General features: G+C 72.6%; 39 protein-coding genes. 23 read left to right on the top strand and 16 right to left on the bottom strand.

Annotated elements, in window-relative coordinates; translation table 11 throughout:
- Nucleotides 1-165: 165 nt before the first annotated feature.
- Complete coding sequence (locus ACZ61E_RS02840) at nt 166-1,167, top strand: ArsR/SmtB family transcription factor (RefSeq protein WP_469697003.1); 1,002 nt, start codon at nt 166-168, stop codon at nt 1,165-1,167.
- A 30-nt stretch (nt 1,168-1,197) separates the two neighbouring features.
- Here the strand turns inward: ACZ61E_RS02840 and ACZ61E_RS02845 are convergent, their stop codons facing one another.
- On the bottom strand, nt 1,198-2,592 hold the full coding sequence (locus ACZ61E_RS02845; protein WP_469697004.1) for an N-acetylmuramoyl-L-alanine amidase: 1,395 nt from the start codon (nt 2,590-2,592) through the stop codon (nt 1,198-1,200).
- A 350-nt stretch (nt 2,593-2,942) separates the two neighbouring features.
- Here ACZ61E_RS02845 and ACZ61E_RS02850 point away from each other — a divergent pair, with 350 nt between their 5' ends.
- The gene (locus ACZ61E_RS02850; protein WP_469697006.1) at nt 2,943-3,776 is read left to right on the top strand and encodes a M23 family metallopeptidase; all 834 of its coding nucleotides are present in this window, start codon (nt 2,943-2,945) and stop codon (nt 3,774-3,776) included.
- A gap of 70 nt (nt 3,777-3,846) precedes the next feature.
- On the opposite strand, the gene ACZ61E_RS02855 is transcribed toward ACZ61E_RS02850, so the two are convergent.
- Together ACZ61E_RS02855 and ACZ61E_RS02860 are read right to left on the bottom strand one after the other, a co-directional pair.
- Nucleotides 3,847-4,329 (bottom strand): DUF456 domain-containing protein, encoded by a 483-nt coding sequence (locus ACZ61E_RS02855; protein WP_469697008.1) that lies wholly within the window; start codon nt 4,327-4,329, stop codon nt 3,847-3,849.
- A 75-nt stretch (nt 4,330-4,404) separates the two neighbouring features.
- A complete protein-coding gene (locus ACZ61E_RS02860) occupies nt 4,405-5,406 on the bottom strand; it encodes a helix-turn-helix domain-containing protein (protein ID WP_469697010.1) in 1,002 nt (333 codons plus the stop codon).
- A 478-nt stretch (nt 5,407-5,884) separates the two neighbouring features.
- Here ACZ61E_RS02860 and ACZ61E_RS02865 point away from each other — a divergent pair, with 478 nt between their 5' ends.
- Both ACZ61E_RS02865 and ACZ61E_RS02870 read left to right on the top strand, forming a co-directional pair.
- Complete coding sequence (locus tag ACZ61E_RS02865; protein ID WP_469697012.1) at nt 5,885-7,531, top strand: protein phosphatase 2C domain-containing protein; 1,647 nt, start codon at nt 5,885-5,887, stop codon at nt 7,529-7,531.
- Nucleotides 7,532-7,627: 96 nt separating this feature from the next.
- Nucleotides 7,628-9,376, top strand: a complete 1,749-nt coding sequence (locus ACZ61E_RS02870; protein ID WP_469697013.1) for a pyruvate dehydrogenase — start codon at nt 7,628-7,630, stop codon at nt 9,374-9,376.
- Between the two features lie 21 nt (nt 9,377-9,397).
- Here ACZ61E_RS02870 and ACZ61E_RS02875 read toward each other — a convergent pair whose 3' ends face one another.
- Nucleotides 9,398-12,523 carry an alpha-mannosidase gene (locus ACZ61E_RS02875; protein WP_469697014.1) on the bottom strand — a complete coding sequence of 1,042 codons (3,126 nt, stop codon included), beginning with the start codon at nt 12,521-12,523 and terminating at the stop codon, nt 9,398-9,400.
- A gap of 221 nt (nt 12,524-12,744) precedes the next feature.
- Here ACZ61E_RS02875 and ACZ61E_RS02880 point away from each other — a divergent pair, with 221 nt between their 5' ends.
- Nucleotides 12,745-13,164 (top strand): ATP-binding protein, encoded by a 420-nt coding sequence (locus tag ACZ61E_RS02880; RefSeq protein ID WP_469697016.1) that lies wholly within the window; start codon nt 12,745-12,747, stop codon nt 13,162-13,164.
- Between the two features lie 174 nt (nt 13,165-13,338).
- Here ACZ61E_RS02880 and ACZ61E_RS02885 read toward each other — a convergent pair whose 3' ends face one another.
- Complete coding sequence (locus ACZ61E_RS02885; RefSeq protein ID WP_469697018.1) at nt 13,339-14,418, bottom strand: DUF2637 domain-containing protein; 1,080 nt, start codon at nt 14,416-14,418, stop codon at nt 13,339-13,341.
- 219 nt (nt 14,419-14,637) lie between these two features.
- The gene (locus ACZ61E_RS02890) at nt 14,638-15,489 is read right to left on the bottom strand and encodes a (2Fe-2S)-binding protein (RefSeq protein ID WP_469697020.1); all 852 of its coding nucleotides are present in this window, start codon (nt 15,487-15,489) and stop codon (nt 14,638-14,640) included.
- Between the two features lie 180 nt (nt 15,490-15,669).
- Here ACZ61E_RS02890 and ACZ61E_RS02895 point away from each other — a divergent pair, with 180 nt between their 5' ends.
- Nucleotides 15,670-16,485, top strand: coding sequence for a GntR family transcriptional regulator (locus ACZ61E_RS02895; RefSeq protein WP_469697021.1), 816 nt, complete (start codon nt 15,670-15,672; stop codon nt 16,483-16,485).
- A 78-nt stretch (nt 16,486-16,563) separates the two neighbouring features.
- On the opposite strand, the gene ACZ61E_RS02900 is transcribed toward ACZ61E_RS02895, so the two are convergent.
- Together ACZ61E_RS02900 and ACZ61E_RS02905 are read right to left on the bottom strand one after the other, a co-directional pair.
- A complete protein-coding gene (locus ACZ61E_RS02900) occupies nt 16,564-17,322 on the bottom strand; it encodes a hypothetical protein (protein WP_469697022.1) in 759 nt (252 codons plus the stop codon).
- Between the two features lie 363 nt (nt 17,323-17,685).
- Complete coding sequence (locus ACZ61E_RS02905) at nt 17,686-19,524, bottom strand: PucR family transcriptional regulator ligand-binding domain-containing protein (RefSeq protein ID WP_469697023.1); 1,839 nt, start codon at nt 19,522-19,524, stop codon at nt 17,686-17,688.
- A 306-nt stretch (nt 19,525-19,830) separates the two neighbouring features.
- Here ACZ61E_RS02905 and ACZ61E_RS02910 point away from each other — a divergent pair, with 306 nt between their 5' ends.
- The 5 genes from ACZ61E_RS02910 (at nt 19,831) to ACZ61E_RS02930 (ending at nt 26,743) form a co-directional block, all read left to right on the top strand.
- Complete coding sequence (locus ACZ61E_RS02910) at nt 19,831-20,721, top strand: FAD binding domain-containing protein (protein ID WP_469697025.1); 891 nt, start codon at nt 19,831-19,833, stop codon at nt 20,719-20,721.
- A gap of 2 nt (nt 20,722-20,723) precedes the next feature.
- Complete coding sequence (locus ACZ61E_RS02915) at nt 20,724-21,371, top strand: (2Fe-2S)-binding protein (RefSeq protein WP_469697027.1); 648 nt, start codon at nt 20,724-20,726, stop codon at nt 21,369-21,371.
- A gap of 2 nt (nt 21,372-21,373) precedes the next feature.
- A complete protein-coding gene (locus tag ACZ61E_RS02920; protein WP_469697029.1) occupies nt 21,374-23,758 on the top strand; it encodes a xanthine dehydrogenase family protein molybdopterin-binding subunit in 2,385 nt (794 codons plus the stop codon).
- Nucleotides 23,759-24,056: 298 nt separating this feature from the next.
- On the top strand, nt 24,057-25,517 hold the full coding sequence (locus tag ACZ61E_RS02925; protein WP_469697031.1) for an NCS2 family permease: 1,461 nt from the start codon (nt 24,057-24,059) through the stop codon (nt 25,515-25,517).
- 77 nt (nt 25,518-25,594) lie between these two features.
- On the top strand, nt 25,595-26,743 hold the full coding sequence (locus tag ACZ61E_RS02930) for an XdhC family protein (protein WP_469697033.1): 1,149 nt from the start codon (nt 25,595-25,597) through the stop codon (nt 26,741-26,743).
- Here the strand turns inward: ACZ61E_RS02930 and ACZ61E_RS02935 are convergent.
- Nucleotides 26,669-28,342 (bottom strand): serine hydrolase domain-containing protein, encoded by a 1,674-nt coding sequence (locus ACZ61E_RS02935; RefSeq protein ID WP_469697035.1) that lies wholly within the window; start codon nt 28,340-28,342, stop codon nt 26,669-26,671. The genes ACZ61E_RS02930 and ACZ61E_RS02935 overlap by 75 nt on opposite strands.
- Nucleotides 28,343-28,451: 109 nt before the next feature.
- Between ACZ61E_RS02935 and ACZ61E_RS02940 the strand changes: the two genes are divergently transcribed.
- Both ACZ61E_RS02940 and ACZ61E_RS02945 read left to right on the top strand, forming a co-directional pair.
- Complete coding sequence (locus tag ACZ61E_RS02940) at nt 28,452-29,672, top strand: sensor histidine kinase (protein WP_469697037.1); 1,221 nt, start codon at nt 28,452-28,454, stop codon at nt 29,670-29,672.
- Nucleotides 29,663-30,310, top strand: a complete 648-nt coding sequence (locus ACZ61E_RS02945; RefSeq protein ID WP_469697039.1) for a response regulator transcription factor — start codon at nt 29,663-29,665, stop codon at nt 30,308-30,310. The genes ACZ61E_RS02940 and ACZ61E_RS02945 overlap by 10 nt, the downstream gene beginning before the upstream one ends.
- A gap of 9 nt (nt 30,311-30,319) precedes the next feature.
- Here the strand turns inward: ACZ61E_RS02945 and ACZ61E_RS02950 are convergent, their stop codons facing one another.
- A complete protein-coding gene (locus ACZ61E_RS02950; protein WP_469697041.1) occupies nt 30,320-31,354 on the bottom strand; it encodes a LacI family DNA-binding transcriptional regulator in 1,035 nt (344 codons plus the stop codon).
- A gap of 214 nt (nt 31,355-31,568) precedes the next feature.
- Between ACZ61E_RS02950 and ACZ61E_RS02955 the strand changes: the two genes are divergently transcribed.
- Nucleotides 31,569-32,351, top strand: a complete 783-nt coding sequence (locus tag ACZ61E_RS02955; RefSeq protein ID WP_469697043.1) for a VOC family protein — start codon at nt 31,569-31,571, stop codon at nt 32,349-32,351.
- 99 nt (nt 32,352-32,450) lie between these two features.
- Nucleotides 32,451-33,617 (top strand): winged helix DNA-binding domain-containing protein, encoded by a 1,167-nt coding sequence (locus tag ACZ61E_RS02960; RefSeq protein ID WP_469697044.1) that lies wholly within the window; start codon nt 32,451-32,453, stop codon nt 33,615-33,617.
- 285 nt (nt 33,618-33,902) lie between these two features.
- Here ACZ61E_RS02960 and ACZ61E_RS02965 read toward each other — a convergent pair whose 3' ends face one another.
- Nucleotides 33,903-34,733 (bottom strand): helix-turn-helix transcriptional regulator, encoded by an 831-nt coding sequence (locus tag ACZ61E_RS02965; RefSeq protein ID WP_469697132.1) that lies wholly within the window; start codon nt 34,731-34,733, stop codon nt 33,903-33,905.
- 213 nt (nt 34,734-34,946) lie between these two features.
- Here ACZ61E_RS02965 and ACZ61E_RS02970 point away from each other — a divergent pair, with 213 nt between their 5' ends.
- Nucleotides 34,947-36,671, top strand: a complete 1,725-nt coding sequence (locus tag ACZ61E_RS02970; protein ID WP_469697046.1) for an AMP-binding protein — start codon at nt 34,947-34,949, stop codon at nt 36,669-36,671.
- A 36-nt stretch (nt 36,672-36,707) separates the two neighbouring features.
- Here the strand turns inward: ACZ61E_RS02970 and ACZ61E_RS02975 are convergent, their stop codons facing one another.
- Both ACZ61E_RS02975 and ACZ61E_RS02980 read right to left on the bottom strand, forming a co-directional pair.
- Nucleotides 36,708-37,223: a GNAT family N-acetyltransferase gene (locus tag ACZ61E_RS02975; RefSeq protein ID WP_469697047.1), complete on the bottom strand. Its 516-nt coding sequence runs from the start codon at nt 37,221-37,223 to the stop codon at nt 36,708-36,710.
- Nucleotides 37,224-37,329: 106 nt separating this feature from the next.
- Nucleotides 37,330-37,902, bottom strand: a complete 573-nt coding sequence (locus ACZ61E_RS02980; RefSeq protein WP_469697049.1) for a hypothetical protein — start codon at nt 37,900-37,902, stop codon at nt 37,330-37,332.
- A 284-nt stretch (nt 37,903-38,186) separates the two neighbouring features.
- On the opposite strand from ACZ61E_RS02980, the gene gcl reads away from it, so the two are divergent.
- On the top strand, nt 38,187-39,974 hold the full coding sequence (gene gcl, locus ACZ61E_RS02985) for a glyoxylate carboligase (RefSeq protein ID WP_469697050.1): 1,788 nt from the start codon (nt 38,187-38,189) through the stop codon (nt 39,972-39,974).
- Nucleotides 39,975-40,073: 99 nt separating this feature from the next.
- On the opposite strand, the gene ACZ61E_RS02990 is transcribed toward gcl, so the two are convergent.
- The 3 genes from ACZ61E_RS02990 to ACZ61E_RS03000 all read right to left on the bottom strand — a co-directional run bounded on the left by ACZ61E_RS02990 (nt 40,074) and on the right by ACZ61E_RS03000 (nt 42,783).
- Complete coding sequence (locus tag ACZ61E_RS02990) at nt 40,074-40,421, bottom strand: hypothetical protein (protein WP_469697052.1); 348 nt, start codon at nt 40,419-40,421, stop codon at nt 40,074-40,076.
- Nucleotides 40,422-40,891: 470 nt separating this feature from the next.
- On the bottom strand, nt 40,892-41,782 hold the full coding sequence (locus ACZ61E_RS02995) for a 2-hydroxy-3-oxopropionate reductase (RefSeq protein ID WP_469697054.1): 891 nt from the start codon (nt 41,780-41,782) through the stop codon (nt 40,892-40,894).
- A 122-nt stretch (nt 41,783-41,904) separates the two neighbouring features.
- Entirely contained in the window at nt 41,905-42,783 is an 879-nt protein-coding gene (locus tag ACZ61E_RS03000) for a TIM barrel protein (RefSeq protein WP_469697056.1), read from the bottom strand.
- 125 nt (nt 42,784-42,908) lie between these two features.
- Between ACZ61E_RS03000 and ACZ61E_RS03005 the strand changes: the two genes are divergently transcribed.
- From ACZ61E_RS03005 to ACZ61E_RS03030, 6 genes are all read left to right on the top strand, one after another.
- Nucleotides 42,909-43,160 (top strand): YkoF family thiamine-binding protein, encoded by a 252-nt coding sequence (locus ACZ61E_RS03005; protein ID WP_469697058.1) that lies wholly within the window; start codon nt 42,909-42,911, stop codon nt 43,158-43,160.
- Entirely contained in the window at nt 43,157-43,525 is a 369-nt protein-coding gene (locus tag ACZ61E_RS03010) for a helix-turn-helix domain-containing protein (protein ID WP_469697059.1), read from the top strand. Before ACZ61E_RS03005 ends, ACZ61E_RS03010 begins: the two co-directional genes overlap by 4 nt.
- A gap of 121 nt (nt 43,526-43,646) precedes the next feature.
- On the top strand, nt 43,647-44,183 hold the full coding sequence (uraD, locus tag ACZ61E_RS03015; protein ID WP_469697061.1) for a 2-oxo-4-hydroxy-4-carboxy-5-ureidoimidazoline decarboxylase: 537 nt from the start codon (nt 43,647-43,649) through the stop codon (nt 44,181-44,183).
- Nucleotides 44,184-44,187: 4 nt separating this feature from the next.
- Complete coding sequence (locus ACZ61E_RS03020; RefSeq protein WP_469697062.1) at nt 44,188-44,619, top strand: hydroxyisourate hydrolase; 432 nt, start codon at nt 44,188-44,190, stop codon at nt 44,617-44,619.
- Nucleotides 44,620-44,622: 3 nt separating this feature from the next.
- Nucleotides 44,623-45,555: a factor-independent urate hydroxylase gene (gene pucL / locus ACZ61E_RS03025; RefSeq protein WP_469697064.1), complete on the top strand. Its 933-nt coding sequence runs from the start codon at nt 44,623-44,625 to the stop codon at nt 45,553-45,555.
- 166 nt (nt 45,556-45,721) lie between these two features.
- On the top strand, nt 45,722-47,098 hold the full coding sequence (locus tag ACZ61E_RS03030; RefSeq protein WP_469697066.1) for an 8-oxoguanine deaminase: 1,377 nt from the start codon (nt 45,722-45,724) through the stop codon (nt 47,096-47,098).
- The last annotated feature ends 329 nt before the right edge of the window (nt 47,099-47,427 follow it).

Here is a 47,427-nt window from a genome sequence, read left to right on the forward strand (position 1 = left end):
CCTCCCCCCCTTGACGCCGGAAGAAACCCCCCCCATTCTCTCCCCTCTCCCCCCTTTCCCCCCCCCCCCCCCGCCCCCCGCCCCCCCCCCCCCCCCCCCCCCCCCCCGCGACCCGGTCCCGCTACACTCCGCCCAGAACGCACAGGCTTTCCGGGGGAGTCCAACGTGCTGCGAGTCGATCTCCGCGGACGGGAGCTGAACCGGCTGCGCGTGGCGGACGGGGCCGACGCCCTGTGGGAGGCCGCGCTCAGCCTGCACCTGCTCCAGAACCAGCACGTCCCGCCGGCCTTCGCACCCTGGCGGCGGGAGGTCCGCAGCGCTCTGGAGCGCGCCGGACTCACCTCCGCCGTAAGGGAGTTGATGCTGCTGTGCCCCTCGGCGGAGTACTTTCCCGACTTCCTCACGCCCGGCCGCGGCGAGCTGGACCTCGACGTCGGTGTGGACCGGCTGCTGTCGACTCCCCGCCGCCGCCTGGCCGCCGATCTCACACGACTCTACGCGCGCAGACGCGGGCCGGTCCCGGCCACCGTGCGGCGGCTCTCCCAGGGTGACGTGGAGGCGCTGCGCTGGCTCGGATCGACCCTGCGGCGGTACTACTCGGTCGCCGTCCTGCCGTATCTGCCCGCGATCCGCGCGCAAGCCGGGGCCGACCGCTCCCGGCGCGCCGAGGCGGCGCTGACCGGGGGAGCGGAGGGACTGGTGGCCAGCTACGAGGAGATGCCCGGCTGGCGCTGCGAGGAAGGCATCCTGCGCACGCCGTACCCGGTCAGCCGGGAACTCCAGCTCTACGGGCAGACCCTGACGCTGATTCCGGGCTTCTTCTGCGTCGGTACGCCACTGGCTCTCGTCGACGACGAGCTTCCCCCGGTGCTGGTCCACCCGCTCTCCCCGGCACCGGGCTGGCTGGTGCGGCACCGGCAGGGCGAGGTGACGCCACCGGTGGCCCAGCTCATCGGGACCTCGCGCGCCCGGCTCCTCGAACTCCTCGACCGGCCGATGACGACGACGGGTCTGGCGGGGGCGCTGCGGATGGCTCCCTCGACGGCCAGCCGGCACGCCTCCGTGCTGCGCGAGGCGGGTCTGCTCACCTCGCGCCGGCACGGCAACCGGATGATGCACCACCGTACCCAGCTCGGCACGGCCCTGCTGGACGGGCCGGCCCGCTGAGCCGGTGGCGCATCAACGAGGGCTCACCGCTCAGCAGTTGGGCACGCCCGGCAGCCACGAGTCCGCGACGTCGATGAAGATGTTCGAGATGTAGCCGCCGTAGTCCGGCAGATACGACCAGGCGTCGTTGCTGTAGCCCTGGTAGTTGACCAGCTGACCACGCTTCTGGCACTGGACCTTGACCGTGGTCGGTCCGGCCAGACCGGCCACCTGCGCCGAGGTGGTCGTCGCCTCCTGACGGATGCTCACGCCGGTGCCCCACGTCGGGAACGAGGTGCCGGGGCCGGGGCCGGGGTCACCGCCGCCGCCGTTGACCAGCGACATGTAGTAGGTCCAGTTCCAGTTGGCACCGGGGTCGGTGTGGTCGTTGCCCGGTACCTCGCTGTGGCCGACGATGCCCGCGCGGGTGCGCGGGATGCCGTACTTCGCCGTGAGGTGACGGGTCAGCGCGGCCGACGAGCGGTACATCGAGTCGGTGAACCAGGACGGGTCGGCGACGAAGCCCTCGTGCTCGATGCCGATCGAGCTGGGGTTGGCGGAGCGCGCGTGCCAGGCCGTGTTGGCGTCACGGACCATCTGGGTGACCTGGCCGTCCGAGGAGCGGATCACGTAGTGCGCGCTGACCTGCGCGGACGGGTTCTGGAACCAGCTGATGGAGCCGGCGTACGACCCCTGGGTGACATGGACGACCACCTTGTTGATCGCCGCGGTCCGGCCGGTCTGGTAGTTCGACGTGCTCGCCGGGACCCAGAGCGCCGGCCCGTAGTCGTCGCTGAGCACCCCGAAGTCCGAGGCGATGCCCGCGTACTTGCCGCGGTCCGGTGTCACCTCGCGTGCCTTGACGAGGATCTGCTCGTTGCCCGCGGCCTGGGCGCGCAGGCCCTTGTTCAACAGGTCGTACGCGGTGTCCGCGTACAGCCGCGCCGTCCGGTCGTTCGCCGCGGCGCCGTACTCGGCGGCGACCGGGTACCACTCGGCGAGCGAGTCGCGGTCGGTGGCGTCCAGGCCCTGTTCGTCGGCGACGGCGCGCAGGACGGCGGCGCCGCCCCGGATGTTGGCCGTCGTGTCCTTCTTGAGGTCCGCGACGGACTCGCCGGTCAGCTTCGCGGCCCGCTCCAGCGTCTTGTGCTCCGGCTGGCTGACCAGGTGCATCACACCGTAGCCGTTCGCCTGACTCGGTCTGCCGCCGTGGCCGTCGAGGTGCGTCTCGCCGTATCCCACGGCGACCAGCAGGTCGCGGGGTACGTCGAACTCGGCGGCGGCCTCGGCGAACGCCGTGTTCATCGTGCCGGAACCGGCTTCGGCGCCGGAACCGCCGGGGTGCGGCGCGGCCGTCGCCGGCTGGCCCGTGAAGGCCAGTGACGCGGCGACCACGGTGCCGAGGAGCGCGGCCCGACCGCGCTTCCAGCCTGTCGTGCCTGTCATCAAGGTCATCGGTCTTCTCTCCGCTCAGTGGTGCGCCGGTCCGGGACCTGAGCGCACAAGTGGGGGCAAGGCGGGATGAGGAGCTGTCAACTCCCGGGTGATACAGGTGACTTGAAGAGGTGCTGCCGAACGGGGCTGTGGGGGCGGGGCAAGCGGGGCGTACTCTGCCGCACCGGCGGCACCGACGCCATGATGGAGCGCCAACTTGTCAGGGGCAAGACATTTCATCTCCGACGAAACGCGCTGTCCAGTCGTTGTGGGACGGTGCGCCCGTCGCTACTTTTGCCGGGTCTCGCAGCGGTCGCGGCCCGCCCGCCGATCGGCTGCTTCCCCCACACCCGGGAGCATTCGTGACCCGTCTCAGACGCCTATCGACCACATTCGCCGGTGTGCTCCTCGTACTAGTCGGATTGCTGACGGTACCCGCTGGAGCGGCCGAAGCGGCCGAAGCAGGCACCTCCGACACGGCCGCCGCGGCGGCGGGCCCGAACTTCAAGGCGCCCTACCCGTGCGGGCAGCGGTGGACCTACAGCCACCACTCCGCCGAGGTCCGCCGCGCGCTGGACTTCGTACGGGCCGACGGCGGCACCACCAACGGCACTCCGGCACTCGCGTCTGCCGCCGGTACGGCGACCCGGCACAGCCAGCCGAGCGGCGCGGGCAACTACATCTCCATCGATCACGGCGGCGGCTGGAAGACGTACTACTTCCACCTCGGATCCTTCTCGGTGGCCAGCGGACAGTTCGTCAACCAGGGCCAGCAGATCGGCACCACCGGCTCCAGCGGCAACTCCTCCGGCCCCCACCTGCACTACGAGCAGCTGCTCAACGGCGTCGGGCAGAACATCGTCATCAACGGTGGCGGCCTGCCCTACCCCGGCAGCTACAACCAGCACTTCCTCACCAGTGACAACGGCTGCGGCGGAGGCGGCGGCGGTACCCCCTTCACCACCTGGGGCACCGGTGTCAGCGTCCGCGCCGACGCCCGGCTGAGCGCGGCCGTGGTGACCCGGCTGGCCGGCCCGACCAACGTCCACGTCGTGTGCCAGAAGCAGGGCGACACCGTGAACGCCGAGGGCTACACCAACAACTGGTGGAGCAAGCTGCGCGACCAGGGCGGTTTCATGTCGAACATCTACATCGACCACCCGGCGGCCCAACTCCCCGGAGTGCCGATCTGCTGACGGGCGCACCGGCGCGGTGAGGCGCGACCGGCGGCCCGGTGGGAGTCCCCCACCGGGCCGCCGGAGCCGTTCAGCCCCAGATCAGCACGGACAGCCAGGTACCCGCCACGAGCAGACAGCAGAACAGCTCCACCAGTACCGGAACGCCCGCGGTGCGCATCACCGCGCGGGTCGAGGCCCACCCGTCGCGGCGGCTGCCCAGCCGTACCCGTTCGACCGCGTAGATCCCGCCGACGAACGCCGGCACCGTGCCCACCACCGGGACCACGAAGAAACCCACGATCCCGGCCAGCCCGCCCGCCAGCAGCGTGCGCCGGCGGGTGCCGGTCTCCCGGGTGCGCCGGGACGGCAGCAGGGGGCGGAGCGCCTGGTCGAGCAGCAGCAGCGCGGTGGCCGCGATCAGTACCGCCCAGGCCGTCGCCGAGGTGTCGCCCAGCGCCCACCAGACCACGGCGGCCCAGACGATGGCGGGCCCCGGCACCCCCGGAATCAGTACGCCGAGAACGCCCAGCAGCATGACCAGACCCACCAGCACGAGCTGCCACACGTCCATCTGCCAAGAGTGCAGGATCCCGCCCGGAGTGGCACGCGGGCGGCCCGCCCCGGGCCCGCCCGGCCACCGGGGGCCTCACTCGCGCGGGTCGCGCGCCACCCAGCCCTTCTCGTACGCGTGCCACCCCAGCTGGAGCCGCGTCGTCACCCCCGCCAGCTCCATCAGCCCCTTCACCCGGCGCTGCACCGTCCGCAGCCCCAGATCGAGCTGCTTGGCGACGCTCGCGTCCGTCATCCCCGCGAGCAGCAGGGACAGCACCTCCAGATCGGTCTCGCCCGGGCCGTCCGCCGTGTCCTCCACGACCGCGTCCCCGTCCCCGCCCGGGGCCAGGCGCAGCGGCAGCGCGTCGCGCCACACCGCCTCGAAGAGCCCCGACAGCGACTCCAGCAGCCCGCTCGCGTGGACGACCAGGGCCGCCGGCTCCGCGTCGCCCGCCGTCAACGGCACCATCGCCAGGGCGCCGTCGGCGATCACCAGCTTGGTCGGGACCCGGTCGACCACCCGCACCTGCTCGTCACGGCCGAGCGCCGCCGACAGCTCGGAGATCCCGTCCGGCAGGGACAGCACCTCGCGCTCGATCACCACGCGGTAGCGGACTCCGCGCGTCACCACCCGCTCCTCGGACTCGTTGTCGATCCCCGTCACCACCACCGGCCTGCCGGTGACCAGCGCCCGGATCTCCTCCGTCGCCCCCAGCTGGAGCTGGTGGAAGCGGTGCGCCACCGCGCTCGCCCCCGTCACCACCTCGACCAGGTCGTGCACGGCCGGCCCCGCCGACTCGGCGCGGTACTCCTCCGCGAGCAGTACGGCCGCCAGCTCGGCCCGCTCCAGCTCGTGACGCTGCTGGGTGAGCAGCGCCCCCAGCGCCACGGCGGGCGGCGCGGCCACCCAGCGCCCGGTCCGCGCAGACGACTGCGCGGCCAGCCCCTGCTGCTCCAGCCGGCGCAGCGCGCGCTCGGTGTCCTGCTCGGGCATCGCGAGCCGATGCGCCAGATCGGCCGCGTCGGCGGCGCCGAGCGCCACCAGCGCGCGGTACGCCGACTCCTGTCTCTCGTCGAGACCTATCGCTCCCAGCACCCCTGCACCCCTCCCCGGACGGACGCCTCAAAACCGGCGGGATATGGCGGATACCGGCCACGGCGTAAACCCGCCGCGCACATCATCCCCGTATCACGCGTCACTCTGCCAATGTGGCGACATTGCCGGATCGACAGACCTCGGGGATATGCCCCGATTGCCTCGGTGCGTGTCCGCCCCCGTACGCCGGACCTCGTACGCCGGATAAGCTGACTACCCGGACGTTCCCGTCGAACCCCGACGAGTCGCTGCGATTCGAATCGGCGTACGGTCGACAGTGCGGCCGGTTCCCGGCCCCGAATCCTGGTCGGCGCACCTGGTGCGCTCCGGCCTGCCGAACGTCCGCCGGGCGTCCTTCCCGTGGGGGGTGGGGTCGCCCGGCGGACTTGGCCAGCGCGGCTGTGACGTCATCGCGCCACGCCTCTTCTTTTTGGCGGTGTCCCGTTTTCTGACGCCTCGTGCGGTCGACAATAGGAGCATGAGCCAGCAGGGGGACCGGCCCGCCACCACCGACGACTGGTGGGGCCGGCTGTACGACGAGTCCGCGCCCGACACGGGCCCGGCCGAGGCGCGGGACGACACGATCGACGACCGTTTCGACTCGGCGGCGGACACGCTCGGCGCCGGGGGCGCCGCGGACGCGAGCACCCGGGCGGGGTACGGGCGAGCCGTCGACGCGATCGGGGTGGACGACGAGGAGGACGCGGGCGACGAGGACGAGGACCTGGACGTGGGGGCCGCCGGCGGGCCCGTCCCGCGCCCGGCGGCCTGGTGGGAGGAGCGCGGCGCCCGCCCCGTGATCCAGGCGCCGCCGCCCGGCCGGGCGGCACCGCCCACGGTCGTCGACATGCCGGGAGCGCCCCCCGTACCCCCGCCCGCGGGGACCGACGCCCCCACCCCCACCCCCACGCCCAGCCCCGTCGCGCCGACGCCTCTCACACCCCGGCCGCGCGCGCCGTGGGAGCCACCGCCCGCCGCGTTCGATCCCGGTGACCCCCGGCCGCTGCCGGGCGCCGTCGATCCCGCGCCGCCGGTCACCGCCCCGGCCCGGACCCCGGCCCCGGATCCGCGCACCGCCGCCCCCGCGGCCCCGGTTCCTCCCGCGCCCGCACCCGGGCCGGCGCCCCGGTCCGCCGCGCCGCTCACCCATGTCGGCGACGGGCCGCCCACCTACGACGCCGAACCCACCGCGCTGCCCGCCGCCGAGGCCGGGGAACTCGGCCAACTCGTCGCCGACACCGTGCTCGACGGCGCGCGGTACGGCACCTACACGCTGCGCGCCGCCTCCATGCGCGGCGACTCGGCGCGCTACCGGGGCGAGCCCCGCAGGGACGCCCTCCTCACCGCCCGTTTCGGCGCCGGCGCGAACGCCCTCGTCCTGGTCGCCGTGGCCACCGGCGCCCGCGCCACCGAGGGCGCCCACCTGGCCGCCGCCGACGCCTGCCGCTGGATCGGCGCCGCCGTCGGCCGAAGCTGCGACCGGCTCGCCGACGACATAAGAGCCGGCCGCCGCGGCGACCTGAAATCCGGACTGCACCGGCTCACCGACCGCACGTACGGCAAGCTGCGCGCCCGCGCGGCCGAGTCGGGCCGCGGGCCGGAGGAGTACACCGCGAGCCTGCGCTGTCTGCTGCTCTCCGCCGACCCAGAGTGCCGCACCCGTGTCTTCTTCGGTGTCGGAGGCGGCGGCCTCTTCCGGCTCAGGGACGGTGCCTGGCAGGACCTGGAACCGCCGCTCCCCGAACCGGCCGACATCAAGGGCGAGCCGGTCCTCGGTTTCGGCTCCCCCCGGTCCGACGCCGCCGAGCAGACCCCCGAGGGCGACCGCCTCACGATGGACCTGGAGATCACCAAGCCGCCGGGGCCGCTCGTCGAGGATCCCGTACCCCCGCCTCCGGAGCCGTTCCGCTTCCGGGCCTCGGTGGCCCGTCCGGGCGACACCCTGCTGCTGACCAGCGTCGGACTCGCCGAGCCGCTGCGCGGTGAACCGGCCCTGGGCGACGAGCTTGCCGCGCGCTGGGCGGCCGCCGAGCCGCCGGGGCTCGCCGGATATCTGTCGGACGTCGGGCTGCGGGTGAAGGGTTACGCCGACGACCGTACGGCCGTGGCGGTCTGGGAGGCGTAACCGTCCGGGGCGTGGGTTGATGGACGCGGGTACCGGAGGGGACCCCGGGCCGTGCCCCGCAGGCCGGCTCCCCGGACAGCAGAAGGGCGCGCTTCCATGGCCAGGCAGAACGTGGCGGAGCAGTTCGTCGACATCCTCGCCCGCGCGGGCGTGCGGCGCCTGTACGGGGTCGTCGGCGACAGCCTCAACCCCGTCGTCGACGCCATCCGGCGCAACGCGGCCATCGACTGGGTGCAGGTCAGGCACGAGGAGGCGGCGGCCTTCGCGGCGGGCGCCGAGGCCCAGATCACCGGCAGGCTCGCGGCCTGCGCCGGCTCCTGCGGGCCCGGCAATCTGCACCTGATCAACGGGCTGTACGACGCGCACCGCTCGATGGCCCCGGTCCTGGCGCTCGCCTCGCACATCCCCACCGCGGAGATCGGCCTCGGGTACTTCCAGGAGACGCACCCCGAGCGGCTGTTCGAGGAGTGCAGCCACTACAACGAGATGATCTCCAGCCCCGAGCAGATGCCGCGGCTCCTCCAGACGGCCATCCAGCACGCGGTCGGCCGGGGAGGTGTGAGCGTGGTGACGCTGCCCGGTGACATCGCCTCGCGGCCGGCCCCGACCAGGGCGATCGAACACGCCCTGGTGACGTCCCGGCCGACGGTACGGCCCGGCGATCTGGAGATCGACAAGCTGGTCGACATGATCGACGACGCGGACCGGGTCACGCTCTTCTGCGGCAGCGGCACGGCCGGGGCGCACGCCGAGGTCATGGAGTTCGCCGAGCGGATCAAGTCCCCGATCGGCCACGCCCTGCGCGGCAAGGAGTGGATCCAGTACGACAACAAGTTCGACGTCGGCATGAGCGGACTGCTCGGTTACGGCGCCGCCTACGAGGCCACCCACGAGTGCGATCTGCTCATCCTGCTCGGCACCGACTTCCCCTACAACGCCTTCCTGCCCGACGGCACCGACGTCAAGATCGTCCAGATCGACGTCCGGCCCGAACGCCTCGGCCGCCGCTCCCAGTTGGACCTGGCCGTCTGGGGGGACGTACGCGAGACCCTGCGCTGTCTGACGCCCCGGGTACGGATGAAGAGCGACCGCCGGTTCCTGGACAAGATGCTCCGCAAGCACGCCGGCGCGCTCGAAGGCGTCGTCAAGGCGTACACCCGCAAGGTCGACAAGCACGTCCCGATCCATCCCGAGTACGTCGCGTCCGTGCTGGACGAAGTGGCCGACGACGACGCGGTGTTCACCGTGGACACCGGGATGTGCAACGTCTGGGCGGCCCGCTATCTGTCGCCCAACGGCCGCCGCCGGGTCATCGGTTCGTTCAGCCACGGGTCGATGGCCAACGCCATGCCGCAGGCCATCGGCGCACAGTTCGTGGACCGGGGACGCCAGGTCGTGTCGATGTCCGGCGACGGCGGATTCAGCATGCTGATGGGTGACTTCCTCACCCTCGTCCAGTACGAACTGCCCGTGAAGATCGTCCTGTTCAACAACTCCTCGCTCGGCATGGTCGAGCTGGAGATGCTGGTGGCCGGTCTGCCCTCGTACGGCACCACCAACCGCAACCCCGACTTCGCCGCGGTCGCCCGCGCCGCCGGGGCGTTCGGGGTCAGGGTGGTGAAGCCCAAACAGCTCGCGGGCGCGCTGAAGGACGCCTTCAGCCACCGGGGCCCGGCCCTGGTGGACGTGGTCACCGACCCGAACGCCCTGTCCATGCCCCCGAAGATCAGCGCCGACATGGTCCAGGGCTTCGCGCTCTCGGCCGGGAGGATCGTGCTGGACGGAGGGGTCGGCCGCATGGTCCAGATGGCGCGCTCCAACCTGCGCAATCTGCCGCGGCCCTGACCCCTCCGGACGGCGGTGCTCCTACGCGGGCGTGAACCGCAGCGTGAGGATCTGGAACGGGCGCAGTGACACCCGCAGGCCCTCCGCGCCCGTCCCCGCCTCGTGCAGCGGTCGCTCCAGCAGATCGGTGACCCGGGCCTGTACGACGGGGAAGCCGGTCCGCAGCAGGGCCGACGCGCGATTGCCCGCCGACTCGTAGAGCCGGACCACCACATCACCGCTGCGGTCCTCGGCGAGCTTCACCGACTCCACCGTGACCGCCGGATGGTCGACGGAGACCAGCGGCGCCGACGCGGGAGCGGCGGCCACCCGCAGCGGCAGGTTGAGCGCCAGCCCCTCCCGGACCGCGTCCGTCACCCCGGCGCCCGGCACCAGCGCGTAGCTGAACCGGTGCGTGCCCAGGTCCGTCTCCGGGTCCGGACTGTGCGGCGCCCGCAGCAGCGTCAGCCGTACCGTCGTGCCCAGCCCCTCGTCGTGCTCGGCGCGGGTCACGTCGTGGCCGTACGTCGAGTCGTTGACCACCGCGACGCCGTAGCCGGGCTCGGCGACCCGCAGCCAGCGGTGCGCGCAGATCTCGAACCGGGCCGCGTCCCAGCTGGTGTTGGCGTGCGTGGCGCGGTGCACATGGCCGAACTGGATCTCGGCGGTGGACCGTTCGGCGTGCACGTCCAGCGGGAAGGCCGCCTTGAGCACCTTCTCCGACTCCTGCCAGTCGACCTCGGTGACGACGTCCACCCGCTTGCCGCCCGCCGCGAGCCGGATCTCCTGCACGATCCACGACGAGCCGAACGTACGGACCACCCGGACCGTCGCCCGCAGCGGCCCCTGCTCCACGAGCTGCACGGACTCCGCCGTGGTGAGATCGGTGTGCCGGTGCCGGTAGTGCCGGTCGATGTCCCAGGCGTCCCACTGGTTCGGGTGGTCGGGGTGCAGCTGGAGCAGATTGCCCCGGCTGCCCGGCGCCAGAACCTCACGGTCCGCCGTCAGATCGCGTACGGAGGTGAGCAGTCCGTCGCGGTCGACCGTGATCCGCAGCAGCCCGTTGTCGAGCGTGATCACGTCGGAGCCCTCGGCGCGCGTCGTCACGCCCGCGATCTCACCCGCCGTCCCGGCGGCGGTCAGCGCCGTCGCGCCGAGTCCGGGCACGCGTACGGCCACCGCCGACCGGCCGTGGCTGTTCAGCGCCTGCGCCGCGCCGCCCTCGGGCACGTCGGCGGTGTCGGCCTCGACGACCTCGGTCCGCTCGTACGGCGAGGTGTTGAGCACCGCCGCCGCGCTCCCGCCGCCCGCGCTTCCGCCGCCGAGTGCGGCGACGGCCGCCGCGGTGATCTCCGTCAGCTCCTCCCGCACCCGCGCGTAGGTATCCCTGGCCTCCCGGTGCACCCAGGCGATGGAGGAGCCCGGCAGGATGTCGTGGAACTGGTGCAGCAGCACCGTCTTCCACAGCCGGTCCAGCTCGTCGTACGGATACGCGTACGACGGCGTCCGCAGCGCGGCGGCCGTCGCCCACAACTCGGCCTCCCGCAGGAGGTGTTCACTGCGCCGGTTGCCCTGCTTGGTCTTGGCCTGCGTCGTGTACGTCGCCCTGTGCAGCTCCAGGTACAGCTCGCCCGACCAGACCGGGGCCTTGCGCCCGTACTCCTTCTCGGCGGCGGAGAAGAACGCGGCCGGCTTCTCGATCTCGACGCGCGGCGAGCCCTCCAGCGACTTCAGCCGGCGCGCCTTCTCCAGCATCTCGCGGGTGGGACCGCCACCGCCGTCACCCCAGCCGAACGGGACCAGTGAGCGCGACGCCCGGCCCTTGTCGGCGAAGTTCCGCTCGGCGTGCGCCAGTTCGGAGGCGTGGAACTGCGCGTTGTACGTGTCGACCGGCGGGAAGTGCGTGAAGACACGGGTGCCGTCGATGCCCTCCCACCAGAACGTGTGGTGCGGCATCTTGTTCGTCTGATTCCACGACAGCTTCTGCGTGAGGAACCACTTCACCCCCGCCAGCTTGGCCAGCTGGGGGAAGGCGGCCGTGTAGCCGAAGGAGTCCGGCAGCCAGATCTCCTCCGTCCCGACCCCCAACTCCTCCTGGAAAAAACGCATTCCGTGTACGAGCTGCCTGGCCAGCGCCTCGCCACCGGGCATGTTGGCGTCCGACTCCACCCACATCGAGCCCACCGGCGACCAGTTGCCGTCCGCCACGGCCTTCTTGATGCGCTCCCAGATGTGCGGCTGGTGCTCCTTGACCCACGCGTACTGCTGCGCCTGCGAACAGGCGAAGACCAGCTCCGGGTACTCCCCGGCGAGCGCCGTGACATTGGCGAACGTCCGGGACGCCTTGCGTACGGTCTCGCGCAGCGGCCACAGCCACGCCGAGTCGATGTGCGCGTGTCCGGCCGCCGAGACGCGGTGGGCGCTGGGCGCCGCCGGGCTGGCCAGGACACGGGCCAGTTCGGCACGGGCCGCCACCGCCGTACCCGCCACGTCGTGCAGATCGAGCACGTCCAGCATGTTCTCCAGGGCGCGCAGGATCTCGTGCCGCCGCGACCGGTCGGCTGGCAGCTCCGCCATCAGCTCGGACAGCACCTCGATGTCGAGCACCAGATGCCACACGTTCTCGTCCAGCACGGCGATGTCCGCGGCGGCGAACGTGTACAGCGGGGTGTCACCGGCCGTCCTCACGTCCCCGAGGCGTGTCGGCAGGAAGTGGGCGGGCATCGACGGGTTCGCCGCCGCCTCCAGGAGCAGATGGACCGCCTCGCCGCCCTCGGCGGGCGCGCCGACCGGGACATGGCGGTTCCGCGGGTGGACGCCCTTGATGGGCACACCGGCCGCGTCGTACACCATCCCCTCGGCCTGGAAGCCGGGCCCCTCGCCGGTGAAGCCCGGGTCGATCACGACCTCCACCCGCAGCCCGGCGTACTCGTCCGGCACGACGCCCTCCAGCCGGAACCAGCTGGTGGACCAGGGCGGACCCCACGGCGTGCCGGTGTGGAACGGCTCGTACGTGGCCTGGAGGGCCTGCTCCACGGGCACCGGCTCGCCCGGCACGTCCCAGACCGACAGGACGAGCGGCGTCCTGGCCGCGTACTGGGCGGGGCGGATGAACTGGCGAAGGGCGCGTTCGAGCCGGCCCTCCACCAGGGTGCGGTCGTCGTGCATCAAGGCTCCTCAGATTTACGGCTCAGCCTTCCGGAACGGCAGACTCCAGGTGTCCGGCCGATCTCGCAACCCCTCACTTCCCACCAGAAGCACCAGGCACTCACCGTCACAGCGTCCCGCATCGTCATGCGTGGCCGGTGCCGAGAGGGGAATGCATCTGGGGAGAGGGTTCAGGAGAGGAAGCTCGTACGGACAACGGGGGCATGGGGGAGATGGGGGACATGAGAGGCACGGGGGAGCAGGCGCGGCTGCTGAGCAAGCAGTTGCTCCGCAGAGTGGAGAGCGCCGATCTCACGGCGGTTCCCGAGGTGCGGCACGCGCTGCGCGAGCTGCTGAGCCACTGGCGGGAGCGCGAGTGCGCCGAGGTCGCGGAGCTGCTCATGAGCGAGCTGGTCACCAACGCGCTGGTGCACACCGAACACGGCGCGGTGGTGAAGGCCACGGTCGCCGACTCCCGGCTGCGGGTGGAGGTGCGTGACTTCGTCGACGCCCCGCCGACGCCGAACGCGCCGACGCAGGACGACGGGACGCACGGGCGGGGGCTGGTCCTGGTCGACGGACTCGCCGACGCCTGGGGAGTGCGGTCCCAGGGCCTGGGCAAGATGGTCTGGTTCGAGCTGAACGGCGGGACGGCCGCCTGAGACGGCGGCGCGGCGCGGGGGGACGGCGGCGCGGCGCGGGGGGACGGCGACACGGCCCGGGACGGCTCACCCGTGCGGCCCGGAACGACGGACCGGCGGGACGGTCTCCCGCCCCGCCGGTCGTGTCGTGTCATCGGCCCACCCGTGGGTGAGCCGTTCCGCCGAGTCGGACGCTCAGCCGAACTGCTGCTCCAGATGCCTGAGTTTGCGCTCCAGGGAGTCGAGCCGGGGCAGCGCCTGGGTGTCGTCCTCCGCCGTCAGATCGACGGTGCGGGCCTCGTACCCTTTCACCGGCTCAAGCGAGGGCTGGGGCCGCCCGAGCGACATGTCGGCTTCGCGTAGTCCCCCTATGACGGGCTCCGAGGAGGCGGCTCCGACGGCCTGCGGCGCACCGCTCCCGCCGGTCACGGCCGGTACGGGCGGCGTTCCCGGCAGCTCGACCTGGCGACCGCGGCCACGGCCCCAGGCCCGGTGCTGCCGGTTGAGCGCCTTGATCCTCGCGCGGCCCAGCTTCTCCTGCTCGCGGCGCCGGTGCTTGTTCTGTTCCTTCTGCCTGCGGTCCTCGCGTACCTCGTCGACGGCCTCGTCCAGCGTGCGTACGCCTTCGAGGAGCATCAGCGACCAGGCACCGAACGTCTCACGGGGCGCCCGCAGCCAGCGGACGATCCGGATCTGCGGCAACGGGCGGGGCACCAGGCCCTGTTCGCGCAGTGCCGCCCGGCGGGTCTGCTTCAGCGCCCGGTCGAAGAGCACGGCGGCCGAGAGCGACATGCCGGCGAAGAACTGCGGCGCACCCGCGTGCTCCATGCCGCGCGGCGCGTGCACCCAGTTGAACCAGGCCGCGGCGCCGGCGAACGTCCACACCAGCAGCCGCGAGCCGAGCGCGGCGTCGCCGTGGCTGGCCTCCCGCACGGCCAGCACGGAGCAGAACATCGCCGCCCCGTCGAGGCCGAACGGCACGAGGTACTCCCAGCCGCCCGAGAGGTTGAGGTTTTGCCGGCCGAAGCCGACGAGGCCGTGGAAGGAGAGCGCGGCGGCCACCGCGGCACAGCAGAAGAGCAGCAGGTAGGAGGCGCTGCCGTAGATCGCCTCCTTGCGCCTGCGGCGCTCCTCGCTGCGTTCCCAGGAGTCCTCGGTCGCGGTCTTGGCGCCCGCGCGTTTGCCGCGCGCGATCAAAGCCACCGCTACCAGGACTCCGATAAGCATCACGCCGCCCGGAAGCAGCCAGTTGAGCGGTGGGTCGGTCAGTCGCATGCGGTTGTCTGTCCCTTGCATCGCAGTGGGGCGTTTCGGGCGCCATATTGGCCCAACCACGGCTGCGCGCAGGAGGGTTTCGGGACAAGAGAACGCCAACGAGGCGCAAGGATACGCGAATAGGAGGAGTCCCTCGAACGAACGGGCGACAAGCCCGAGTCGCATTCGAATCCGACCCACCCGGACGAGTGGCATGGTCCAACGAAGGCCGTACGAAGGTCAGTTGCTGCTTGCGCTCAGCCGCCGGATCCGGTCGGCGTCGCAGGTGCGCGGGCAGGTCACACAGGTGTCCTCGGGACGCAGCGTGTAGAAGAAGCAGCAGCTCGCCCGGTCCCTGGTCGGCAGCGATTCGCCGTCGGTGCCGCGCAGTTCACGGAAGCCCGCCGTGCCGACGTACGGCTTCGTCGTTCCCGGCAGCAGCAGTTCCAGCTCCGTCATCGCGCGCCGCTCCTCGCCCAGCAACTGCGAGATGTACCAGAGCCCTTCGACGATCTCGTCCGTCGCCATCCCCCACAGGGCGTGATGGCGGCGCCGCATGCGGGGACCGAACGCGGCCAGTACCGGGCCGAGATGCTCCGCCACCGACGAACGCACCTCCGCGCGCAGCGCCTCCTCGTCCGGTACCACCCTGGCGCCCGGCAGCGCGGCGGCCGGGTCACCCGGCAGACAGGCGAACTCGTCGACCCGGACGGCGATCCGGCCCCGCGCCCGCTGGAAGGAGACATGGTCCACCGGGATGCGCGGCACCCGGCGGCTCATGAACCAGGGCACGGTGATCAGCAGGCAGACCGGCCAGGCGTACCGGTGCAGTCCGAAGGTCGCGACGACATCGGGGCGGGCCCGTTGGCCGTAGTCGCGCACGACCTGCGCCTCGTCCCACGCCAGGAAGGTGTCGACGGCGGGTCCGCCCGCCGCGAGATCGGTCGCGCCGACCCAGCCCCCGCCCGCCGCCGGACGCTCCGTGCCCGTCAGCTCGTCGATGCCCAGCGAGGGGAAGACCTCGGTCAGCCGCCGGTAGGCGTCGGCGACCGGTGAGGAGAGCCGGCCGGGCAGCAGAGCGTGCGCAGACATTCCTGGGGACCACCGAATCGCGATCGATTGAAGGTGAGGCTTACCTTACCCGATACGAATCATGTTTGAACTGTCACCCTGTCCGCCTATGGTGCTCCGGGGGCCCGGTTCGCGCGAGCCGGGACGACCTGGAGCACCTGGACGACCTGGAGGGCCGTGACAGCCGGAGGAGGACGCGCGATGGAGCAGGGCGGCGCGTACGACGGCGCGACCGCCCCCCGGGAGCCGGCGGCCCGCCGGCGGCCCGCGCCGCCGCCCGGCCGCGCGAGGTCCGACGGCGCCCCGTCGGTCCCGGAGCAGGCACGCGGCGAGCACACGCACGACTCGCCCCGCGCCGTACCCGCCGGCACGCCCCGGCCCGCCGCACGCCGCACGGTGCGGCGCCACTCCGTGCGCGGCCAGGTCCTCGACGCGCTCCGCGCCGCCCTCGTCAGCGGCGAGCTGGTGCCCGGCCAGGTCTACTCCGGGCCCGCGCTCGGCGAGCGCTTCGGGGTGTCGGCCACCCCCGTGCGCGAGGCCATGCAGCAGCTCGTCATCGAAGGCGCCGTCGAGGTCGTACCCAACCGGGGCTTCCGGGTCGCCGAGCGCAGTGCCCGCGATCTGTCCGAACTGGCCGAGATACGGGGACTGATCGAGGTCCCGGTGCTGCTGCGGCTGGCGCGTACCGTCCCGGCCGATCGCTGGGCGGAACTGCGCCCGCTGGCCGAGGCGACCGTCTCGGCGGCGGCGCACGGCGACCCCGCCGCCTACGCGGCCCACGACCGTGCCTTCCACGGCGCGCTCCTCGGGCTGTCGGGCAACCGGCAACTGGTCCTGATCGCCGACGGCCTCCACCGCCGCGCGCAGTGGCCGCTCCCCGGCGCGCCGAGGACGGTCAGGGACGCGCTCGTCGCGGACGCCACCGAGCACTCCGCCCTGCTCGACGCGTTGACCGCCCGGGACCTGCCGGTCGTGCGCTCGCTCGTACGGAAGCACTTCACCGGCGGCGCGGGCTGACCGCTCCCGCCGATCCCGCGCAGGACGCACCCGGCTCCGGCGCCGCGTGAGTCCCCCCGGGGCCGGGGTGCGGCCCGGTCAGGCCGCGGGGCTCGGGGCGAGCTGGGACGCCAGCCACGTCGGGACGCCGTCCAGCAGACGGAACAGCCGGCCCGCCTCCGCGCGCAGCCGGGTCGCCTCCGGCTCCGGTTCGGCGTCGGCCAGGGCGGCGAGCGCCGGGGCCGTACCGACCAGATAGCCCAGCTCCTCACGGATCCGCAGCGACTCGCCGAAGCCGTGCCGCGCCTCCGCCAACTCGCCCTCGCGCAGGGCGAGTCCGGCCAGATGGCGCCAGGTGAAGGAGAGCAGCAGCGACTGCCCGTGCGCGGTGGCGCCCGCGTGGGCGCGCCGGTAGGCGGCCAGGGCCGACTGCGGCGAGTCCGAGAGATGTTCGGCGATCAGGCCCCGCCGGAAGTCGAGCAGCGGCCGGCCGGGAGCCGCGGGCGCAAGCAGCGCGGCGGCCCGCCCGAGCGCGGCACGCGCCTCGTCGGCGCGGTCGCGCACCCCGAGGACGGTGGACGCGTAGGCGAGATGGCCGCGCTCGCACGCGGCGCCGCCCCGTTCGTCGTCCTCGCGCGCCCTGGCCTCCGCGACCCGGAGCGCGTCCTCGGCCTCCGGCCAGCCCTCACCGGTGAACAGGCAGCGCTCCACCAGCAGTGACGCCCGCTGGAGGGAGGGCGCGGCGCCCGGATGGGGCGCCAGCAGGGCGGCGGCGTCGGTCCAACAGCCGCGCGAGCGCAACCGCCATACCGCGGTCTGGAGTGGGTCGTCACCGGTAGTGAATCCGGAACCAGACATGGCGGTATCCGCCACATTGCCCTCCCCGAGCGCGCCATTGTGCTGTTGAGTTCTCACGCATCTCAGCACGGATCGGCACGCCGGGCCAATAGTTCAGGTGAAAAAATTCACAATGCCTTGGTCAACAAGGGCTCGACAGGGGGCTTTCCGACGCTCCGTCAGAACGGCCGGAGCCACCGTTCCACCGGCCCCCGCGGCTCTCGCCGGCCCGGCTGACCAGGGGGATCCAGGCGTGGCAGGGCGCCGCGGAGTGCGCCGCCCGGGCGGCCACGGGCCGTTCCCCGTCGCGCGACCGGCTCCCGCCCATGACCGCGACGGGTGACCGCGGTCAACCTGGCACCGGGTGACGCGTGTTGGGCCCGGTCAGCTCATCCGGAGCGCCAGGAAGAAGTCGAGCTTGTCCTCCAGGCGGGACAGATCGCGGCCCGTGAGCTGCTCGATGCGCCCCACCCGGTACCGCAGCGTGTTCACATGCAGATGCAGCCGGGCCGCGCACCGGGTCCAGGAGCCGTCGCAGTCGAGGAACGCCTCCAGCGTCGGGACCAGTTCGGCGCGGTGACGGCGGTCGTACTCCCGCACCGGATCGAGCAGCCGCGCGGTGAACGCGCGCCGGACGTCGTCCGGGACGAAGGGCAGCAGCAGTACGTGCGAGGCCAGTTCGTGGTGGCCCGCCGCGCAGACCCGGCCCGGGCGCGCCGCGGCCACCCGGCGGGCGTGTCTGGCCTCCTCCAGCGCGCCGTGCAGACCCTCGGCCGAGTGCACGGCCGCGCTGACACCCAGGGTCAGACGGCCGTCGTCGGCGAGTCCGGCGGCCAGCGGCCGGCGAACGGCGGCCAGCAGGGCGTCCGCGCGCAGGCCGGGGTCCACCGGCTCCGTGTCGCCCCCGTCCTCGGCCGCCGTACCGTCCCCGCCGCTGTCCCCGTCCCCGTCCCCGTCCCGGTTCCCGTCCGCGTCTTCGTCCTCGCTTCCGTCCGCCGTGTCGGAAGGCACCGCCAGCGGCACCAGCGCGATCGCCTCGCCGCCCGCGTGGGCCACCGCGATCCGGTCGCCCGACTCCATGCCCGACTCCGCCGGATCGACCAGGATCTCCTCCAGCAGCGACTGGGCGACCGGGCCCGTGTCGACGGCGTCGCCCTCGACCCCGGCCCCGACCCCGTTCTCCCAGTCGACCCGCGCCACGACGAGCTGCCAGTGCGGCGCCGTCCCGTCGCCGGGCAGCAGCACCGGCGCCGCGACCCGCAGCCGGGCCGCGACATCGGCGGGCGGGGCACCGCCCTGGACGAGTTCCAGGATCTCCCCGGCGAGCCGGCGCCGTACCGCACGCGCCGCGTCCCGCCGGTCCCGTTCCACCGCGATCAGCTGGGTGACGCCCTGGAGCAGATCCAGCCGGGGGGCGGCCCACTCGCCGGCGTCCGCCTCCACGGCCAGCAGCCAGTCGGACAGGACGCTCTCGCGCACGTCCGCGCCGGGACCGCCGGTCTGAACGCCCGCCCCGTTCGGTGCGCCCGCTGCGGGCGCACCCGCCGCCGCGCGTCCCGGAGCGCGCACCGGGAACAGCGAGTACGTCCGCCCGTCCAGCGCCACCCGGTGCGGCGACCGCCGCCCCGCCCGCGTCGCCGCCAGATGCTCCGCGGCCAGCGCCGCGCCCGCCGCCCCGGACAGCGGCTCGCCCGCTCCGGCGATCCGCCGCCCGGTGGGGGAGAGCACCCAGGCCCGCAGATCGAGGTCCGAGCCCAGCAGATCCAGGACGACGTCGGGCCCACCGCCGGCCGGGCCGGACGACATCAGCCTGCGGTGCCGGTCGACCACGGCGGCCAGGTCCCCCGCGCGCTCCCCGGACACCTGACGCACCACGTACTCGGTGATCGTCGCGAACGCGACGGACTCGTTCACCGCGAAGAGCGGCAGCCGGTGCCGCAGACACGCACCGACCAGATCCTCCGGGACCGCGCCCAGCTCCGCCTCACCGGCCGCCAGCCCCGCCACCCCGGCCCCCGCCAGGAGCCGTACGAAAGGCTCCGAGTCCTGGGGCGTGCGCCGCCAGGCCAGGCCGGTCAGGACCAGTTCACCGCCGGAGAGATAGCGGCTGGGGTCCCGCAGATCGGTGGTCATCACACCGCGCACGGTCCGGTCGAGTTCGTCCCGGCCGCCGAGCAGCCGCAGGCCCAGCGCATCGGTCTCCAGCAGTGCGCGCAGCCGCATCTCGTCGCCGCCGATCTCTTCTCTCGTCCCGGATGAGCCGTGTGTTCCGCGAGCGTCCGCCGCCTCGCCATTTGTTCGAATCTACAAGACCCGTGAGCCGCCCAGCCAACTCCTTCATGGTTTCGGTGACTGCACCGGACGGAGCACGGCCGGTGTACTTGGGCCACACAGTGTTAACACCTGGTGAATATCCGTATGAGACAACCGGACCGAACCAGACCGACCATCGGGACTCCGGCCGTCCCCGGGCTCCAGTGAACGACCGATCGCGCATGAACGACCGATCACGAATGAAGAGAGCCACTCATGGACTTCCTTCGCCCCGCCGGCTGGGAGGAGGCGCTCGCCGCCAAGGCCGAGCACCCCACCGCCGTACCCATCGCGGGTGGTACCGATGTCATGGTCGAGATCAACTTCGACCACCGGCGCCCCGAGTACCTCATGGACCTGGGCCGCATCGGCGAACTGAGCGAATGGACGGTCGGCGAGGAGCACGTCCGCCTGGGCGCCTCCGTCCCGTACACCCGGATCATGGAGAACCTGCGGACCGAGCTGCCCGGACTGGCCCTCGCCTCGCACACCGTCGGCTCGCCCCAGATCCGCAACCGCGGCTCCGTCGGAGGCAACCTCGGCGCCGCGTCGCCCGCCGGTGACGCGCACCCCGCGCTGCTCGCCGCGGGCGCCGAGGTGGAGGTGGAGTCCGTACGCGGCGTCCGCCGCATCCCCGTCGAGGAGTTCTACACCGGCGTGAAGCGCAACGCGCTGGCCCCGGACGAGCTGATCAGGTCCGTCCTGATCAAGAAGGCGTCCGGACCGCAGCAGTTCTCCAAGGTCGGCACGCGCAACGCGATGGTCATCGCGGTCTGCGCGTTCGGCATCGCCCTGCACCCCGACACCCGCACCGTGAAGACCGGCATCGGCTCAGCGGCGCCCACCCCGCTGCGGGCCCGCGCCGCCGAGGACTTCCTCAACGCGGCGCTGGAGGAGGGCGGCTTCTGGGAGAACGGCAAGGTCATCACCCCGTCGGTCGCCAAGCAGTTCGCGGACCTCGCGTCCGGCGCCTGCAACCCGATCGACGACGTGCGGGGCACCGCGAAGTACCGCCGCCACGCGGTGGGCATCATGGCCCGCCGCACGCTCGGCTGGACCTGGGAGCAGTACCGGGCCACCGGCACCACGCTGGAAGGAGCTGCATAGCGATGCGTGTGAACTTCACCGTCAACGGCCGTCCCCAGGAGGCCGACGACGTCTGGGAGGGCGAGTCCCTCCTCTACGTCCTGCGCGAGCGCATGGGCCTGCCCGGCTCGAAGAACGCCTGCGAACAGGGCGAGTGCGGCTCCTGTACGGTCCGTCTCGACGGGCTGCCGGTCTGCGCCTGCCTCGTCGCGGCAGGCCAGGTCGAGGGCCGTGACGTGGTCACCGTCGAGGGGCTGGCGGACTTCGCCAAGCAGCGCGCGGAGCGGGGCGGTTGCGGCACCCACGGCTCCCACGGCTCTCAGGCCGCCGCGGACACCGACGGCACCGCGGACACCGCGACCCCCACGGCCCCCGGTACGAGTCTCCAGGGCGCCCGGCGCTGGCAGGCCAAGGGCACCGACTCACAGACCGGTGAGGGCGGCGACCTCTCCCCGGTCCAGCAGGCGTTCATCGACGCGGGCGCCGTGCAGTGCGGCTTCTGCACCCCCGGTCTGCTGGTCGCCGCCGACGAGATGCTGGAGCGCAACCCCTCGCCGTCCGACGCGGACATCCGCGAGGCGCTCTCCGGCAACCTCTGCCGCTGCACCGGCTACGAGAAGATCCTCGACGCGGTCCGCCTCGCGGCCGCCCGGCAGTCCGAGGCGGTCTGACCATGGCGACCACGGGCACACCCACCGACATCACACAGGGCTCACGGACCAGGGGCGGCGTCGGCGAGTCCACGCTGCGCCCCGACGGCACCCTGAAGGTCACCGGCGAGTTCGCGTACTCCTCCGACATGTGGCACGAGGACATGCTGTGGGGGCACACCCTGCGCAGCACCGTCGCGCACGCCGAGATCCGCTCCATCGACACGGCCGAGGCGCTGGCCACCCCCGGCGTGTACGCGATCCTCACCTACGACGACCTCCCGGCCGAGGTGAAGCGCTACGGCCTGGAGTTCCAGGACACCCCGGTCCTCGCCCACGGCAAGGTCCGCCACCACGGCGAACCGGTCGCGATCGTCGCCGCCGACCATCCCGAGACCGCGCGCCGCGCCGCGGCGAAGATCCGGATCGACTACGCCGGTCTGCCGGTCGTCACCGACGAGGCGTCCGCGACGGCGGAGGGCGCGCCGCTCGTCCATGAGCACCGCGACGACCACCACGCGGAGCACGTACCCCACCCGAACATCGTGCACCGCCAGCCCATCGTGCGCGGCGACGCCGCCGGGGCCGCCGCACGGGCCGATGTCATCGTCTCCGGCGAGTACGTCTTCGGCATGCAGGACCAGGCGTTCCTCGGCCCGGAGTCCGGTCTCGCCGTACCGGGCGAGGACGGCGGCGTGGACCTGTACGTCGCCACCCAGTGGCTGCACTCGGACCTGCGCCAGATCGCCCCCGTACTCGGCCTGCCCGAGGACAAGGTCCGGATGACGCTCTCCGGGGTCGGCGGCGCCTTCGGCGGCCGTGAGGACCTGTCGATGCAGATCCACGCGTGCCTGCTGGCCCTGCGCACCGGAAAACCGGTCAAGATCGTCTACAACCGGTTCGAGTCCTTCTTCGGGCATGTCCACCGCCACCCGGCGAAGCTCTGGTACGAGCACGGGGCCACCAGGGACGGCAAGCTCACGCACATGAAGTGCCGGATCGTGCTGGACGGCGGCGCGTACGCCTCCGCCTCCCCGGCCGTCGTCGGCAACGCCTCCTCGCTCTCCGTGGGCCCCTACGTCGTCGACGACGTCGACATCGAGGCCCTGGCGCTCTACACCAACAACCCGCCCTGCGGCGCGATGCGCGGCTTCGGAGCCGTCCAGGCGTGCTTCGCGTACGAGGCACAGATGGACAAGCTCGCCGCCGAACTCGGCATGGACCCCGTCGAGTTCCGCCGTCTCAACGCCATGGAGCAGGGCACGCTGCTGCCCACCGGCCAGCGCGTCGACTCGCCCGCGCCCGTCGCCGAACTGCTGCGCCGCGTCAAGGCGCGCCCGATGCCGCCCGAGCGTCAGTGGCTCGCGGCGGGCGAGGCCGCCGACGTACGGGCGCTGCCCGGCGGGCTGTCCAACACCACGCACGGCGAAGGCGTCGTACGGGGCGTGGGCTACGCGGTCGGCATCAAGAACGTCGGCTTCTCCGAAGGGTTCGACGACTACTCCACCGCCCGGGTGCGGATGGAGGTCATCAACGGCGAGCCGGTCGCCACCGTGCACACCGCGATGGCGGAGGTCGGCCAGGGCGGCGTCACCGTCCACGCGCAGATCGCCCGCACCGAACTGGGTGTCGCCCAGGTGACGATCCAGCCGGCCGACACCCGGGTGGGATCGGCCGGTTCGACCTCCGCCTCCCGTCAGACGTATGTCACGGGCGGCGCGATCAAGAACACCTGCGAGCACGTCCGCGAGAAGGTCCTGGAGATCGGCCGCGCCAGGTTCGGTACGTACCACCCCGCCTGGGCCACGGCCGAACTGCTCCTGGAGAGCGGCAAGGTCGTCACCGACGGCGGGGAGGTCCTGGCCGATCTGGTGGACGTCCTGGAGGGCGAGTCGGTCGATCTCGAACTGGAGTGGCGCCACCGTCCCACGCAGGCGTTCGACCTGCGGACGGGGCAGGGCGACGGCCATGTCCAGTACTCGTTCGCCGCGCACCGCGCGGTGGTCGAGGTCGACACGGAGCTCGGCCTGGTCAAGGTGGTCGAGCTGGCCGTGGCACAGGACGTCGGCAAGGCGCTCAACCCGCTGTCCGTCCTCGGCCAGATCCAGGGTGGTACCACCCAGGGCCTGGGCGTGGCGGTCATGGAGGAGATCCTCGTCGACCCGGAGACCGCGAAGGTGCGCAATCCGTCCTTCACGGACTATCTGATCCCCACCATCCTCGACACGCCCACCATCCCGGTCGACGTGCTCGAACTGGCCGACGAGCACGCGCCGTACGGGCTGCGTGGCATCGGCGAGGCCCCGACCCTGTCGTCGACCCCCGCCGTGCTCGCGGCGATCAGGAACGCGACGGGGCTGGAGCTGAACAGGACCCCGGTACGGCCGGAGCATCTGACCGGCACCTGACGGGCGCCCGCCCGTACGCTCCGGACGCCGCCCGACCGGCGACGTCCGGGGCCACGGCCGCCGCCCCACCGCTCACGGCGGCACACCGGTCACGCGCCACCGCGCCACACCGGCACCGCGCCACACTCGCGCGGTACACCCCAGCACACGCCAGCACACGCCAGCACACGCCAGTACACCCCAGTGCAACCCAGTTCGCCTCGGGCCGTCCCCCGGGTCGTGCAGCCCACGCACCATCCCAAATCCCGCATCGCACGTCTTACCGCGGGTGCCCCTGTGAACCTTGGGAGTAGGCACCATGACCCAGCAGTCCGTGGAGCCCGTGACCACCGCCGAGGACGCCGGCCCAGGCTCGCGTCCCCCGGCCGGGAGGTCCTGGCTCGACCGGTATTTCCACATATCCCAGCGGGGATCCACCGTCGCGCGTGAAGTGCGCGGCGGCGTCACGACCTTCATGGCCATGGCGTACATCCTGCTGCTCAACCCGCTGATCCTCGGCGGGAAGGACGTCGCGGGCAATGTGCTCGGCCAGCCCGCGCTGATCACCGCCACCGCCGTCGCCGCGGCCGTCACCACGCTGCTGATGGGCTTCGTCGGCAAGGTGCCGCTGGCCCTCGCCGCCGGTCTCTCCGTCTCCGGCGTCATCTCCACGCAGGTCGCCCCCAACATGACCTGGCCGCAGGCCATGGGCATGTGCGTGATGTACGGCGTCGTGATCATGCTGCTGGTCGTCACCGGCCTGCGCGAGCTGATCATGAACGCGATCCCGCTCGCGCTCAAGCACGCGATCACGATGGGCATCGGTACCTTCGTCGCGCTGATCGGACTGGTCAAGGCGGGCTTCGTGCACGCCTCGCAGGGCGGCGGACCCGTCACCCTGGGCCCGGCCGGCGAACTCGCCGGCTGGCCGGTCCTGATCTTCGCCCTCACGCTGCTGCTGATCTTCATGCTCCAGGCGCGCGACGTGCCCGGCGCGATCCTGATCGGCATCGTCGCCGGCACGGTCGTCGCCGCCGTGCTCAACGCCGCCGGTGTCATCGGCGCCAAGGCGTGGGCGAGCGGGCCGCCCGAGCTGACCGGCGGCGCCCTGTCCATGCCGGACTTCTCGCTCTTCGGGGACGTCGAGTTCGGCGGCTGGGGCGAGGTCGGCGCGATGACCGTCGGCATGATCGTCTTCACGCTCGTGCTCGCCGGGTTCTTCGACGCCATGGCCACGATCATCGGCGTCGGCACGGAGGCCGGGCTGGCCGACGAGAAGGGCCGGATGCCCGGCCTGTCGAAGGCGCTGTTCGTGGACGGCGCGGGCGGAGTCGTCGGCGGTGTCGCGGGCGGCTCCGGCCAGACCGTGTTCGTGGAGTCCGCCACGGGTGTGGGGGAGGGGGCCCGCACGGGCCTCGCCTCCGTCGTGACCGGTCTCTTCTTCGCCGCCTGCCTGTTCTTCAGCCCGATCACCCAGATCGTCCCCGGCGAGGTCGCGGCGGCGGCCCTGGTGGTCATCGGCGCGATGATGATGCAGAACGCCAAGCACGTCGACTGGAACGACCGGGCCGTGGCCGTACCGGTCTTCCTGACCGTGGTGATCATGCCGTTCACCTACCAGATCACCGCCGGGGTCGCCGCCGGTGTCATCTCCTACGTCGCCATCAGGACGGCCCAGGGCAGGGTCCGGGAGATCGGTGCCTTCATGTGGGCGCTGACCGTGATCTTCGTGGTCTTCTTCGCGCTCCACCCGATCGAGGGCTGGCTCGGCGTGGGCTGACACCGCTCCGGGCCCGGCCGGCGCCGACGCGCCGCCGCCCTCCGCACATCCGATACTGAGAACCAGAGGAGGCCGACATGCTGGACATCGCCGACGAACTGAACCGGTGGGTCGAGCAGGGACGGGACTTCGCCGTGGCCACCGTGGTGGCCGTCGGCGGCAGCGCGCCCCGGCAGCCGGGCGCCGCCCTCGCCGTCGACGGCGAGGGCACCGCGATCGGCTCCGTCTCCGGCGGATGTGTGGAGGGCGCCGTCTACGAGCTGTGCCGGCAGTCCCTGGACGACGGCGGGACGGTGCTCCAGACGTTCGGCTACAGCGACGAGGACGCCTTCGCCGTGGGCCTGACCTGCGGGGGCGTCATCGACATCCTCGTCACCCCGGTACACGCGGACTCACCGGGCCGGGACGTGTTCGCCGCCGCGCTGTCCGCCGCCGCCGGAGGCGAGGCGGCGGCCGTCGCCCGGCTCACCGACGGGCCCGCGGAACTGCGGGGCAGGGCCCTCCTCGTACGCCCCGGGGGAGCGTACGAGGGGACGCTGGGCGGCCACCCGGCGCTGGACGGGACGGCGGCGGCCGAGGCCCGCGCCCTGCTGGACGCCGGCCGCACCGGCACCGTCACGATCGGCGAGGACGGCTCGCGCTGCGGCCGGACCCTGACCCTCCTCGTCGAGTCCAGCGTGCCCGCCCCGCGCATGATCGTCTTCGGGGCCATCGACTTCGCGTCCGCCCTGGTCAGGGTGGGGAAGTTCCTCGGCCACCACGTCACCGTGTGCGACGCCCGCCCCGTCTTCGCCACCCGCGCACGCTTCCCGGACGCCGACGAGATCGTGGTGGACTGGCCCCACCGCTATCTGGAGTCGACGGAGACCGACGGCCGTACGGTGCTCTGTGTCCTGACCCACGACGCCAAGTTCGACGTCCCCCTGCTGCGTCTCGCCCTCAAGCTGCCCGTCGCCTACGTCGGCGCCATGGGCTCCCGGCGGACCCATCTGGACCGTAACGAGCGGCTGCGCGGTGTGGGCGTCACCGAGCTGGAGCTGACGAGGCTGCGCAGCCCCATCGGCCTCGACCTCGGGGCCCGTACGCCCGAGGAGACGGCGCTGTCGATCGCGGCGGAGATCGTCGCGAACCGGCGCGGCGGCACCGGTGTCTCACTGACCGGCGCCCACACCCCGATCCACCACGACGGGGGACCGACCCCCGCCCGGATCGGCTCCGTCGCCTGAGCCCGAGCCCCCGTGGTCCGCGTCCGAGGACCCGTCGCCCGCGCGCCCGTGCCCGGCACCGGTGGCCCGCCGTCCCGCGAGGACCGCGCGGGTCAGGTGGCCGGCCCGCGACGCGATCACCGCGGCCGACGCCAGCGCCGCCGCCGCGACGCACACCACCAGCGCGGGCCACACGTACACCACCTGCCCGAACGTGCCCTCCCGCCGCATCAGCAGGCCCATCAGATCGGCCAGCCCCACCAGGCAGGCGACCGGCAGCGCGTACGGCAGGGTCCGCAGCCCGGCGCGCCACAGCGGGCGCCCCGCCGCCCTGCTCGCCCAGCCCGGCGCCCGTACGGTGCCCAGGGCGCCCAGTCCCAGTGCCAGCAGCGTCAGCCCGGCGAGGACCTGGTCGGCGGTCATGGTGAACGGCTCCCTGATCTCCGCCGGCCGGCCTTCGGCCAGATCCCGCAGACCGTCCGCGATGCCCGCGCTGTCGTCGCCGGAGATCATGCCGGTGTTGCTGACGACGGCGATGCCGGTCTCCCGGTCCGGCAGCAGCACCTGGATGGCGTTGTGGGTCAGCAGCTCACCGGTGTGCTGGAGCGGCGGCCCGGCGTCACCGCTCGCCTCACCCAGCGACCAGCCCATCGCGTAGTTCCCGCCGTCCGGCGGTGTGTGCATGGTGTCCACGCTGCGCGCGGAGACGACCCGCCGGCCGTCCGCGCCGGCACCGCCGTTGTTCTGCGTGATCAGCCAGCGGGCCAGGTCGTCGGCGGTGGTGACGACACCGTGGCCGCCCGCGGTGAACCAGCGCGGGTGCGCGCGCTCCACCAGGCGGCCGTACGCCCGTACGTATCCCCGGGCGTCCTTGGGCATGTCGGTGGTGGAGTCGGCGGAGCGCGAGTCCGTCATCCCCAGGGGTCTGAAGACGTGGTCGCGGAGGCGGTCGGCGAACGGCTCCCCGGTGACCACCTCGACCAGCCGGGCCGCGACGAAGTAGTTGGGGTTGTGGTAGCTCCACCGGGTCCCCGGTTCGGCGGCGAGACGGGCCCCGCGCATCCGGGCGACCGCTCCCCTCAACGTGTGCGCCTGCGGCAGCGCCAGATCGGGGAAGGCCGAATCGGCCATGCCGGACGTCTGGTCGAGCAACTGGCGGACGGTGATCCGCGCCGCCCGCCCGTCGGCCATGGTGAACTCCGGCAGATAGCCGCGTACGGGCCGGTCGAGGCCGACCTCACCCTCCTCGACCAGCTGCATGACGGCGAGCGCGGTCATGGACTTGGAGAGCGAGGCCACCGGGACCGGGGTCCGCGCCGTCATGGCCTGCCCGCCGGTGGCGCGCCCGTACCCGCCGGTGTGCACGACCTCCTTCCCCCTGGTCACCGCCACCACCGCGCCGGGCAGTCCGGTCCGGTCGAGATAGCTGTCCATGAAGCGGTCGATGGCGGCGGGGGTGAGGGTGGCCGGGGCCGGGGCCGGGGCCGGGGCCGGTTCGGCGAGCGCGGCCGGGGCGGGGCCGGCCACGGCGACGGCCGTGAGACCGAGCGCGGCGACGAGCCGTCCCGCCGTGCGCCGGAGGGGGCCGTTCGTACCGGGTCTGTTCGTGCTGATCCACATGCCCCGTATCCCACCGCCGGCCGGGGGCGCGGCGCATTGGCGCGCACGGGAGTCCGAAGGTAGTGCTGGTCCTACTGTCCGGACCGCGTCCCGCGGCTACGGTCGACGGGTGCACCACTCGACAGCCTGGCGGGCCGTGGGCAGCGGCCCGTGGACGTTCCTCACCTCCTCCTGGCCCTGGCGTTCCCTCCTCTACCTCCTGACCGGCGGTCTCTTCGGCGCGCTCGTCCTGACGGTGCTGGCGGCGCTGACGCTCGCCGGTGTCGTCTCCCTGGTCGCCGGGGTCGGGGCCGTACTGCTCCTGGGCGTGGCGCTGTCCGGCATCGTCGTCAGCCGTGTCGAGCGCCGGCGGCTGCGTCTGATGGACCCCGACCCGCTCCCCGACCCGCACCGCCCGCCCGCCGTACCGGGAGTGCGCGGCTGGCTGGCCACCCGGCTGCGCGAGCCCGCCACCTGGCGTGAACTGGGCTTCACCGCCGCGTCGTTGGCCGCGATGTGGTGGATGGACGTGCTGGTGCTGGGAGTCTCGCTCGCCGTCCCCGTACTCCTCGCCACCTCACCCGTCGGCGATCCGGACGCCTGGCCGCTGGTGGTCGTCGCGGTGTGCCTGGTGCCGGTCGCGCCTTACACCATCACCGTCTGGGCCGGTGCGCGCGCCGCCATGACCCGCGCGATCCTCGCCCCCCGCGACGGGGAACTCGGCCGCGGGCTGACCGAGGTGCGCGCCTCCCGGGCCCGGCTCGTCGGGTCCTTCGACGCGGAGCGCCGCAGGATCGAACGGGATCTGCACGACGGGGCCCAGCAGCGGCTCGTCTCGCTCAACGTCCTGCTCGGCCTGGCCCGGCTGGACGCGGAGCCCGGCTCGTCCGTCGCCCGGCAGCTCGACACCGCCCAGGAGCAAGTCGCCCTGGCCGTCGAAGAGTTGCGCGAGCTGAGCCGGGGCGTGCACCCCAAGGCGCTGACGGACCACGGGCTTTCCGAGGCCGTCGGCAATCTCAGCGCCCGCTCCGTCCTGCCGGTCACCGTCGACATCCTGCTGCCGCACCGCCCGCCCGCCGCCGTGGAGAGTGCCGCGTACTTCGTCGTCGCCGAATCCCTCGCCAACGCGGCCAAGCACAGCGCGGCCACCCGCGCCGAGGTGCACGCGCGGTTGCACGCCGGCGTACTGACGCTCAGCGTCAGCGACAACGGGGTGGGCGGCGCCGATCCGGCGGCCGGAACCGGGCTGGTCGGGCTCGCCGACCGGGTCGCCGCCGCCGATGGCAGACTGCGGATCTCCAGCCCGGCAGGCGGGCCGACCCTGCTGCACGCGGAGATCCCATGTCGCTGACCGTCGTCCTCGCCGAGGACTCCCCGCTGATGCGCGACGGCCTGGTCGGTGTCCTGACCCGGTTCGGCCACCGGCTCGCGGCCGAGGTCGGTGACGCGGACAGCCTGCTCACCGCGGTCCGCGCGCACCGGCCCGACATCGTCGTCACCGACATCCGCATGCCCCCGGACCACTCGGACGACGGTCTGCGCGCCGCCGTCGCCCTGCGCCGCGAACACCCCGCACTGCCGGTCCTGGTGCTCAGCCAGTACGTGGAGCAGTCGTACGCCGCGCGTCTGCTCGACCTCGGCAGCGACGGCGGTGTCGGTTATCTGCTCAAGGACCGGGTCAGCGCGGTGACGGAGTTCGTCGACGCGGTCGCCCGGGTCGCCGCGGGCGAGACGGTGGTCGACCCGGAGGTCGTACGCCAGCTCCTGCGCCGGCAGCGGGATCCGCTCCAGCGGCTCACGCCCAGGGAGCGCGAGGTGCTCTCCCTGATGGCGGAGGGGAGGGCGAACGCGGCGATCGCGCGGCATCTGTACGTCACGGAGGCGGCGGTCAACAAGCACGTCAGCGCCATCCTCCAGAAGCTGGACCTGCGCGTGGACGGCGAGGGCCACCGGCGCGTGCTGGCAGTCCTGGCGTATCTGCGCGCCTGACCGGGAAGTTCAGGACGACGCGCGCCGCACCAGCTCGGTGGGCAGCACGGCGTGCCGGTGCGGCGCCGCCGGGTTGTCGATGCCCTCCAGCAGCACCCGTGCCATCGCCTGCCCCATCTCCTCCACCGGCTGCCGTACGGAGGTGAGCTGGGGATCGGTGTGCCCGGCGATGGGGGAGTCGTCGAAGCCGACGACGGCCACGTCCTCGGGCACCCGGCGGCCCGCCGCCCGCAGGGAGTGCAGCGCGCCCGCCGCCATCACGTCGGACGCGGCGAACACCGCGTCCAGGTCCGGGTGGCGCGCCAGCAGCTCCGTCATCGCCCGGCGTCCGCTCTCCTCGGTGAAGTCGCCGTGTGCCGTCCAGGACGGGTCCGGATCGCCGCCCGAGGCGGCCACGGCCTCCTGGTACCCGGCGAGCCGGCACTGCGCCACGTACATGTCCAGCGGTCCGGTGACCGTGGCGATCCGCCGCCGCCCGGTCTCCACGAGATGGCGTACGGCGGACCGGGCGCCGCCCGCGTTGTCGGAGTCGACGTAGCTCACCGGCTCGTCCGCCGAGCGGCGGCCGCTCAGCACGGTCGGCAGGCCCAGCTCCGCGAGCAGGTCGGGCAGCGGGTCGTCGCCGTGCACGGAGACCAGCAGCACGCCGTCGACCCGGCCGGCCCGCGCGTACTGGAGGAAGCGGCGGCGCTCGTTCTCGTTCCGGACGAGTGTGAGCAGCAACTGCATCTCGGTGTCGGCCAGTCCCGTGCCGACACCGTGGAGCACGTCGGAGAAGTACGGCTCCGCGAAGAACCGCTTCTCGGTCTCCGGGATCACCAGCGCGACGGCGTCGGTGCGGCTCCCGGCGAGCGCGCGAGCCGCCCGGTTGGGCACGTAGCCCAGCTCGGCGATCGCCTCCTGGACGAGCTGCCTGGTGGAGTCGCGCACCCGGGGCGAGTTGTTGATGACGCGGGAGACGGTGCCGCGTCCGACACCCGCGAGCGCCGCCACCTCTTCGAGCGTGGGCTGGCTGGGCCGGCTCGTGCGTCCCTTTACCACCATCGTGCGACCTCCATCCACGCTCTCGTCGGGGGATCGTCATCCAACCACTGGGAGCGCTCCCACGATAAGTGGTTGATCATATCGCGGACAGGGTTCGTTCGCCGTGCCGCAGTGCCTTCACATACATTCAGAGGCGTCTGCCGTGCACGTGAGGGCACCGAACCCTCCGGTGCGGCAGCGGATCGCGGACGAGTCACCCGGGGAGCGGAGTGGAATGCCGAAAGCACAGGGAGTCGCCGGAGCACCGTGCTGGGTGAGCCTGCTGGCACGTGAACTGCCGGGCGCCCAGGACTTCTACGGCGAGGTCCTCGGCTGGACCTACCGGCGGGCCGGACTCGGCGACGACTTCTCCGTCGCGCTCATCGACGGCCTGCCGGTCGCCGGCATCGGAGCACTCGCCTCCTCGCTCCAGGTCGCCGTCTCCTGGACCCCGTACTTCAACGTCACGGACGTGGACGAGGCGGCGGCCAGGATCAGGGAACGCGGCGGCACCGTCGGCGTCGGCCCGCTGGCCTTCCACACCGGCCGCGCGGCGCTCGCCGTCGACCCGGACGGCGCCGTCTTCGGCATCTGGGAGGGTTCGGTGCGCTCCGACTGGTCCATGGGGCGCGGCAGCGGCTCCGCCTCGCTGGAGCTGCGGACCAGGAACGCCGTCGCGGCGGGGCGCTTCTACTCGCTCACCCTCGGCTGGGAGCCGGAGAGCGAGGGGAGACTGCGCCTGGCCCACGAGGGCGAACGGTCACTGCTCCTGGACGGCGACGAGGAGCTGGCCCGGATCAGCGGCGGCGCCGTACAGGCCGCGCCCGACCCGCGCATCCGGCCGCGCTGGCTGGTGCGCTTCCATGTGAAGGACGTGGACGCGGCGGTCGGGACGGCCCTGGCCGCCGGCGGCTCGCTCGTGCACCGCCCGGACGGGTCCGCCGAAGCGGGCGGGACGGCCGAGGCGACGCTCCGCGACCCGGACGGGGCGCTGTTCACGGTCACCGCCGCGAACTGACCACCGGGGTCGGCCCCGGCCACCGGGTGGGCCGCGCCGTTCGGGGCCCCCCGGCGTTGAGGACAGAAGGTGTCCGCAAGGCTGGGTAACGTGCGGAGCATGGCCTCGAAGACGACGGACCCGCTCACGCATCCCGTGCTCAGTACCCGCGCGCTCAACCGCGCCACCCTGGCGCGGCAGCTCCTGCTGCGGCGCGCCGCCATGCCGGCCAAGGAGGCCGTGACACATCTGGCCGGGCTCCAGGCGCAGAACGTGAAGCCGCCGTACGTCCAGCTCGCGGCCAGGCTGGAGGCGTTCGACCCCGAGGAGCTCTCCGGGCTGATGGCGTCCCGCGAGGTCGGCCGGATGGTCACGCTCCGCTCCACCATCCACACCCACACCGCCGCGGACTGCCTCGCGCTGCGCCCGCTCGTCCAGCCCCTGATCGAACGGGAGTTGCGGATCTTCCGGGACGGTCTCACCGGTGTGGACCTGGACCGGCTCGCCGAGTACGCCAGGGAGCTGGTCGAGGAACAGCCGCTGCCGCTCAAGGAGTTGAAGGCGTCACTGGTCGAACGGTGGCCCGGCGCCGACCCGCTCGCCCTCTCGCTCGCCGCACGGTGCACGCTCCCGCTCGTCCAGGTCACACCGCGCGGTCTGTGGGGCCGCAGCGGGCAGGTCACGCTCACGACGGCGCGCAAGTGGTTCGGCGCGGAGGCGGCCGGAGCGGCGGCGCCGACGGGCATCGCGCCCGAGGACGCCGTCCTGCGCTACCTCGCCGCCTTCGGGCCCGCGTCGGTCAAGGACATGCAGACCTGGTGCCGGCTGACCCGGCTCGGCCCGGTCTTCGAGCGGCTGCGGGACCGGCTCCTCACCTTCCGCGGCGAGTCGGGCGCCGAACTCTTCGACCTCCCCGACGCGCCCCGGCCGGACGCGGACACCCCGGCCCCGCCCCGCTTCCTGCCCGAGTACGACAACCTGCTGCTCTCGCACGCGGACCGCACCCGCGTCGTCCCCTCCGCTTACCGCAAGCTCACCTGGAACGGCAACCAGGGCCACCGCACCTTCCTCGTCGACGGATTCCTCGCCGGGATCTGGCGGTTGGAGGACGGCACGGAGGGCGACGGGCAGGGCACGCTGACGGTGCGGGCTTTCGGCACGCTCACCCGCGCCCAGCGCGACGCGGTGGCCGAGGAGGGCGTCCGTATGCTCGGCTCCCTCTCCTCGGCCGGCTCCCCCGCGTTCACGGTGCGCTTCGCGGACTTCTCGGCACCGGCCGTGGGGTAGTCCCGGACGGTCTCCGCGAAGCGGCGCGGTCCGCCGGCGGGGCGGGGTCCTGTGCGTTGAGGGCCGGGCCGCGTCTTCCAGGTAGCGCGGTCCGCCTTCGGGGCGAGGAGGCGGGGTGCGTTGCGGGGCGGGGGAGGGGTGCCGTGGCAGGCGTCGCGGGCCGGGTGGGGCTTGGCGGATGCCGCACCGGGCCGCGTCTTCCAGGTGGTGCCGTCCGCCGGCGGGGCGGGTGGGACCGCGCGGACCCGCGCCGGGCCGCCCGCAGGAGTCGTCGCCGGTGGGTTTCTACGGCAGCAGGCCCGCGCGGCGGGCCGCCACCACCGCCTCCAGGCGGTTGTGGGCCCCCAGCTTGCGCATCGCCGCCCGCAGATAGCCCTTCACCGTCTCCGGCCGCAGCCCCAGGCGCTCGGCCGCCGCCGCGTTCGTCGAACCCGCCGCCACGCACGCCAGCACGTCCACCTCGCGCGGCGCCAGCGCGACGCCCCGCGGCTCGCGGAGCCCGCCCCCGTCGCGCCAGTCCTGCGGGGCGCCGCCCGCGCCCGCCAACCGGCCGCAGACGGCGTGCAGTTCGCTCCGCAGCCCGGCGTCCGCGATGCGCGGCGCGAGTGCCCGCAGCTCGCTGTGCGCCTCGCGGACCTCCTCCCACGCCTCGGGCCGCCCCCGCACCGGCTCACGGGTCACGGCCAGCAGCCGCTGCACCTCGTCCCGTACGGCCAGTGACTGCTCCACGTCACGGGCGGCGGCGACGGCGGCGTCGAAGACCCGCTCGCCCATCGGCAGCGGATCGCGCAGCGCGCCGTACAGCACGCCACGGACCCGGCGCCGCACGATCACGGGAACGGCGACCACGGAGCGCAGCCCCTCGGCGGCCACCGCGGCGTCGTACTCGTGGCTGATGTGGCGCGCCTGCCGGTAGTCGGTCACCGCGCACGGCCGCAGCAGCGCGATCGACTTGCCGCCCAGCCCGTTCCCGACGGAGATCCCCAGCCCGCGCAGCGCACCGGTCGCCGTGCCGTTCAGCTCCGCGATGCGCACCTGGCGGGCATCGTGCAACAGCCCGCCGAACGCCACCGGCAGCCCGGTCGTACGGCGCAGAGTCAGCAGCGCGGTCCGCATCTCGACCGCTTCGACCGCCTCAGTCACAGCGTCTTCCTTCTCTTGGGCTCGCTCCGCCGGCCGAACGATTTCCGTTCACCCCCGTCAGGGGGTGGTGAGACGTACGTCACCGGCTACACGATGCTAAGGGCTGTCCCGTCATCCCCGGTGGGCGCGCGACGGCCACCGGGGACGGAGAACCCTCGGTGAACGGGCGAGCGATGAGGAGGGCACATGACAGCGGTCGACGCGACCGAGCGGTTCCGCGCCGCCAGGGATTTCCTGCTGCGGCACCGGGAGGACTACTCCGCGGCGTACGAAGGCTTCGTCTGGCCCCGCCCCGAGCTGTTCAACTGGGCACTCGACTGGTTCGACGTGATCGCCGAGGGCAACGACCGGCCCGCCCTGCACATCGTCGAGGAGGACGGCACCGAGTGCGTCACCTCCTTCGCCGAGATGTCCGGGCGCTCTGCCCAGGTGGCCAACTGGCTGCGCGCGCAGGGCGTGTCGGCCGGTGACCGCGTTCTCGTGATGCTCGGCAACCAGACCGAGCTGTGGGAGACGGCGCTCGCCGCGATGAAGCTCAGGGCCGTCGTCATCCCGGCGACACCGCTGCTCGGCCCGCTGGACCTGCGGGACCGGATCGAGCGCGGCCGGGTCCGGCAGGTGATCGTCCGGGCGGGCGACACCGCGAAGTTCGCCGAGGTGCCCGGGGAGTACACCCGGATCGTGGTGGGTGGCGACGGTGCCCAGGTTGACGCCGTGGGCCCGGACGCCGGTCCGCGTCCCGACGGGACCGACTGGCTGGCGTACGAGGCGTCCCACCAGGAGTCGACGGTCTTCGAGCCCGACGGGGTCACCCGCGCCGACGACACGCTGATGCTCTACTTCACCTCCGGCACCACCGCCCGCCCCAAGCTGGTCGAGCACACCCATGTCTCGTATCCGATCGGCCATCTCGCGACGATGTACTGGATCGGGCTGGGACCCGGCGACGTGCATCTGAACATCTCCTCGCCCGGCTGGGCCAAGCACGCCTGGTCCAATCTCTTCGCGCCCTGGAACGCCGAGGCGACCGTCTTCATCCACAACTACACGCGCTTCGACCCGGTGCGGCTGATGGCGGAGATGGACCGCGCCCGCGTCACCAGCTTCTGCGCGCCGCCCACCGTGTGGCGGATGCTGATCCAGGCCGACCTCACACTGCTGCGCAACCGTCCCCGCGAGGTCGTGGCCGCCGGTGAACCGCTCAACCCAGAGGTCATCGAGACCGTCCGCCGGGAGTGGGGCGCGACGATCAGGGACGGCTTCGGCCAGACCGAGACGGCCGTCCAGGTCGCCAACTCGCCGGGGCAGCTCCTGAAGGCCGGCTCGATGGGCCGGCCGACCCCCGGTTTCGTCGTGGAACTGCTCGACCCGGTCACCGGCGCGCCCGGCGCGCGGGAGGGCGAGATCTCGCTGGACCTCGCCGACGCCCCGGTCGGGCTGATGGCCGGCTACCACGGCGACCCGGAGCGTACGGCGCGGGCGATGGCGAACGGTTTCTACCGCACCGGCGACATCGGCTCGCGCGACGCCGACGGCTACATCACGTACATCGGCCGCAGTGACGACGTCTTCAAGGCGTCCGACTACAAGATCTCGCCGTTCGAGCTGGAGAGCGCGCTGCTGGAGCACGAGGCCGTGGCCGAGGCCGCCGTCGTCCCGGCGCCCGACGCGCTGCGGCTCAACGTCCCGAAGGCCTACATCGTCCTGGCGGACGGCTGGGAGCCCGGACCCGACACGGCGAAGCTGCTCTTCGAGCACTCGCGCGCGGTCCTCGCCCCGTACAAGCGCCTGCGCCGTATCGAGTTCGCCGAACTGCCCAAGACGGTCTCGGGGAAGATCCGCCGTATCGAGCTGCGTGAGCGGACGGCCGAGGGCTCGGACGCGGAGTACGAGGAGGGCGACCGGCCCTGACCCGGGCGGTCGGACCGGCCGTGGGCGCCCCGCCGCTCAGCTCACCGTCGGGGCACGGCGCATGCAGACGCGGGGCCACTGGTCGAGGCCGTGCGCGGCCTCGGCGCTTCTGATCTCCCGCAGCCCGTCGGTGAGTTCGCTCTCCGCGAGGGTGCGGAAGCCGAGCCGGGCGTAGTACGGCGCGTTCCACGGCACGTTCGCGAACGTGGTCAGGGTGAGCCCGGCCAGCCCCGCGCTCTCCGCCCGTCCGGCCAGATGCTCGATGAGCGCGCGGCCGACACCGCGGCCCGCGGCCGTGGGATGGACGGAGACCTGCTCGATATGGGCGGCGCCGTCGACCTCGTCGTAGATCAGATACGCGACCGGGCGGCCCGTGGTGTCCTCGGTCACCCAGGCGTGGCCCGCGCGCAGATAGCGGTCCAGGAGAGCGATGGCAGGGGGTTCGTCGTCGGCGATCGCGGCCATGCCGACAGCGCGGAACGGTTCACCGGCGGCCCTCTCGATGTCCTGGAGGAGGGGGAGATCGGCGGGGACCGCGGGGCGGATTCGCATGGGGGAAGTATGCCCGCGCGGTGCGCGCGCGGTGTGGGGTTCACGTTTCGCACCCGGTTCGGGGGTGCGCGGTCCGGGGGCCGGGGACCGGAGTTCGCCGTTCCGGTCAGGCGGGTGAGCGGTCCAGCTCGGCCGCGGCGCCGTTGACCGGCCGGGGGACGCCCGCCGGGTCCAGGAGGAACAGCGGCACCCCGAGGGTGTCGGCGCGCTCCCGTGCCTGGTCCGTGTAACCGGCCACGGCGAAGGCCGCGCTCACCGCCGACTCGCTCAGCGCGTTCAGCCACAGACACTCGACGGCGCGCGCGTCGGCGGGACGCGCGCCCAGGTCGACCCGGGCGACGATCCCCGGTCCGCGCAGATCGACGCCGGTCTCGGGCCGCTCGCCGGAGCGCAGGACGTCGGGGAAGCCGATCTCGCACAGATAGAGCGCGGCGGCGTGCGCGGCGTCGCATCCCGTCCCGGCCGCCACCGGCCTGACCGGTATCCGCAGCAACGCCCCGCACGGGCAGCCGAGTTCGGGCTGCGGCCACTGGTCCTGCCGTCCGCACCCGGCGCAGCTGACGGTCACCCACTCCTCGTCCCAGGTCCGGCGCACTATGCGGACCGGGGGAGCGCCCATCACCAGGGGCGCGGCGACGGCCGTCCCGCAGGGGCAGGGGTAGGCCGGCGCCGTGAACACATGGCTCTCCCCGCAGTCGGGACAGCGGACAGGAACGCTCTCTCCCACTCCCGTACCCCCTTGTCCCGCGTTCGCGCGCCGTGCCTGCCCGCCCATCGTCCATCACCGGCGGGGTCTTGGGGAGGGGCTTCCGTCATCCCTTGACGGCGGGTGGCGGGCACTTTAGATTGATTCCACATAGCAGAACAAGCTTTCCGCATTACGGAAGAAGCGGAATCGACGGAATCGACGCTCTCAGGTGGCGCGACAGAGCCCGAGTCCACCAGCCGGAGCAGGAGCACCCCATGCCTCGTATGACCGCTGCCCGAGCGGCAGTTGAGATCCTCAAGCGCGAAGGCGTCACCGACGCGTTCGGTGTGCCGGGCGCGGCGATCAACCCCTTCTACAAGGCCCTCCAAGAGGCCGGTGGCATCGACCACACGCTCGCCCGTCATGTGGAGGGCGCCTCCCACATGGCCGAGGGCTACACGCGCGCCAACCCCGGCAACATCGGTGTGTGCATCGGCACTTCGGGCCCGGCAGGCACCGACATGATCACGGGGCTGTACTCCGCGATCGGTGACTCGATACCGATCCTGTGCATCACCGGCCAGGCGCCGACCGCGGTGATCCACAAGGAGGACTTCCAGGCCGTCGACATCGCGTCGATCGCGCGTCCCGTCAGCAAGGCGGCCACCACCGTCCTGGAGGCCGCCCAGGTCCCCGGCGTCCTCCAGCAGGCGTTCCATCTGATGCGCTCGGGCCGGCCGGGCCCCGTCCTCGTCGATCTGCCGATCGATGTGCAGCTGACCGAGATCGAGTTCGACCCGGAGACGTACGAGCCGCTGCCCGTCTACAAGCCGTCGGCCGCCCGCGCGCAGATCGCGAAGGCGCTCACGATGCTGGCCGCGTCCGAGCGCCCGCTGATCGTCGCCGGCGGCGGTGTCATCAACGCCGACGCCTCCGCCCTGCTGGTGGAGTTCGCCGAGCTGACCGGCACACCCGTCGTCCCGACCCTGATGGGCTGGGGCACCATCCCCGACGACCACGACCTGAACGCCGGAATGGTGGGCATCCAGACCTCGCACCGCTACGGCAACGAGACGTTCCTGGCCTCGGACTTCGTCCTCGGCATCGGCAACCGCTGGGCCAACCGGCACACCGGGGCGCTCGACGTCTACACGGCCGGGCGCACCTTCGTCCACGTCGACATCGAGCCCACCCAGATCGGCAAGATCTTCGCGCCGGACTACGGGATCGCCTCGGACGCCGGGGACGCGCTGAGGCTCTTCGTCGAGGTGGCGAAGGAGCTGAAGGAGGCGGGCCGGCTGCCCGACCGCACCGAGTGGGTCGCGTCCGTGCTGGAGCGCAAGGGCAGCCTCCACCGCCGGACGCACTTCGACAACGTGCCGATGAAACCGCAGCGCGTGTACGAGGAGATGAACCGCGCCTTCGGTCCCGACACCCGGTACGTCACCACCATCGGTCTCTCCCAGATCGCGGGCGCGCAGATGCTGCACGTCTACAAGCCCCGGCACTGGATCAACTGCGGCCAGGCGGGCCCGCTCGGCTGGACGATCCCGGCCGCGCTCGGTGTCGCGAAGGCCGACCCGGACAGCACGGTCGTGGCGCTCTCCGGCGACTACGACTTCCAGTTCATGCTCGAAGAGCTGGCCGTCGGCGCGCAACACCGGATCGGTTACGTCCATGTGCTGGTGAACAACGCCTACTTGGGGCTGATCCGGCAGGCGCAGCGCAATCTCGACATCAACTTCCAGGTCAACCTGGAGTTCGAGAACATCAACTCACCCGAGCTGGGTGTCTACGGGGTCGACCATGTGAAGGTCGTCGAGGGCCTGGGCTGCAAGGCGATCCGGGTCACCGAGCCCGACCAGTTGCTGCCGGCCTTCGAGCAGGCGAAGAAGCTGGCCGCCGAGTACCGGGTGCCGGTGGTGGTCGAGGCGATCCTGGAGCGGATCACGAACATCTCGATGGGGGTGCGGATCGACCAGGTGAACGAGTGGGAGGACCTGGCCACCGAGCCCGGCCACGCGCCCACCGAGATCAAGCCGCTCGTCAGGCCCGTCGTATGAGGGTCCGTCATACGACGGTGACAACCTGACGGCTCGTCACCGCAGCACGCCCCCGCCCGCGACTTCGGGCGGGGGCCGCTGTCGTGTACGCCGGTGTCGTCAGCCCCCGCAACCCCCGCAGCCTCCGCAGCCCCCGCACCCGCCACCGTCCCCGCCCCCGCCGTCTCCGCCGCCGTCCCCGCCGCTCGCGTCCGCGGAGTCCCCGCCGTGCGCGTGTCCGTCCGCCCACCAACTGGCCGCCGCGACGGCCCCGGTGGCGCCGGCCGCGGTCCCCGCGGCGGCGGCGCCGGACGGCCGCCGTACCGTCTTCGGGCCCTCGCGCCTGCCGAACGGGAACCCGAGGAAGAGGAACGCGAAGGCCGGGGCCATCATCCAGACACCGTTCTCCTGGACGATCGACAGGGCGACCGCGGCGGCGGTGAGGAGGAGGAACGCGACAAGACGCATCCCCTCAGTGTGCCGACCGGCTGGGACCGCACAAGAGCCCGGCCGACTTCGGCCGGGCTCTTGCCGGGTGTTCGCGGGAGTGGCCGCTGGAGACCGTCCGGCGGTGCGAGGCCGGCGCGACAGGGCCGTCGCACCGCCGGACGGCGTTCGGCGGAGCCTCGGGAGAGGCTGTGGGGACCGTGGCGACGGCGACGGTGAACGGCGGACGGCCGTCCTTCAGGTCAGGAGGGCCGCCGTCGCTCCCCTCACCACCGCACTGGCTCGCGCGCCGCCACGGTCCCGGGGATGTCCCTCCCCGCGGCCACCCCTCACGAGGGCCGGGGGAAGGGACGGCTGTCGGCCGCCCGCCACCGGAGCATCCTCACTTCCGGGGGCGCGCGGGTGGTTCCCGGGCTGTGGCGGCGCCTGGGCGCGACAGGACAGTTGTCAGCGCCGCCACAACCCGGAGTTCGGTGGGGCGGGGTCCCCGGTCAGGCCTCCCGGCCGGACAGCCGCTCCACGGAGCGCAGCAGCGCCGAGTGGTCGAGGCCGCCGTCGCCCTGCGCGCGCAGGGAGGCGACCAGCTGTGCGACGACCGCGCCGACCGGCAGCGCCGCTCCGACAGCGCGGGCGGCGTCGGTGACGATGCCCATGTCCTTGTGGTGCAGGTCGATCCGGAAGCCCGGCGCGAAGTCGCGGTTGACGAAGTTGTCCTTCTTGCGGGTCAGGACCGTCGAGCCGGCCAGACCACCGTTCAGCACGTCCAGCGCCGCGCCCAGATCCACGCCCGACTTCTCCAGGAAGACCACGGCCTCGGCGCACGCCTGGATGTTGACGGCGACGATCAGCTGGTTGGCCGCCTTCACCGTCTGGCCGGCGCCGTGCGGACCGCACAGGACGATGGTCCTGCCCAGCGCCTCGAAGAGGGGCCTGGCCCGGTCGAAGTCGGCCTGCTCGCCGCCGACCATGATGGACAGGACCGCCTCGACGGCTCCCGCCTCACCCCCGGAGACCGGTGCGTCCAGGACGCGCACGTCCTTCTCCCGGCCCGCCTCGGCGAGATCGATCGACGTCTGCGGGGTGATCGAGGACATGTCGATCAGCAGGGCGCCCTGCGCGGCGTTCGCCAGGATGCCGTCCTCCCCGTAGGCGACGGCCTCGACCTGCGGGGACGCGGGCACCATCGTGATGATGACGTCGGCGCCCTCGACGGCCTCGGCGATCGACCCGGCCACGGTGCCGCCGTTGGCCGCGAGCCGGTCCAGCTTCTCCCGCTCCAGCGTGAAGCCGGTGACGGAGTATCCGGCCTTGATCAGGTTCTCGGCCATGGGGGACCCCATGATGCCGAGGCCGATCCAGGCCACCTTGGGAAGAGTGCTCATCGGGGGTGCCTCTCTCGCATACGTGGTTGCGTCGTCTCCGCGTGGTGCCCGCGGCGCGGTCCGGCGTGGGCGTGCGCCGGGTCGTGTCTTCGGAGTCCCGCCCGGCCCTGCGGGCGACGGCGCTATTTCGAAGACAGGCCCTGGCGCCGCGCCCCGGCCGGGAGCCACTCGAAGGACTCCGCGCTCGGGCGGTCGCCGGGCTTGTACTCCAGGCCGACCCACCCCTCGTAACCGGCCTTGCGGAGCCGGTCGAGCAGGTCCTGGAGCGGCAGGGTGCCGGTGCCGGGCGCGCCCCGGCCGGGATTGTCGGCGATCTGTACGTGGCCGGTCCGGTCGGCGTACCTGTCGATGACCCCGGCCAGCGCCTCGGCGTCCAGACCGTTCATCGACAGGTGGTAGACGTCCAGCAGGAACGCGGCGTTGCCCAGCCCCGTGGTCTCGTTGACCCGGTCCACGACATCGATCGCGGCCTCGGCGCTCACCAGCGGATAGTGCGGGGACTCGGGCCTGTTGAGCGCCTCGATCAGCAGGGTCGCCCCGATCCGGTCGGCCGCGCGGGCGGCGAGGACCAGATTCTCCAGGGCGAGGGTGTCCTGCGTGCGCGCGTCGACGCCGTCGACGCGGTTCCCGTACAGCGCGTTGAGCGCCTTGCAGCCGACCGATTCGGCGAAGCCGGCCGCCACGTCGATGTTCGCCCGGAAGCGGTCCGACTCCGCGCCGGGCAGCGACAGCGCGCCGCGGTCGGGGCCGGGCAGCCGGCCGGCGTAGAAGTTGAGCCCCACGAGCTGGGTGCCCGCGGAGTCGAGGGCCCTCTTCAGGGATTCCAGCTCGGCCTTCGGCGGGGTGGGGGTGTCGGTCCAGGGCCACCACAGCTCCACCGCGGTGAAGCCCGCGGCGGCGGCCGCCGCGGGGCGCTCCAGGAGCGGGAGTTCGGTGAAAAGGATCGACAGGTTCACATCGAAGCGCTGCTCGGAGCCGGGCCTGTTCGTGAGGGAAGCCATGAGTGGTTCTCTATTCCTTCCGTATAGCGGAAGTTAGTTTCTGCTTAACGGAAGATTGCCTGGGATTCGGGAGGGCTGTCAAGAGGGCGGCCCGGATTCGGCCCCTCGCGCAGTAGGTTGTGCGCGTGCGACTGAGAGTGGAATTCACGACCGAGCCGTTCGACCTGGACGAGGCCCCCGGCCATGCCGTGGTGGCCCGCGAGGTCATCCAGGCGGCCGAACTGGACGCCGTGGACGTCGGTCCGTTCGGCAACACCGCCGAAGGCGGCGCCGACGCCGTCATCTCGGCCGTCGACACCCTGCTCCGCCGCTCCCTGGAGGCCGGTGCCACCCGTGTCTCGCTCCAGGTGAACGTGATCGCGGAGGACGAGCGGTGACCGGGGCGTCCGACCACCCGCTCCTTGCCGCGGTCAAGCCGCTCGTCGACGCGATGGGCGCCGAGACGGTGCCGCCCGCCCTGGCCGAGCCGGACGACGTCGTGCTGAGCTGGGAGGGCGAGGAGGTCCTCGCCGTACGCCTCCCGCAGCTCTCCGAATCGCTCGACCACATCCTGGTCGCGCTGGAGCGCCGGCACGGCATGCCCCTGTCGGCGCTGGACCGCAAGGCCAAACAGTCGGTGGTGCGGTCGCTGGAGGCGCGCGGGGCCTTCTCCGTGCGGCACGGGGTGGAGACCGTCGCGAGTGCCCTCGGGGTCAGCCGGTTCACCGTCTACAACTATCTGAACCGGTCCGAGCCGGGCTGACACGGCCGGCCCCGGGGTGCGGTGGGGGCCGCCGGACAAAAAATTCAACAAAGTGTTGACGTGATGTTCGTGAAGGCGTTAGCTGTCCCGCAGCCCGTCAAGCACAGCCACGGAGGCTCCCGTGACGACCGACCCGCCGCCGGGCCTCACCCGGTTCAACACATCCTCCGACAGCGCGGCGACCGCCGCACTGCACGAGGTGTGCGCCAGTACGGCGTGGGGGAACGCACTGCTCGCCCACCGGCCGTACGCCACCGCCGACGCCCTTCTCACCGCCAGTGACACCGCGACGGCCGCGCTGACCGCCGACGATCTGGCACAGGCGATGGCGGCGCACCCGCCCATCGGCCGCCCGAAACCGGGCGACCCGGTCTCGGCCCGCGAACAGCGGGGCATGGCCGGGGCGTCCGGTGAACTCAGGGCGGAGCTGCTCGAACTGAATCTGGCCTACCAGGACAGATTCGGTCATGTCTTCCTGATCTGCGCCACCGGCAGGACCGGTGAGCAGATGCGGGACGCCGTCCGCACGCGGATCGGCAACTCGCCCGACGAGGAGCGGGACGTGGTCCGCGCCGAACTGGGCAAGATCAACCGCATCCGGCTGACCCGCCTCGTGGAAGCGGCGGAACCGGCAGAAGCAGCAGAAGCAGGGGAGTGAACCCGTGAGCACGGAATCCACCGCGTCGGTGTCCACGCACATCCTGGACACCAGCGCCGGACGGCCGGCCGCCTCCGTCGCCGTCTCGCTCTCCGCCCGTGGCGGCGCCCGCGAGCCGTGGGTGGTGCTCGGCCGGTCGGCGACCGACGGGGACGGGCGGTGCAGGGACCTGCCGGCCCTCCCGGCGGGAACCACCCACGTACGCCTCGACTTCGAGACCGAGGCGTACTTCCACAGCGGGCACCACGAGAGCCAGAGCCCGCACCAGCGACAGAGCCGGAACCAAGCCGAGGCACAGCAGGACGCCCCCGCGCCACGGGACAGCGGTGCGTTCTTTCCGGAAGTGGCGGTCACCTTCGCCGTCGCGCCCGGGGAGCACTATCACGTACCGCTGCTGCTCAACCCGTTCGGCTACTCCGTATACCGAGGGAGCTAGCAGATGCCGACCATTCTCGGCCAGAACCAGTACGGCAAAGCGGAGAACCGCGTCGTCAGGATCGTGCGCGACGGCGACACCCACCACATCAAGGACCTGAACGTCTCCGTCGCCCTCTCCGGCGACATGGAGGAGGTCCACTACTCCGGCTCCAACGCCAACGTCCTGCCGACCGACACCACCAAGAACACGGTGTACGCGTTCGCCAAGGAGCACGGCATCGAGTCCGCCGAACAGTTCGGCATCCATCTCGCCCGGCACTTCGTCACCAGCCAGGAGCCGATACACCGGGCGCGGATCCGGATCGAGGAGTACGCCTGGGAGCGCATCGCGGCTCCGGACAGCGGCTCCGGTCCCGCGAGCGAAGGCGGGACCAGGCACTCCTTCGTACGCAAGGGCCAGGAGACCCGCGTCACGCAGATCACCTTCGACGGCGAGGCATGGGAGGTCGTCTCCGGCCTCAAGGACCTGACGGTGCTGAACTCGACCAACTCCGAGTTCTGGGGCTACGTCAAGGACGAGTACACGACGCTGCGCGAGGCGTACGACCGCGTACTCGCCACCGACGTCTCCGCCAGATGGCGCTACAACTGGACCGACGACACCGCGCCGATGCCCGACTGGGAGAACTCCTACGCGCAGGCGCGGCGGCACCTCCTCGACGCCTTCGCGCAGACCTACTCCCTCTCCCTCCAGCAGACGCTGTACCAGATGGGCTCGCGGATCATCGACAGCCGCGGCGAGATCGACGAGATCCGCTTCTCGCTGCCCAACAACCACCACTTCCTGGTCGACCTCGAACCGTTCGGCGTGAAGAACGAGACCCCCGACGGGGCCGTCTACTTCGCGGCCGACCGCCCGTACGGCCTCATCGAGGCCACCGTGCTGCGCGACGGAGCCGAACCGCGGATCCCGCTCGACATGACCAACCTGTAGCCGTCCCGCCGTACCCCCGACGCGCGCGCCGGCGTCAAGTCCCAGAAGAAGAGGGCGATCCGGGGAGGAGCGGGGGCATCTGCGCACCGACACCACCGCGGATCCGTCGCCCACCCCGCCCGACTCCCGGATCCGTCCACCCACACGGGAAGAACGAGGACCCGCCATGGCGGCTTCGCGCATCGTCATCGAGAACTGTGCCATCGCGACCGTGGACGCGAACGACACCGAGTACGCCTCGGGGCACGTCGTCGTCGCGGACAACCTCATCGAGTCCGTGGGCGCCGGCCGCGCCCCCGCCGGGCTGGAGAACGTCGTACGGCGGGTCGACGGCACCGGCCATCTCCTCACCCCCGGCCTGGTCAACACCCACCACCACTTCTACCAGTGGATCACCCGCGGACTGGCCACCGACCACAACCTGTTCGACTGGCTGGTGGCGCTCTACCCGACCTGGGCGCGCATCGACGAATCCATGGCACGCGCCGCCGCCCAGGGCTCACTGGCGATGATGGCGCGCGGCGGGGTCACCACCGCGACGGACCACCACTACGTGTATCCGCGCGGCGCCGGCGACCTGTCCGCCGCCATCATCGGGGCCGCGTCGGAGACGGGCGTACGGTTCACGCTCGCGCGTGGCTCCATGGACCGGGGCGAGTCGGACGGCGGACTGCCGCCGGACTTCGCCGTCGAGTCGCTGGAGGGCGCGCTCGCCGCCACCGAGGCGACCGTCGACAAGTACCACGACGCGTCGTTCGGCGCGATGACCCAGATCGCCGTCGCGCCGTGCTCGCCGTTCTCCGTCTCCACCGAACTGATGAGCCAGGGTGCGGAGTTGGCGCGCCGCAAGGGCGTACGCCTGCACACCCACGGCAGCGAGACGGTGGAGGAGGAGCAGTTCTGCAAGGAACTGTTCGGGAAGGGCCCCACCGACTACTTCGAGTCGACGGGATGGCTCGGCTCCGACGTGTGGATGGCCCACTGCGTCCATATGAACGACTCGGACATCGCCGCCTTCGGCCGCACCGGAACGGGTGTCGCGCACTGTCCGTCCTCCAACGCCCGCCTCGCGGCCGGTATCGCGCGCGTGCCCGACATGCTGAAGGCGGGCGTACCCGTCGGCCTCGGCGTGGACGGCACCGCGTCCAACGAATCGGGCGAACTGCACACGGAGTTGCGCAACGCGCTCCTCATCAACCGCCTCGGCGCCCACCGCGAATCCGCCCTGACCGCCCGTCAGGCGCTTCGGCTCGGTACGTACGGTGGCGCCCAGGTCCTCGGCCGCGCCGACGAGATCGGCTCGATCGAGACCGGGAAGCTCGCCGACCTGGTGCTGTGGAAGCTGGACACCCTGGCCCACTCCTCCATCGCCGATCCGGTGACGGCCCTCGTCCTCGGGGCCGCCGCACCCGTCACACTCTCCCTCGCCAACGGCAGGACCGTCGTCGAGGACAACCACCTGACCACGGTGGACGAGGACACCGTCGCCCGCGCCACGCGGACCGAGGCGCGGCGCCTGGCGCGGATCGCGGCGACGGGCTGAGGCCCGGTCGGGCGACACCCGGCAACGGCGTACCCGGTCACGGCGCCCGGCCGCGGCCCGCCCGGTCGTGACGACGGGCTGACGCGTCCTCACAGGTCCCACGTGCCCACGGACCCGACCGGTCCGGCCGTGGATCTCCCAGAAGTCCGGTCGAGGGGGACGGCCCTCGACCGGCGGCCACGGAGCCCGAGCGGGGCTCCTGGCAGCCGCGTCCGGGTGGGGGGGGGGCGGACGGGGGGGGGGCCCCACCCCGGGGGGGGGGCTGGTTTTCGGGGCAGGGCTCCCGAACCCCCCTGCCACCCCGGGGACCGCCACACAGAAACAAAAAA

It is taken from the genome of Streptomyces sp. NPDC104581 (assembly GCF_055583685.1).

Coding starts and splice junctions, on each gene's coding strand:
- ACZ61E_RS02845 (WP_469697004.1), bottom strand. CDS start 2,592: ATGACAGGCACGACAGGCTGGAAGCGCGGTCGGGCCGCGCTCCTCGGC.
- ACZ61E_RS02855 (WP_469697008.1), bottom strand. CDS start 4,329: ATGGACGTGTGGCAGCTCGTGCTGGTGGGTCTGGTCATGCTGCTGGGC.
- ACZ61E_RS02865 (WP_469697012.1), top strand. CDS start 5,885: ATGAGCCAGCAGGGGGACCGGCCCGCCACCACCGACGACTGGTGGGGC.
- ACZ61E_RS02870 (WP_469697013.1), top strand. CDS start 7,628: ATGGCCAGGCAGAACGTGGCGGAGCAGTTCGTCGACATCCTCGCCCGC.
- ACZ61E_RS02875 (WP_469697014.1), bottom strand. CDS start 12,523: ATGCACGACGACCGCACCCTGGTGGAGGGCCGGCTCGAACGCGCCCTT.
- ACZ61E_RS02880 (WP_469697016.1), top strand. CDS start 12,745: ATGAGAGGCACGGGGGAGCAGGCGCGGCTGCTGAGCAAGCAGTTGCTC.
- ACZ61E_RS02885 (WP_469697018.1), bottom strand. CDS start 14,418: ATGCGACTGACCGACCCACCGCTCAACTGGCTGCTTCCGGGCGGCGTG.
- ACZ61E_RS02890 (WP_469697020.1), bottom strand. CDS start 15,489: ATGTCTGCGCACGCTCTGCTGCCCGGCCGGCTCTCCTCACCGGTCGCC.
- ACZ61E_RS02895 (WP_469697021.1), top strand. CDS start 15,670: ATGGAGCAGGGCGGCGCGTACGACGGCGCGACCGCCCCCCGGGAGCCG.
- ACZ61E_RS02900 (WP_469697022.1), bottom strand. CDS start 17,322: ATGTCTGGTTCCGGATTCACTACCGGTGACGACCCACTCCAGACCGCG.
- ACZ61E_RS02905 (WP_469697023.1), bottom strand. CDS start 19,524: ATGCGGCTGCGCGCACTGCTGGAGACCGATGCGCTGGGCCTGCGGCTG.
- ACZ61E_RS02910 (WP_469697025.1), top strand. CDS start 19,831: ATGGACTTCCTTCGCCCCGCCGGCTGGGAGGAGGCGCTCGCCGCCAAG.
- ACZ61E_RS02915 (WP_469697027.1), top strand. CDS start 20,724: ATGCGTGTGAACTTCACCGTCAACGGCCGTCCCCAGGAGGCCGACGAC.
- ACZ61E_RS02920 (WP_469697029.1), top strand. CDS start 21,374: ATGGCGACCACGGGCACACCCACCGACATCACACAGGGCTCACGGACC.
- ACZ61E_RS02925 (WP_469697031.1), top strand. CDS start 24,057: ATGACCCAGCAGTCCGTGGAGCCCGTGACCACCGCCGAGGACGCCGGC.
- ACZ61E_RS02930 (WP_469697033.1), top strand. CDS start 25,595: ATGCTGGACATCGCCGACGAACTGAACCGGTGGGTCGAGCAGGGACGG.
- ACZ61E_RS02935 (WP_469697035.1), bottom strand. CDS start 28,342: ATGTGGATCAGCACGAACAGACCCGGTACGAACGGCCCCCTCCGGCGC.
- ACZ61E_RS02945 (WP_469697039.1), top strand. CDS start 29,663: ATGTCGCTGACCGTCGTCCTCGCCGAGGACTCCCCGCTGATGCGCGAC.
- ACZ61E_RS02950 (WP_469697041.1), bottom strand. CDS start 31,354: ATGGTGGTAAAGGGACGCACGAGCCGGCCCAGCCAGCCCACGCTCGAA.
- ACZ61E_RS02955 (WP_469697043.1), top strand. CDS start 31,569: ATGCCGAAAGCACAGGGAGTCGCCGGAGCACCGTGCTGGGTGAGCCTG.
- ACZ61E_RS02960 (WP_469697044.1), top strand. CDS start 32,451: ATGGCCTCGAAGACGACGGACCCGCTCACGCATCCCGTGCTCAGTACC.
- ACZ61E_RS02965 (WP_469697132.1), bottom strand. CDS start 34,733: ATGCGGACCGCGCTGCTGACTCTGCGCCGTACGACCGGGCTGCCGGTG.
- ACZ61E_RS02970 (WP_469697046.1), top strand. CDS start 34,947: ATGACAGCGGTCGACGCGACCGAGCGGTTCCGCGCCGCCAGGGATTTC.
- ACZ61E_RS02975 (WP_469697047.1), bottom strand. CDS start 37,223: ATGCGAATCCGCCCCGCGGTCCCCGCCGATCTCCCCCTCCTCCAGGAC.
- gcl (WP_469697050.1), top strand. CDS start 38,187: ATGCCTCGTATGACCGCTGCCCGAGCGGCAGTTGAGATCCTCAAGCGC.
- ACZ61E_RS02990 (WP_469697052.1), bottom strand. CDS start 40,421: ATGCGTCTTGTCGCGTTCCTCCTCCTCACCGCCGCCGCGGTCGCCCTG.
- ACZ61E_RS02995 (WP_469697054.1), bottom strand. CDS start 41,782: ATGAGCACTCTTCCCAAGGTGGCCTGGATCGGCCTCGGCATCATGGGG.
- ACZ61E_RS03000 (WP_469697056.1), bottom strand. CDS start 42,783: ATGGCTTCCCTCACGAACAGGCCCGGCTCCGAGCAGCGCTTCGATGTG.
- pucL (WP_469697064.1), top strand. CDS start 44,623: ATGCCGACCATTCTCGGCCAGAACCAGTACGGCAAAGCGGAGAACCGC.
- ACZ61E_RS03030 (WP_469697066.1), top strand. CDS start 45,722: ATGGCGGCTTCGCGCATCGTCATCGAGAACTGTGCCATCGCGACCGTG.